Origin of the sequence: Pseudomonas cerasi, from assembly GCF_027983475.1 — a bacterium.
Lineage (GTDB): Bacteria > Pseudomonadota > Gammaproteobacteria > Pseudomonadales > Pseudomonadaceae > Aquipseudomonas > Aquipseudomonas cerasi.
The window spans coordinates 744684-802354 of sequence record NZ_JAQJVM010000001.1; the positions used below are offsets into that span (position 1 = coordinate 744684).

Annotated in this window: 37 protein-coding genes and 3 tRNA genes (2 of these 40 cut by a window edge); 33 read left to right on the top strand and 7 right to left on the bottom strand. The window is 59.0% G+C overall.

The annotated features are described in order from the left end of the window. The 7 genes from purF to PI739_RS03480 form a co-directional block, all read left to right on the top strand. Positions 1–194: the 3' portion of an amidophosphoribosyltransferase gene (gene purF, locus PI739_RS03450; RefSeq protein WP_003347797.1), read on the top strand. Its footprint begins 1315 nt before the window's first position; 194 of the gene's 1509 nt are visible here — the last part of the coding sequence; its start codon lies beyond the left edge, outside the window; it ends in the stop codon at positions 192–194. Between the two features lie 20 nt (positions 195–214). Then, a complete protein-coding gene (locus tag PI739_RS03455; protein WP_003368440.1) occupies positions 215–1426 on the top strand; it encodes an O-succinylhomoserine sulfhydrylase in 1212 nt (403 codons plus the stop codon). 50 nt (positions 1427–1476) lie between these two features. Beyond that, positions 1477–2241, top strand: coding sequence for an SDR family oxidoreductase (locus PI739_RS03460; RefSeq protein WP_161428779.1), 765 nt, complete (start codon positions 1477–1479; stop codon positions 2239–2241). 150 nt (positions 2242–2391) lie between these two features. Then, positions 2392–2467, top strand: a tRNA-Val gene (locus PI739_RS03465). 79 nt (positions 2468–2546) lie between these two features. After that, positions 2547–2623: transfer RNA gene (locus PI739_RS03470), tRNA-Asp, on the top strand. Between the two features lie 115 nt (positions 2624–2738). After that, a tRNA-Asp gene (locus PI739_RS03475) sits at positions 2739–2815 on the top strand. Between the two features lie 233 nt (positions 2816–3048). Continuing rightward, positions 3049–3873, top strand: coding sequence for a DUF2242 domain-containing protein (locus tag PI739_RS03480; RefSeq protein ID WP_003368442.1), 825 nt, complete (start codon positions 3049–3051; stop codon positions 3871–3873). A 136-nt stretch (positions 3874–4009) separates the two neighbouring features. Here PI739_RS03480 and ilvA read toward each other — a convergent pair whose 3' ends face one another. The 3 genes from ilvA to PI739_RS03495 form a co-directional block, all read right to left on the bottom strand. Then, complete coding sequence (ilvA, locus tag PI739_RS03485) at positions 4010–5545, bottom strand: threonine ammonia-lyase, biosynthetic (RefSeq protein ID WP_080376798.1); 1536 nt, start codon at positions 5543–5545, stop codon at positions 4010–4012. A gap of 558 nt (positions 5546–6103) precedes the next feature. Next, positions 6104–7144: an AraC family transcriptional regulator gene (locus PI739_RS03490; protein WP_054081189.1), complete on the bottom strand. Its 1041-nt coding sequence runs from the start codon at positions 7142–7144 to the stop codon at positions 6104–6106. A 2-nt stretch (positions 7145–7146) separates the two neighbouring features. After that, positions 7147–8280, bottom strand: coding sequence for a carbon-nitrogen hydrolase family protein (locus PI739_RS03495; RefSeq protein WP_054081188.1), 1134 nt, complete (start codon positions 8278–8280; stop codon positions 7147–7149). A 207-nt stretch (positions 8281–8487) separates the two neighbouring features. Here PI739_RS03495 and PI739_RS03500 point away from each other — a divergent pair, with 207 nt between their 5' ends. The 5 genes from PI739_RS03500 to PI739_RS03520 all read left to right on the top strand — a co-directional run bounded on the left by PI739_RS03500 (position 8488) and on the right by PI739_RS03520 (position 15980). After that, positions 8488–10527 carry an NADPH-dependent 2,4-dienoyl-CoA reductase gene (locus tag PI739_RS03500; protein ID WP_054081187.1) on the top strand — a complete coding sequence of 680 codons (2040 nt, stop codon included), beginning with the start codon at positions 8488–8490 and terminating at the stop codon, positions 10525–10527. Positions 10528–10611: 84 nt separating this feature from the next. Beyond that, complete coding sequence (locus tag PI739_RS03505) at positions 10612–11556, top strand: 1-aminocyclopropane-1-carboxylate deaminase/D-cysteine desulfhydrase (protein WP_054081186.1); 945 nt, start codon at positions 10612–10614, stop codon at positions 11554–11556. 148 nt (positions 11557–11704) lie between these two features. Further along, the gene (locus PI739_RS03510) at positions 11705–13042 is read left to right on the top strand and encodes an MFS transporter (protein ID WP_054081185.1); all 1338 of its coding nucleotides are present in this window, start codon (positions 11705–11707) and stop codon (positions 13040–13042) included. A 449-nt stretch (positions 13043–13491) separates the two neighbouring features. Then, positions 13492–14700, top strand: coding sequence for an MFS transporter (locus PI739_RS03515; RefSeq protein WP_054081184.1), 1209 nt, complete (start codon positions 13492–13494; stop codon positions 14698–14700). After that, entirely contained in the window at positions 14700–15980 is a 1281-nt protein-coding gene (locus PI739_RS03520; RefSeq protein ID WP_044308663.1) for an arsenic transporter, read from the top strand. The genes PI739_RS03515 and PI739_RS03520 overlap by 1 nt, the downstream gene beginning before the upstream one ends. Before the next feature lie 161 nt (positions 15981–16141). Here PI739_RS03520 and PI739_RS03525 read toward each other — a convergent pair whose 3' ends face one another. Beyond that, positions 16142–17086: a DUF1853 family protein gene (locus PI739_RS03525; RefSeq protein ID WP_054081195.1), complete on the bottom strand. Its 945-nt coding sequence runs from the start codon at positions 17084–17086 to the stop codon at positions 16142–16144. A 371-nt stretch (positions 17087–17457) separates the two neighbouring features. Here PI739_RS03525 and PI739_RS03530 point away from each other — a divergent pair, with 371 nt between their 5' ends. The 18 genes from PI739_RS03530 to PI739_RS03615 all read left to right on the top strand — a co-directional run bounded on the left by PI739_RS03530 (position 17458) and on the right by PI739_RS03615 (position 37419). Beyond that, entirely contained in the window at positions 17458–18525 is a 1068-nt protein-coding gene (locus PI739_RS03530) for a GGDEF domain-containing protein (protein ID WP_046719742.1), read from the top strand. A gap of 141 nt (positions 18526–18666) precedes the next feature. Beyond that, a complete protein-coding gene (locus PI739_RS03535; protein ID WP_003409651.1) occupies positions 18667–19557 on the top strand; it encodes an NAD(+) kinase in 891 nt (296 codons plus the stop codon). Next, positions 19557–20522: a metallophosphoesterase gene (locus tag PI739_RS03540; protein WP_003409653.1), complete on the top strand. Its 966-nt coding sequence runs from the start codon at positions 19557–19559 to the stop codon at positions 20520–20522. Before PI739_RS03535 ends, PI739_RS03540 begins: the two co-directional genes overlap by 1 nt. 2 nt (positions 20523–20524) lie before the next feature. Further along, positions 20525–21397 carry a rhomboid family intramembrane serine protease gene (locus PI739_RS03545; protein ID WP_044308661.1) on the top strand — a complete coding sequence of 291 codons (873 nt, stop codon included), beginning with the start codon at positions 20525–20527 and terminating at the stop codon, positions 21395–21397. 28 nt (positions 21398–21425) lie between these two features. Next, positions 21426–21686: a YeaC family protein gene (locus PI739_RS03550; protein WP_054081183.1), complete on the top strand. Its 261-nt coding sequence runs from the start codon at positions 21426–21428 to the stop codon at positions 21684–21686. Further along, complete coding sequence (locus PI739_RS03555; RefSeq protein ID WP_004414155.1) at positions 21683–22516, top strand: DUF2797 domain-containing protein; 834 nt, start codon at positions 21683–21685, stop codon at positions 22514–22516. Before PI739_RS03550 ends, PI739_RS03555 begins: the two co-directional genes overlap by 4 nt. Before the next feature lie 12 nt (positions 22517–22528). Further along, positions 22529–25195: an aminopeptidase N gene (gene pepN / locus PI739_RS03560; protein ID WP_054081182.1), complete on the top strand. Its 2667-nt coding sequence runs from the start codon at positions 22529–22531 to the stop codon at positions 25193–25195. Positions 25196–25589: 394 nt separating this feature from the next. After that, positions 25590–26243: a YjfI family protein gene (locus tag PI739_RS03565; protein ID WP_003368473.1), complete on the top strand. Its 654-nt coding sequence runs from the start codon at positions 25590–25592 to the stop codon at positions 26241–26243. A 26-nt stretch (positions 26244–26269) separates the two neighbouring features. Beyond that, entirely contained in the window at positions 26270–26977 is a 708-nt protein-coding gene (locus tag PI739_RS03570) for a PspA/IM30 family protein (RefSeq protein WP_054081181.1), read from the top strand. Between the two features lie 30 nt (positions 26978–27007). Further along, on the top strand, positions 27008–27562 hold the full coding sequence (locus PI739_RS03575) for a rhomboid family intramembrane serine protease (protein WP_054081180.1): 555 nt from the start codon (positions 27008–27010) through the stop codon (positions 27560–27562). Positions 27563–27646: 84 nt separating this feature from the next. Beyond that, positions 27647–28312, top strand: coding sequence for a DUF2491 family protein (locus tag PI739_RS03580; RefSeq protein WP_003368476.1), 666 nt, complete (start codon positions 27647–27649; stop codon positions 28310–28312). A gap of 13 nt (positions 28313–28325) precedes the next feature. Next, positions 28326–28751: a DUF350 domain-containing protein gene (locus PI739_RS03585; protein ID WP_003368477.1), complete on the top strand. Its 426-nt coding sequence runs from the start codon at positions 28326–28328 to the stop codon at positions 28749–28751. A 27-nt stretch (positions 28752–28778) separates the two neighbouring features. After that, positions 28779–29525 carry a DUF1190 domain-containing protein gene (locus PI739_RS03590; RefSeq protein WP_004414143.1) on the top strand — a complete coding sequence of 249 codons (747 nt, stop codon included), beginning with the start codon at positions 28779–28781 and terminating at the stop codon, positions 29523–29525. Positions 29526–29536: 11 nt separating this feature from the next. Continuing rightward, positions 29537–30694 (top strand): glutathionylspermidine synthase family protein, encoded by a 1158-nt coding sequence (locus PI739_RS03595; protein ID WP_054081179.1) that lies wholly within the window; start codon positions 29537–29539, stop codon positions 30692–30694. 520 nt (positions 30695–31214) lie between these two features. Then, positions 31215–32570, top strand: coding sequence for a DUF1329 domain-containing protein (locus tag PI739_RS03600; RefSeq protein ID WP_054081178.1), 1356 nt, complete (start codon positions 31215–31217; stop codon positions 32568–32570). 233 nt (positions 32571–32803) lie between these two features. Then, positions 32804–33850: a YCF48-related protein gene (locus PI739_RS03605; RefSeq protein ID WP_054081177.1), complete on the top strand. Its 1047-nt coding sequence runs from the start codon at positions 32804–32806 to the stop codon at positions 33848–33850. A 27-nt stretch (positions 33851–33877) separates the two neighbouring features. Further along, complete coding sequence (locus PI739_RS03610) at positions 33878–36268, top strand: efflux RND transporter permease subunit (RefSeq protein WP_004414134.1); 2391 nt, start codon at positions 33878–33880, stop codon at positions 36266–36268. A gap of 437 nt (positions 36269–36705) precedes the next feature. Continuing rightward, a complete protein-coding gene (locus PI739_RS03615) occupies positions 36706–37419 on the top strand; it encodes a LuxR C-terminal-related transcriptional regulator (protein WP_054081176.1) in 714 nt (237 codons plus the stop codon). A 149-nt stretch (positions 37420–37568) separates the two neighbouring features. Here the strand turns inward: PI739_RS03615 and PI739_RS03620 are convergent, their stop codons facing one another. Further along, the gene (locus PI739_RS03620) at positions 37569–38621 is read right to left on the bottom strand and encodes a fatty acid desaturase family protein (protein ID WP_096106923.1); all 1053 of its coding nucleotides are present in this window, start codon (positions 38619–38621) and stop codon (positions 37569–37571) included. 323 nt (positions 38622–38944) lie between these two features. Between PI739_RS03620 and PI739_RS03625 the strand changes: the two genes are divergently transcribed. From PI739_RS03625 to PI739_RS03635, 3 genes are all read left to right on the top strand, one after another. Next, complete coding sequence (locus tag PI739_RS03625; protein WP_060708825.1) at positions 38945–42805, top strand: non-ribosomal peptide synthetase; 3861 nt, start codon at positions 38945–38947, stop codon at positions 42803–42805. Between the two features lie 117 nt (positions 42806–42922). Then, complete coding sequence (locus tag PI739_RS03630; protein WP_271351480.1) at positions 42923–55483, top strand: non-ribosomal peptide synthetase/type I polyketide synthase; 12561 nt, start codon at positions 42923–42925, stop codon at positions 55481–55483. A gap of 110 nt (positions 55484–55593) precedes the next feature. Then, complete coding sequence (locus PI739_RS03635) at positions 55594–56781, top strand: MFS transporter (protein ID WP_054081172.1); 1188 nt, start codon at positions 55594–55596, stop codon at positions 56779–56781. 28 nt (positions 56782–56809) lie between these two features. Here the strand turns inward: PI739_RS03635 and PI739_RS03640 are convergent, their stop codons facing one another. Both PI739_RS03640 and PI739_RS03645 read right to left on the bottom strand, forming a co-directional pair. Beyond that, on the bottom strand, positions 56810–57523 hold the full coding sequence (locus PI739_RS03640) for a FadR/GntR family transcriptional regulator (RefSeq protein ID WP_003368499.1): 714 nt from the start codon (positions 57521–57523) through the stop codon (positions 56810–56812). A 94-nt stretch (positions 57524–57617) separates the two neighbouring features. Continuing rightward, on the bottom strand, positions 57618–57671 hold the 3' portion of the coding sequence (locus PI739_RS03645; protein WP_004414119.1) for an IlvD/Edd family dehydratase. 1689 nt of this gene lie beyond the right edge of the window; the window shows 54 of its 1743 coding nt (coding positions 1690–1743); the start codon falls outside the window, past its right edge; the stop codon is at positions 57618–57620.

The following is a 57671-nucleotide window of genomic DNA, read 5'->3' on the forward strand; positions in this document are numbered from 1 at the left end:
ATGACCTGATCGAAGCGGTCAGCGGCAGCAAGAAAATCAAGATCGACAACTTCGATTGCTCGGTTTTCGACGGCAAGTACGTGACCGGCGACATCGACGAGCATTATTTGAACCGGATCGAGAGCGCGCGTAATGACGCCTCCAAGATCAAGACTCAGGCAGTGAGCGCGATCATCGATCTGTACAACAACTAATTGGGCAAGGAGTGGGCGGCATGACTCAGGAATGGGATGCAGGTCGGCTGGACAGCGACCTTGAAGGCGTAGGTTTCGATACCCTAGCCGTACGTGCCGGGCATCACCGTACACCGGAAGGAGAGCATGGCGAACCCATGTTCTTTACCTCCAGTTACGTATTTCGCACGGCCGCCGATGCGGCTGCGCGTTTCTCCGGTGAGGTGCCGGGCAACGTCTACTCGCGTTACACCAACCCGACGGTGCGTTCGTTCGAAGAGCGCATTGCCGCACTGGAAGGTGCCGAGCAGGCTGTCGCCACGGCGACCGGCATGGCGGCAACCCTGGCCGTGGTGATGAGCCTGTGCAGCGCCGGTGATCACGTTCTGGTGTCACGCAGCGTGTTCGGCTCGACCATCAGCCTGTTCGACAAGTACTTCAAGCGCTTTGGTGTCGAGGTTGATTACGTTCCTCTCGCCGACCTGAGCGGCTGGGACGCGGCGATCAAGCCCAACACCAAAATGCTCTTCGTCGAATCGCCGTCCAATCCCCTGGCCGAGCTGGTCGACATCGCGGCCCTGGCCGAGATCGCGCACGCCAAGGGCGCGATGCTGATCGTCGACAACTGTTTCTGTACGCCGGCCTTGCAGCAGCCACTGTTGCTGGGCGCTGACATTGTCGTGCATTCGGCCACCAAGTTCATCGACGGCCAGGGCCGTTGCATGGGCGGCGTGGTTGCCGGGCGCAGCGAGCAGATGAAAGAAGTGGTCGGCTTCCTGCGTACTGCCGGGCCGACGCTCAGCCCGTTCAATGCGTGGATCTTCCTCAAGGGCCTCGAAACCCTGAACCTGCGCATGCGCGCTCACTGTGCCAATGCCCAGGCACTGGCCGAGTGGCTCGAGCAGCAGGATGGCATCGAAAAAGTCCATTACGCCGGGTTGAAGAGCCACCCGCAGCACGCGTTGGCCCAGCGTCAGCAAAAGGGTTTCGGCGCGGTGGTGAGCTTCGAGGTCAAGGGTGGCAAGGATGGCGCATGGCGCTTCATCGATGCCACGCGACTGATTTCGATCACCGCCAACCTGGGCGACAGCAAAACCACGATCACTCACCCGAGCACCACCTCTCACGGTCGTCTGGCACCTCAGGAGCGTGAGGCCGCAGGTATTCGCGACAGCCTGATTCGGGTTGCAGTGGGGCTGGAAGACGTGGCTGATCTGCAGGCTGACCTGGCCCGTGGTCTGGCGGCGTTGTGAGTAGCGAGGCCAGCAAACCGGCCAGTGGCAAGCCGGGTGAGACGTGGGCGTTGAAATTTTCCAGCGTCCACAATGGTCGTGTCGCCCTGGTGACCGGTGCCGCTCGCGGTATCGGGCTCGGCATTGCAGCGTGGCTGATTGCCGAAGGCTGGCAAGTCGTGTTGACCGATCTGGATCGTGCGCGTGGTTCGAAAGTGGCCGGTGCCCTGGGTGAAAATGCCCTGTTCATTGCCATGGACGTTGCCAGTGAAGAGCAGGTCGCAGCGGGCGTGGCCGAGGTGCTTCGGCAGTTCGGTCGTCTCGATGCGCTGGTGTGCAACGCCGCGATCGCCGATCCGCACAACACTACGCTGGAAAGCCTTGAGCTGTCGCACTGGAACCGTGTACTGGCAGTCAACCTCGGCGGTCCGATGCTGCTGGCCAAGCATTGCGCGCCTTACCTGCGTGCGCATTGCGGCAGCATCGTCAACCTGACCTCCACACGCTCTCGCCAGTCGGAGGCCGACACCGAAGCTTATGCGGCCAGCAAGGGCGGTCTGATGGCGCTGACACATGCGCTGGCGATCAGTTTGGGGCCGGAGATTCGTGTCAATGCTGTCAGCCCTGGCTGGATCGACGCGCGCGACCCCTCGTTGCGCAGAGCCGAGCCTTTGTCCGAGACCGATCATGCCCAGCATCCGGCGGGCAGGGTAGGGACAGTGGAGGACGTTGCGGCAATGGTTGCCTGGCTGTTGTCCAGAAACGCCGGTTTCGTGACCGGGCAGGAGTTCGTGGTCGACGGTGGCATGACGCGCAAGATGGTGTACGCCGAGTAGTTTGCGCGGACGAGCTTCGATTGAGCTATTGCTTGTGCTTTTGGTGTGTGGTGAGGGTTTTGTGATTGAGGCGGTTTTTAAAAAAACTTCAATCAGGCTATTGACTTAGGTTCGTTAGGTGCGTAAATTTCGCGGCCTCAACGAAGCAAAGGGTGATTAGCTCAGCTGGGAGAGCAGCTGCCTTACAAGCAGCGGGTCGGCGGTTCGATCCCGTCATCACCCACCATCGTTGAGTTTGAAAGCTGAAGTACGAGGGCTTTCAAAAGTGATTTTAAAAAGCTTACACGGACGCAAGTCCACAATGCGCAGCGGTAGTTCAGTCGGTTAGAATACCGGCCTGTCACGCCGGGGGTCGCGGGTTCGAGTCCCGTCCGCTGCGCCATATTTGTACAGATCGGGTTCTCCGGGTCTGCGATTGAAAAGCCCAAGGGTCTTTCGGTCACATGTACAGGAAGCAGCCTACCTAAGGTTTGTTTCAAACAGGTTTACAGCGATACGCAGCGGTAGTTCAGTCGGTTAGAATACCGGCCTGTCACGCCGGGGGTCGCGGGTTCGAGTCCCGTCCGCTGCGCCATACACCGCTTCAAGGCCCTTGAACTCCTTGAAGCAAACAAGAAAGCGGCCCTAGGGTCGCTTTTTTGTTGTCTGCATTTTGTGTGTCTGAGGGCCTGGCTTCGTGCGCCTGAGCGGTTTGTATCCAAATCCTTTTGAACTGTACGTTGATCCAGCGTCGGCCTTGTTGCAGACTTACCGCCATTTCCCAGTTCGCAGTCTTGCTGGCAGTCTTTTCCTTCCTCAGGATTTTCGATGTTTAAGCTACTGAACGTTCGTACCGCCCTCTGGATTTCTGCCGTGTTGATGGCAGCCGGCTGTTCATCGCCCAAGCAGGCGGTGTATGACCATGAACACTTCGACGACGCCGGGACCTTCTCCCGAAGCTACCCTGCGACCGACATGGCTTACTGCGAGGCGGGGCGGCGCGCCTTGCTGAGTCAGGGCTATATCATCACCAGCAGCGACCCGAAGATGATTGCCGGCCGCAAGAGCTTCCAGCAGACCGGCGATACGCATATCGAAATCAGCTTCAATCTGGTGTGCGCCGCCGATGCGAAGGATGGCAGTTCCACCATGTTCGCCAACGCCCTGCAAGACCGCTACGCGTTGAAGAAGACCAACAACTCGGCCAGCCTCGGTGTCGGCGTGCTGGGTTCTGTGTCGATGCCGATAGGCTCGACTGACGACTCGATGGTCAAGGTCGCCAGTGAGACCGTCTCGTCGGCAAAGTTCTACGAGCGCTTTTTCGGTCTGGTGGAAAACTTCCTGCCGCCTGAAGTGAAAAAGGCTGCGCATATTGTCGAGAAGCCCAAGGCCGACCTCGGTGTGCCTGACACGGCTCCCGCAGCCCCGGCGGCTCCCGTCAAAGCTGCCGAGCCTGCTAAGCTGGCGCCTGCGTCGTCAGAAAACGCGCCGAAGGCCGAGCCTGCTGCCGAACCGGTTACACCTGCTGCAAGCGAACCTGTGCCTGCGCCGTCCGAACCTGCTTCATTCAAGGCTGAAACGGTCGAAACACCGGCCGCAGAACCTGCCGAAAGCACCGCCCCCACGCCAGTCGAGCCCGCCCCGGCGCAGTAAGGTGTTGTGCGGAGCGTGCGGAACAATTGTCGTCAGGCATAACACTATCGTGCCCATGCTCCACGTGGGCATGCCGGTCTGGACGCTCTGCGTCCTCTTGTGACGCGGAGCGTGAGGAACGCGAGATATCCCGGCCTTAGCCCAGAAACAACCGGTACGCTGGGTTCTCGCTTTCATCCCAATACCGGTAACCGATCTCATCCAGTGCAGCGCCGACCAGATGCCGCTCATCCTCCGGCACCACCAGCCCGGCAACCACCCGGCCGTCAGCAGCGCCGTGGTTGCGGTAGTGGAACATGGAGATGGTCCAGCGGCCGCCCAGACGGTTGAGGAAGTTGAACAGCGCGCCCGGTCGCTCCGGGAACTCGAAGCGCAGCACCACTTCATCATTGACCCGCTCGGCATGCCCGCCAACCATGTGGCGAATATGCAGTTTGGCCAGTTCGTTGTCGGTCAGGTCCAACACCGGGAAGCCCTGGCCGGTCAGGCTGGCGATCAGGGCGCTGCGTGGGTCGTTCTCGGGATGGGTCTGCACGCCGACGAAGATATGCGCCTCGCGATCAGTGTGATAGCGGTAGTTGAATTCGGTGATCTGCCGCTTGCCGATGGCCTCGCAGAACGCCTTGAAGCTGCCCGGTTGTTCAGGAATCGTCACCGCAATGATTGCCTCGCGGCCTTCGCCCAGTTCGGCGCGCTCGGCCACGTGACGCAAGCGGTCGAAGTTGACGTTGGCCCCTGAATCAATCGCCACCAGCGTCTGGCCGCTGACGCCGCGCTGCTCGACATATTTCTTGATCCCGGCCACGCCCAGCGCGCCGGAGGGCTCGGTGATCGAACGGGTGTCGTCGTAGATGTCCTTGATCGCCGCGCAGATCTCGTCGGTGCTGACGGTGATCACTTCATCGACATAATGGCGGCACACTTCGAAGGTGTGATGGCCGATCTGCGCGACCGCCACGCCATCGGCAAACAGCCCGACCTGGCTCAGCACCACGCGCTCCCCGGCGGCCATTGCCGCTTGCAGGCAGTTGGAGTCGTCCGGCTCGACGCCGATCACCCTGATCTCCGGGCGCAGGTATTTCACATACGCCGCGATACCGGCAATCAGACCACCGCCCCCGACCGGAACAAAGATCGCATCCAGCTGGCCCGGTTGCTGACGAAGAATTTCCATCGCCACAGTGCCTTGCCCGGCGATGGTGTCGGGGTCGTCATACGGATGGATGTAGACGAAGCCCTGCTCATCGACCAGCTTCAGCGAGTAGGCCAGCGCTTCCGGGAAGGAATCGCCGTGCAGCACCACGGTGGCACCCCGCGAGCGCACACCTTTGACCTTGATCTCCGGCGTGGTGCGCGGCATGACGATGGTCGCCTTGATCCCCAACTCGCGTGCCGCCAGCGCCAGGCCCTGGGCATGATTGCCCGCCGATGCCGTCACCACGCCCCGTGCAGTCTGCTCTGCGGGCAATTGCGCGAGCTTATTGTACGCGCCGCGAATCTTGAACGAGAACACCGGCTGCAGGTCTTCGCGCTTGAGCAGCACCTGATTGCCCAGCCGTTCGGACAGCTGGCGAGCGCCTTGCAGCGGCGTTTCGATGGCAACGTCGTAGACGCGGGAGGTGAGGATTTTGCGCGCGTAATAGTTGAGCAGATCGTGCGGGCCCTGGCTCATCGCATCGCCTCTTCATACGTGGTGCCTGGATACTCGGCGAACGCGCGCGGCAGATCGATAATCAGGTCCAGAGTGGCGAGAAGGGCAATAGAGCGAGGGATGGCGATCATGTCTGACTCCTGATTCGGCAATGGTTGCCCGGGAGACAGAAGAAACCCGCCTCCAGGGCGGGTTTTTTGCAAACGTCGGCTAACCCGCCATGACTGGAATGACGGTAATAATAATCTGGCCGAGGTTGTGCTTGATGAGGTTCATGAGCAGGAGGTTAGGTCGACACTGGCATGCAAGTCAATAGCGCCCGTCCGCTAGAGAGTTGAGGGGAGTGCTGAATCGGCCGCGGTCTTTTTCGTCTGTTTGACAGGAATCAACATTTTTATTTCACATTGGCACTTTAATGTTGATCTTGCGGTCAGTTATTTCAGCTTTGATTATCACCCCCACTCACTCAGCCAAGAGGGCGAAGAAATGGACGAATACCAGGAAGAACTACTTGAATACCGTGCATCGGAACTGGACCCGGTAGAGCCTGCCGACGACGCTACCGAACTGTGAACGGCTTCATACGCTTTGACGCTGGCTGCGGCGGAACTCTCCCGGAGTCTGCCCGTTCCAGCGTTTGAAGGCGCGTTGAAAGGCTTCGGCAGAAGCGAATCCCAGCAGGTAGGCGATCTCCCCGAACGCCAGTTCAGTGTCGCGAATATAAGTCATCGCCAGATCGCGCCGCGTGTCATTGAGCACTGCGCGAAAGCATGTACCTTCCTCGGTCAGCTTGCGGCGCAGCGTCCAGGTGGGCAGTTTGAGCCTTGCCGCCACTTCCTCCAGATCCGGTTCACTTCCGCCGTTCAATAGCGGCCCCAGCAATTGAATGATGCGTTCACGCAGGCTGCGGGTGCGGGTCTGTTGTTCCAGTTCGCTTTCGCACAGCTGCAACAGGTGCCGCCAGGTACTTGGGCAATGGTCCGGGTTGCGTAATGCCAGGCTGGTCTGATCCAGACGCAGTTGATTGGTCGCCGCGCCAAACACCATCGGGTTATCACTCAAAGCGGCGTACTGCGCGGCATAGTCAGGCGCTTCGAATTCAATCTCGATGCGTTGTGCGCGCAGTTCTGTACCTGCCAGCGTCGAAAGCTGAGCCAGCCAGCCACCTAGAATCGAGTCCACCACAAACCTGTTGTAAGCGTTATAGGGGCTGATCGAATAGAAGCGCATCCAGGCGCCGCCGGCATCCTCGTGGAAACTCGACTGGCCGCGATAATTGGAACCGTACAAGGGCTCAAAGCGAATCAGCGTGCGCGCCGCCTCGCGCACGTTGGGTGCTTGGGCCGCAGTGATACCGGCCAGACCTGCCTGCGCAAAACGACTGAGCTGGCCCATGCGCAACCCCAGCCCGGGTTGGCCGGTCAGTTGGATGGCGGCATGCCCCAGGCGCATGTAACGCGGGATCGATAGCCGCGCTCGCGCCTGGCTCAGGCGAATCGGGTCAAGACCGTACTGCTCCAGCAGCGCGTCAGGGTTCCTGTCGAAACTGTTGACCGCATCAGTCAGGCTCTGGATGAAACCCACCGACAGATCACCGAGGCGCAGCGTCAGGGTCGGCATCGTCAAAGCCAGAGGTTGATCAGGCGCGCGCCGCCAGTGGCAGCATTTTCCTGCTGCGGCTCGGCGATCGTTTGCCCTGCGTGGCTGGCAAAACTTTGCCCGGCCACGCCCTGATTCCAGAACTGTCCGCGCATGAATACACTGATCCCGGCCTGCGCAGTGCTTTGCGGAGCACGGCCGGTCAATGTCAGGTGATGCCAGGCGTCGCCCTCACTAGGCGTTTCGTTCGGCACGTCGATGTCTGAGTGCCGAGGCTTGCGCCACGGTTGGGACCAGGCGGCCTTGCCGATCACAAAGGCCGGCACCGCAATCAGTTGTGCACCGCTCTGGTTCAGGCGCGCGTAATTCTCCGGGTACCAGCTGTCGCTACCGATCAGCACCCCCAGACGCCCGGCCGGGGTATCGACCACATACAACGGTGCGTCGCTTGCCGTGTGCACATAACGCCTCTGATAGCGCTCGGCGTACAACTGACGCTGCGGCTGACCGAGCGGCAGGCCATCGCTGCCAAATATCAGGCTGCTGTTATACAGGGCGCCGCTGCCGACTTTCAGCTGACCGCCTTCGACACTGGGATCGGGCAGCACAATTGAACCGGCCACCAGTGTGACGCCGAACTCTCTGGCCAGCCCGCCAAACAGTGTCTGATAGTCCCGCGCCATCGATCGGGCCTTGATCCGCAGGTGGGCGTCATCCAGACGGTCCCGGCCTTCGGCCCGCAGCACCGCTTTGATGAATTGCAGCGGGTTGCTCCACGACAGCCAGTCCATGGCTTCATCCAGCGTGGCAGCTTGATAGAGCTGATCCTTCTCGCCACTGGCGAACAGCCAGGTGCCGATATGTTCCGGCAGTACCACCACCGTTCGTGGGTTGATCAGGCCATTTTCACGGGCCTGTTGCAGATAAGCGGCGAGCTTGCGGTGCAGTCGCTCAATGTTCTGGTAATCAGTCGGAAACAGCTCGGGCTCGATCCCCAGCAGATTGCCGCGTTCTCCGGGCTGGCCTTCATTGATGGCCAGACGAATGCGCAGATCGGACAGGTAGTGACCCGCCGGGCGTTGTCCGGTCCAGATTGCGTAGCTGACAAGGCTGGCAATACTCAGCAGAACCAGGCAGATGGCGAAGAATTTGCGCATAAAAAGATCGAATGACGGCCATCGGGAAATTGTCGACTAGGGTAGGGCGGCGTCGGGCGCTTGCCAAGTGCCACTGCGCGTTTGGATCAATAACTTGTCACTTTCGGTCATTGAGTGTGTGGCGGGATGCGTCTTTACTGTTGCCCATGAACCAGAGGACCCGCAGAGGTCCTTGCTATTCCGTGATTGACTCGATGGAGCTTCGCCATGACTGCTGCTCATTATCCGCACCTGCTGGCCCCCCTGGACCTGGGCTTCACGACCTTGCGCAACCGCACCCTGATGGGCTCGATGCACACCGGTCTTGAGGAGCGGCCGGGCGGCTTCGAGCGCATGGCGACCTACTTTGCCGAGCGTGCCCGCGGCGGGGTCGGGCTGATGGTCACCGGTGGCATCGCGCCCAATGAAGAGGGTGGTGTCTATGACGGCGCGGCGAAGCTAACCAACGCTGAAGAAGCGGAGCACCATCGCATCGTGACGCGTGCGGTGCACGAGGCTGGCGGCAAGATCTGCCTGCAGATTCTCCATGCCGGTCGTTACGCCTACAGCCGCAAGCAGGTCGCGCCGAGCGCCATTCAGGCGCCGATCAACCCGTTCACGCCGCGAGAGCTGGACGAAGAGGGCATCGAAAAGCAGATCGCCGATTTCGTGACCTGTTCGACGCTGGCGCGCAGTGCCGGTTATGACGGTGTCGAAATCATGGGTTCGGAAGGCTACTTCATCAATCAGTTCCTGGCCGCGCATACCAATCACCGCACCGACCGTTGGGGCGGCAGTTATGAAAACCGTATGCGTCTGGCGGTCGAGATTGTCAGGCGCGTACGTGAGGCGGTCGGGGCACACTTCATCATCATCTTTCGCCTGTCGATGCTCGATCTTGTGGAAGGCGGCAGCAGCTGGGAAGAAATCGTCGAGCTGGCCAAGGCGGTCGAGCAGGCCGGAGCGACCCTGATCAACACCGGTATCGGCTGGCATGAAGCGCGCATTCCGACCATCGCCACCAAGGTGCCGCGCGCCGCGTTCAGCAAGGTCACTGCCAAGCTGCGAGGCTCGGTGAACATCCCGCTGATTACCACCAACCGGATCAATACCCCGGAAGTTGCCGAGCGCATTCTCAGCGAAGGTGATGCGGACATGGTCTCAATGGCTCGTCCGTTTCTGGCCGATCCCGAGTTCGTCAACAAGGCCGCTGCGGGCCATGCCGAACGCATCAACACCTGCATCGGCTGCAATCAGGCGTGCCTCGACCACACCTTCGGCGGCAAGCTGACCAGCTGTCTGGTCAATCCGCGTGCCTGCCACGAGACCGAGCTCAATTACCTGCCCACCCTGCAGGTCAGGAGGATTGCCGTAGTGGGCGCCGGGCCTGCCGGTCTGGCCGCCGCAACGGTTGCCGCACAGCGCGGGCATGAGGTGACGCTGTTCGATTCGGCCAGCGAAATCGGCGGCCAGTTCAATATCGCCAAGCGCGTGCCGGGCAAGGAGGAATTCGCCGAAACCCTGCGTTACTTCCGCAACAAAGTGCAGGAGACGGGTGTTCAGTTGCGCCTCGGCAATCGGGTAAAGGCTGCAGACTTGCTGGGCGCAGGTTTTGACGAGGTGATTCTGGCGACCGGCATCGCGCCGCGCACACCGGCCATCCCCGGTATCGATAACCCCATGGTGTTGAGCTATCTGGACGTCATATTGCAGCGCAAGCCGGTCGGGCGCCGCGTGGCAGTGATAGGTGCGGGTGGCATCGGTTTCGATGTGTCGGAATTTCTCGTGCATCAAGGCGTGGCCACCAGTCTGGATCGCGAGGCTTTCTGGAAAGAGTGGGGCATCGACACGACCTTGCAGGCCCGCGGCGGTGTCGCCGGAGTCAAGCCCGAAGTCCACGCGCCGGCACGTCAGGTGTTTCTCTTGCAGCGCAAGAGTTCCAAGGTCGGCGACGGCCTGGGCAAGACCACCGGCTGGATTCACCGCACGGGGCTCAAGAACAAACAGGTGCAGATGCTCAATGCCGTGCAGTACCTGAAAATCGACGATGCAGGGCTGCATATTCGCATTGGCGAAGATGGCGAGGAAAAGCTGCTGGCGGTGGATAACGTGGTGATCTGTGCCGGGCAGGACCCGTTGCGTGAACTGTATGACGAACTGCTCAACGGCGGGCAAAGCGTGCACCTGATTGGCGGCGCGGACGTTGCCGCAGAGCTGGACGCCAAACGGGCCATCGACCAGGGCTCACGTCTGGCCGCCACCCTGTGACAGACAATGCCTGATTCAGGGCTTCGCGCCGCAGCCTGCTGATCGACGAAGACCCTGAAACGGCTTGTCTGTAGACTGCGGCGCATGATGCTTGACGCCCTCGGCTGGCAACCCACTGCCCCCTTGGAACGCTTGAACCTGCCCTGGCTGCAAGACGCCGGGGTCGAGGTTGCGATTCTGCGCCTGGACCTTATCGACGCGCTGATCAGCGGCAACAAATGGTTCAAGCTCAGCGAGCACCTGAGCCTGGCTGTGGACTCGGGTGCCGAGGGGCTGATCAGCATCGGCGGAGCGCACTCCAATCATTTGCATGCCCTGGCCGCAGCAGGCAAGCGCTTCGGTTTCCCGACGGTCGGCCTGCTACGTGGTCATGCCCAGCAGACGCCGACGGTGCTCGATCTGCAGGCTTTCAATATGCAACTGCACTGGCTGGGTTACGCCGGCTATCGTGAGCGGCATGCTGCTGGCTTCTGGTCGACCTGGCAGTCCCGCTATCCCGGTCTTTATCCGATTGCCGAAGGCGGTGGCGGGCTTGCTGGTGCTCTGGGTTGCGGTCGATTGCGGGCAATGGTCGAAGAGCAACTCGGGCATCTGGGTTGGGGCGATTACCACGGATGGTGGCTGGCGGCAGGCACCGGTACCACGCTGGCCGGCTTGCTGTTGGCAGAGGCGGGCGTTCGTCCGGTGTATGGGGCGATGGCTGTGCCCGAGGATCACGGGGTCGCGCAAAACATTATCGCGGTGCTGAGTGAGGCGGCTGGTGCGCAGGCCGACGTCAGTACGTGCCTGCCTCCCAACTGTGTTCTGCTCAATGCCAGCCGCGGCGGTTTTGCCAGAACCGACGCGGCGCTGCTCGATTTCATTGCCGCCAGCGAGGCTCAGAGCGGCATACCCCTGGAACCACTGTACACCGGCAAGGCATTGCTGACCCTGCATGATGAGGTGCTGGCCGGTCGTTTCGCGCCCGGCACCCGCATGGTCTTCGTCCACACCGGCGGCCTTCAGGGGCGGCGCGCGATGGGCCTGTAAACCACGTGGCAGAGCCTTTGGCACGAATTCTGCGCAGTTCGATGGCGAGACGTCGGCCCTGACTACGTGGATGACACTTCTGGAGAGGGGCATCCGGGTCGCTGTCTCGATAATCGATCCATTCCAGATCAAGACGTCGAGGCCAGTCATGACAACTCCTACCGTAGAGCAAGTCGATCCTGCCACGCTGAAAAAAGTTATCGTCGCTGCGGCCATCGGCAACTTTGTCGAGTGGTTCGATTTTGCTGTGTATGGCTTTCTGGCAACGACGATTGCGCTGCAGTTCTTCCCCAGCGGCGACAGCAGTGCGGCGTTGCTGAAAACCTTTGCCGTGTTCGCCGTGGCCTTCGCCTTCCGACCGCTGGGCGGGATTTTCTTCGGCATGCTGGGTGACCGGATCGGGCGCAAGAAAACCCTGGCGATGACCATCCTGCTGATGGCCGGTGCCACCACACTGATCGGCCTGTTACCGACCTATGCCGCGATCGGTGTGATGGCGCCGGTGCTGCTGACCATCATTCGCTGCGCGCAGGGTTTTTCGGCCGGCGGGGAGTATGCCGGCGCCTGTGCTTACCTCATGGAGCACGCCCCGCGCACGCAACGTGCCTGGTACGGCAGTTTCGTTCCGGTCTCGACGTTCTCCGCATTCGCTGCTGCGGCAGTGGTGGCCTACGCGCTGGAGTCATTTTTGTCGACCGAGGCGATGGGTAACTGGGGCTGGCGTCTGCCGTTTCTGATTGCTGCACCGCTGGGGCTGGTCGGGCTGTACCTGCGCTGGAAGCTCGATGAAACCCCGGCGTTTCAGGCGGTCGCTCAAGAACACGCCGTTGCCCATTCGCCACTCAAGGACACCTTGCGCCATCACGCGGCGGCGATGTGCTGTCTGGGCGCATTCGTGTCGTTGACGGCGTTGTCTTTCTACATGTTCACCACCTATTTCGCGACCTACCTGCAAGTGGCCGGTGGGTTGAGCAGGGCAACGGCGCTGCTGGTCTCGTTGATCGCTCTGGCCTTCGCCGCCGCCCTCTGCCCACTGGCCGGTGCCTATTCGGATCGAGTAGGGCGCCGGGTCACGATGGCAACGGCCTGTATTCTGTTGATGATCGTGGTGTTTCCATCATTCCTGATGGCCAGCTCCGGCTCGTTCATCGCCTCAATCATCGGCGTCATGCTGCTCGCCGTGGGCGTAGTGCTGTGCGGCGTGGTAACGGCCGCACTGCTGTCGGAAACCTTTCCCACCCGTACCCGCTACACCGCCTCGGCGATCACCTACAACATGGCCTACACCCTGTTCGGCGGCACCGCGCCGCTGATGGCCACCTGGCTGATCAGCATGACCGGCAGCAACCTGTCGCCCGCGTTCTACCTCATCGCAGTTGCAGCGCTGGCAATGGCCGGCGGCATGGCCCTGCCGGAAACCTCGAAAATCTCGCTGCATGATGTACCTGTTGCAGGTGAGGAGCCGGTGGTGGGGTCAATTGCCTGAGTGCGGGAGTGGTGCGTTAAAACCCGCAGCCTCTGCCGCAAGCGCTTTTCAACAGCGAAGGAACCCGACGAAGTCGGGCCGGAAACGGAGCTGGGACTTTGCTTGCTTTGGCCCCTCAAAGTAAGGCGCCGTAAGGGCGCAAAGGTGACCTGAGCCAAACACCAATCCTCTCCTGACATCACAGAACCGCCGTGTGACGCAGAGCGTCACGAACTGCATTACCACGCGGAGCGTGGGAACGAGAATCCGAGTCGAACTTCAATCCGCCTGATGTCACAGGGCCGCTGTGTGACGCGGAGCGTCACGAAAGGTATTTCCGTCAGCGAAAACGCAACAAAACGTGGCACAGTCGCCCCGAAAAATGGCACATTGGCGCGCCCCGATACGCGTGACACATCTTGTAATCATCCGTACCGGGCGACCCGCGAACCCTTTTACGGATAAATACCATGGCGACCAGTGCTCCGCCCGCGACGGCGAAGGCCTCGACCACCTCCCAAGCCAGCCCGCTGGTGATGCGCATCATCGGTGCCGTCGCCCTCGCGCACCTGGTCAATGACCTGATTCAAGCCATCCTTCCGTCGATCTACCCCATGCTCAAGGCCAGCTACGACCTGAGCTTCACCCAGATCGGCCTGATTACCCTGACCTTTCAGATCACCGCCTCGCTGCTGCAGCCCTGGGTCGGTTATTACACTGACCGCCATCCCAACCCGCTGGTACTGCCCGTCGGATCGATCTGCACGCTGATCGGCATCGTGATGATGTCGGTGGTCGGCAGCTTCCCCTTGATCCTGCTGGCCGCTGCATTGATCGGCATCGGCTCTTCGACGTTCCACCCGGAGGCCTCGCGTATCGCGCGACTGGCCTCCGGTGGTCGCTACGGGCTTGCGCAATCGACCTTTCAGGTCGGTGGCAACACGGGCACGGCGTTCGGACCGTTGCTGGCAGCGGCGATCATCATCCCGTTCGGCCAGGGCAATGTCGCCTGGATCGGGCTGTTTGCGTTGTTCTCGCTGGGGCTGCTGTACGCAATCAGCCGCTGGTATCGCGCGCACCTCAATCTGTTCAAGCTCAAGGCCGGTCAGGCCGCGACTCATGGTCTGTCCAGAAAGCGTGTGATTGCCTCCTTGGCAGTGCTGGCGTTTCTGGTGTTTTCCAAGTTCTTCTACATGACCAGCCTGACCAGCTATTTCACCTTCTACCTGATCGAGAAATTTGACCTGTCGGTCGCCAGCTCGCAGTTGCACCTGTTCCTGTTTCTGGGCGCCGTGGCGGCAGGGACCTTTTTCGGTGGGCCGATCGGTGACCGCATTGGCCGCAAGGCGGTGATCTGGTTCTCGATTCTTGGCGCTGCGCCGTTCACCCTGGCGCTGCCCTACGCCGATCTGTTCTGGACCAGCGTACTCAGTGTGATCATTGGCTTTGTACTGGCCTCGGCGTTTTCCGCCATCGTGGTCTACGCCCAGGAGCTGGTGCCTGGCAACGTGGGCATGATTGCCGGGCTGTTCTTCGGCCTGATGTTCGGCTTCGGCGGCATCGGCGCTGCCTTGCTTGGCTATCTGGCCGACAGCCACGGCATCCTGTTCGTCTACACGCTGTGCTCCTACCTGCCGCTGCTCGGCATCCTCGCGATTCTTCTGCCTCGGACCAAATAATGCTGATAGCAACGCTGATTTTCCTGTTCACCATCACGCTGGTCATCTGGCAACCCAAGGGCCTGGGCGTAGGCTGGAGTGCCGTACTGGGGGCAATCCTGGCGTTGCTGACAGGCGTCGTGCATTTCAGTGACATCGCTGTGGTGTGGGGCATCATCTGGAATGCCACGGCGACCTTCATTTCGCTGATCATCATCACGCTGCTGCTCGATGAAGCCGGTTTCTTTGCCTGGGCAGCGCTGCATGTGGCGCGCTGGGGCAAGGGCAACGGACGCCGTCTGTTTGCCTTGTTCGTGCTGTTCGGCGCGCTGGTGTCGGCTTTGTTCGCCAACGATGGTGCCGTGCTGATCCTCACCCCGATCGTCATTGCCATGATGCTGGCGTTGCGCTTTTCGCCTGCCTCGACGCTGGCGTTCGTCATGGCGGCCGGTTTCATCGCCGATACGGCCAGCCTGCCGCTGGTGGTCTCGAACCTGGTGAACATTGTGTCGGCGGATTACTTCAAGATCGGTTTCAACCGTTACGCAGCGGTCATGGTGCCGGTGAATCTGGCCAGTGTCGCCGCCACCCTGGCTGTGCTGATGTGGTACTTTCGTCGGGACATTCCCGCCGAGTTCGAGCCCGAGCATCTGGACAAGCCGGAAACGGCTATCCACGACCGCGCCACGTTTCTGGCCGGTTGGGCGGTGTTGCTGATTCTGCTGGTGGGCTGTTTCGCCCTTGAGCCGCTGGGCATCCCGATCAGTGCGATCTCGTCGGTGTGCGCAGTGTTGCTGCTGGGCATCGCCGCCAAAGGGCATACGATCAAGACGCGCAAGGTGATGAAAGAAGCACCGTGGCACATCGTGGTCTTTTCGCTGGGTATGTACCTGGTGGTCTATGGCCTGCGTAACGCCGGGCTGACCGATTACCTGGCCAATCTGCTGGATTGGTTCGCGGGCTATGGTATCTGGGGCGCGGCGATGGGCACCGGTGTGATGACCGCGTTCCTGTCTTCGATCATGAACAACATGCCCACGGTACTCATCGGGCTGTTGTCCATCGACGCAAGTCATGCCAGCGGCGCCATCCAGGAAGCGATGATCTACGCCAACGTGATCGGCAGCGACCTCGGCCCGAAAATCACTCCTATAGGCAGCCTGGCCACGCTGCTCTGGCTGCATGTCCTGGAGCGCAAGGGCATCACTATCAGCTGGGGCTATTACTTCAAGGTCGGCATCGTGCTGACCGTGCCTGTGCTGCTGGTCACACTGGCTGCGCTGGCATTGCGGTTGAGTTGAGCGGATGACGGGTGTCGGCCCAGGCTGTGTAAAAACTACTGCGCTTGGCACTACTGCGTTAAAAACAGGCGAAAAATGCTCATTTGGAACACCTAGAGTCGGTCGCGACCCCGGCCGTTTTCGCCTGTCTTTGCCTTGTCTTGCCTTCGCTCGTGACGTTTTTACACAACCTGGGCCAGATTCGGCCACAGGTCCGACACCAGAAACAGCCGCTCGGCTTCCTCCCAATTGCCCTCTGCATTTTCCCTCAGGCGCACCAATAGCTGCGCCGGGGCCAGCGGGTCGAGCTCATTCAGCCAGTCGTGCAACTGCTGATCGCTCCACGCCTGGTTGTAGAGTGCCGGCGCCAGCCAGGCATGGCGCGGCAAGGGCTGCCAGCGTCCCGGCTGGCTTTGCGCCAGGAACGACTGCCAGTCACGCTGATGCAGCCAGCGACCCTTGAGGTGCTGCGGGTGAACGCCGGCAGGGGATTGGCATGAGCCTGGCCACGGGTACAACAGGTAGCCGCCCAGCCACAACTGTGCATTGAACGCTTCGACCCCCAGCGCTGCCAGCGTCGCCCGGCTTTCCGGACGTGCGGACATTGGCAACTGATGCTGGCTCAGATGGGTCAGCTTGCGGTCCAGCCGGTCCTGACAGCCAGGCCCCAGCCAGTGCGCCGGATCGCGGCCATCGCCGTCCTGCGGCCCGAGGTAGAGCTTGATCGCCAGTTCGACGTGGTGCACGCCTTCACCATCCCGCAACAGTATGTCCAATTCGCCCAGCGTCTGATTGCCAAGCCTGATGGGCAGGTTGGCGGCGATTATTTCCACCCCCGGTGCATGCTGCACGGCGAATTGCCAGAGCCGTTCGTAATAGCGGCCCAGTCTTCGTGTGCTGGCTTGCGCCAGCCAGTCTTCCAGCGGACGGCTGTCGTGGTCCAGTTGCCAGAGAAAATCCGCCAGCTGCTGTGGGGCTTTCACCCAGTCGCTGCCCGCCAGTGGATGGCGTTGCGGCCAGGGTGCGGTTTCAAGCATGGGCGGGGCGAGGATCACCCAGGCAAGGTCGCGCACTTCGGAATGCCGCAATCGGCGGGGGAGATCGATCAGGCCGGGGAATAGAGTCATGCGCCGAGAATAGCGTGAGTCGCCGCCGACAGACAGCGTGTTCGGCAAGCGGCCGGTGCGCACGGGTATTTTTTGCTTCGCAGACAACACATGACGTACGACGTGCGACAGGATGATCATCGAATAAAGAAAGGTTATCGAAAACTATCAGTGGCCTTCTCTTTGTGCAAACTGTCATTCATATCCAGTATATTGTTTGCGTCAAACAATTCAGGCACTGCTCAATGATGTTCATTGGCCGGTCTGTCTCAATTGTGGTCACCTGGTGGTGAACGTCATTCAATCAGTCGGTCGACTCGTGGGCTGCCTAATATAGGCAGTCTTCATGCGGCGGATATTCGACTCGGCAAATCGGATGCCTGGAGTTTTCTATGAACGGTGATATGCAGGCCCGGATAAAACAACTGCTCTCACCCGCCATTGCCCGTGTGCAATGTATTGCCATCGTTTGTTGGCTGGTTGTTCTGTCGGTCACGCCGTATCTGCAATTCGGTCTGCCGGAAATGCTGCTGACCCTTGGCCTGCTGGGGGCGTGCGCCTGGCAATACCGCGCTGTCGACTTCAGAGTCTGGCGATGTATGGGCATGACATTCGTGATCATTGTGGCACTGTGCTTTTCAAGGGCGGGCCATTTGCGCACCGGGATGGACATCAACTGGTCACTCTCGGTCGCCGTGATGATTATCCTGTGTTCGACATTGTTAGTGGTGTATACGCGGGATTATCTTCTGGTCGCGGTACTCGCCTGGTGTATTCTCTCTCCCGCTCAAGGACTGGACACGGACAGTGTCGCGACTCTGTTCATGACACTGTTCTTTATCACGTCGGTCAGTCTGGGCAGTGTGATGAATCACACTTACACGCGCACACTTCGTACGGTATTGAGTCTGGAACATCAGTTTCGCGAACTGTCGCTGACCGATGACCTGACCGCCATATTGAATCGCCGGGCACTGATGCAGGCACTGGATAAACATGTGCTGAATAACTCCGCGGGTTATTTTCTGATGCTCGATATTGATGACTTCAAAACCATCAATGATCAATTTGGCCACGACGCCGGTGATCAGGCACTTCGCGTGATGGCTGGCTGCCTGCAAAAGACTGTGGGCAGTCTCGCCTTCGGACGCATGGGCGGAGAGGAGTTCGGCGTGATCCTGCCAATGTGCAGTGAAGATGAAGCTCGGGAATATGTGCTGAACCTGCTGGATTGCATCAGAAAATCACTCGCTGTCAGCCCGCTGACCTGCAGTGCCGGGCTGGCCGACATCCCAGCGGCAGTGGACAGCTCGGAAGTGCTCAAGACTGCCGACATCAATTTGTATCAGGCCAAGCGGGGCGGCAAGGACCGGGCATTCTGGCGAGGTGCGCAGATAGGCGGCCATCGAGCGGGCGGCGTCAGTGTGGAATGCGATAAAACCCGCGCTCTGACACGGTAGGCAGGCATCGGACTTTAGCGTGCTGCCCATACCCTGTTGCAAGGTCCGCGAAACCCTTTTTAAACCCCGGTTTGCTGCTGTCAGGCCCTTTCGCCCATAATCACGTTTTTAAAGTCGTATCGAACCCGCAGCAGGAGCCTCATGGAGCAATTTCGCAATATCGGCATCATCGGTCGCCTGGGCAGTGTTCAGGTGCTCGAGACCGTTCGCCGACTCAAGAGATTCCTGCTGGACCGCCACCTGCACGTCATTCTCGAAGAGACAATCGCCGAGGTCCTGCCCGGTCATGGCCTGCAGACCTCATCGCGCAAGATGCTCGGCGAGGTCTGCGACATGGTCATTGTGGTCGGCGGCGACGGCAGCCTGCTGGGCGCAGCGCGGGCGCTGGCCCGGCATAACGTTCCGGTGCTGGGCATCAACCGTGGCAGCCTGGGCTTTCTGACCGACATCCGTCCCGACGAGCTGGAGGTCAAATGTGCCGAAGTGCTCGACGGGCATTACCTGGTTGAAAACCGCTTTCTGCTCCAGGCCGAAGTGCGTCGCCACGGCGAGGCCATCGGTCAGGGCGATGCGCTCAACGACGTGGTGCTGCACCCCGGCAAGTCCACGCGCATGATCGAATTCGAGATCTACATCGACGGTCAGTTCGTGTGCAGTCAGAAGGCCGACGGCCTGATCGTCGCCACGCCGACCGGATCGACGGCCTACGCGCTGTCTGCGGGCGGGCCGATCATGCACCCCAAGCTCGACGCCATCGTCATCGTGCCGATGTACCCGCATACCCTGTCCGGGCGGCCCATCGTGGTCGACGGCAACAGCGAGCTGAAAATCGTGGTGTCCAAGGACATGACCATTTACCCACAAGTGTCGTGCGACGGTCAGAATCACTTCACCTGTGCACCGGGTGACACCATTACGGTCAGCAAGAAACCGCAGAAACTGCGTCTGATCCATCCGTTGGATCACAATTATTACGAGGTCTGCCGCACCAAGCTCGGCTGGGGCAGCAAGCTCGGCGGCGGGGGCGATTAATGCTCGATCCGGCGCGTGGCTATGATCTGATCGGTGACGTGCACGGGTGTGCCCATACCCTCGAGCACTTGCTGGAGCTTCTCGGTTACCGTCTGCAGGCTGGCGTTTGGCGCCATCCCGAGCGCATCGTCATCTTCCTCGGCGACATCATCGACCGCGGCCCGCGCATTCGCGAATCGCTGCACATTGTTCGCGACATGGTTCAGGCCGGTCAGGCGTTGTGCATCATGGGCAACCACGAGTTCAACGCGCTGGGCTGGGTGACGCCGGCCCTGTCCGAAAGCGGTCACCAGTTCGTGCGCGAGCACACCCCGCGTCATGCGCGGCTGATCGGCGAGACCCTGGCGCAGTTCGAGCAGTATCCGGATGAGTGGAGCGAGTTCGTCAATTGGTTCTACGAGTTACCGCTGTACCTCGATGCCGGTCGCTTCAGGGTCGTGCATGCCTGCTGGGATGCGACCCTGATCGATCCGCTGCGTGGCCTGCATGGTACGGGGTGTATCGACAAGCATTTCGTCCAGGCATCGGCAGTACCCGGCAGCTTCGCCAGTAATGTCTTCAATCGTCTGCTGCGTGGCACCGACATGCGTCTGCCGCACGGCCTGACCCTGACTGGCGGTGATGGACTGACCCGCGAATTCTTCCGCACCAAATTCTGGGAGGATGATCCGCAAACCTATGGCGACGTGGTCTTTCAGCCGGACGCCTTGCCCGAAGGGGTTGCCAAGACGCCGCTGTCCACATCGGAAAAAAACGCGTTGCTGCGGTATGGCATCAATGAGCCGCTGCTGTTTGTCGGTCATTACTGGCGCAGCGGCATCCCTGCGCCCATCCGGCCTAACCTGGCCTGTCTGGATTACAGCGCCGTGCTCTACGGCAAACTGGTCGCCTATCGGCTGGACCAGGAAACACAAATCGATCCGGACAAATTCGTCTGGGTAGATGTGCAGCGTCCCGAGGTTTGAGAATGAGTCCTGTAGCTGTCCTGCGCTTGCCGCTGAGCACCGACCTGAGCGGTTTTATCAGGTTGTTGCTGCGCTTGCAGATTCCTCACCGAGTCAGTGAAGAGGCTGGCGAGCAAGTCCTGTGGGTGCCGGACGCGCCGCGACTGGTCGAAGAAGTGCGCGAGTTGTACACGCGCTTCCCCGAAGGCGACGAGCACGTTCAACTGGCGCAAGACACCGTGAACTCCACCTACAAGCCGCCCGGCCTGATCGAGCAGTTACGCAGCAGTCCGGTGACGGCGCTGGTGTTGCTGGTCACCTTGCTGGTGGCCGGCTTGACGCTGCTGGGCGATAACCTTGAGGCCGTCCGCTGGCTGACCTTTCAGGATTTCCGCATCAATGGCGAGTACGCAACGTTTCTGCCATTGTCCGAAAGCCTCGCGTCCGGGCAGTGGTGGCGCATCATCTCGCCCATGCTGATCCACTTCGGCATCCTGCACCTGGCCATGAACGGCATGTGGTTCTGGGAGCTGGGGCGGCGGATTGAAATTCGTCAGGGCAGCCTGTCGTTGCTGTTGCTGACCTTGCTGTTCTCGTCGGTCTCAAATTACGTGCAGTACCTGTTCAGCGGCCCAAGCCTGTTTGGCGGATTGTCCGGCGTGCTGTATGGCCTGCTCGGGCATTGCTGGATTTTCCAGATGCTGGCGCCCAACCCGGTCTATCGCCTGCCACGCGGGGTGTTGATCATGATGCTGGTCTGGCTGGCGCTGTGCCTGTCCGGGCTGGTGAGCATGCTCGGCTTCGGCGAGATCGCCAACGGTGCGCATGTCGGCGGGCTGATCATCGGTTGTGTCACCGGGCTGCTGGGTGGTGCGATTGCACGCCGCAAGGCCTAGAATTACCCGCTATTTTCTGGAGTGCGCCATGTCGTCTTTTATAGAAATGATCGAAAACATCACCCCGGATATCTACGAGAGCCTGAAACTGGCTGTGGAAATCGGCAAATGGTCCGACGGTCGCAGGCTCACTCAAGAGCAGCGTGAACTGTCCCTGCAGGCGCTGATCGCCTGGGAAGCGCAGAACCTGCCGGAAGACCAGCGTACGGGCTACATGGGGCCGCAGGAATGCGCCTCGAAATCGGCCCCGGTGCCCAATATCCTGTTCAAATCGGATGCTATTCATTGATCGAAATTGGTCGCGGAGCAGTCAACAAAATGTCGGCGCGTCAGGATGACACGTCGTGTGTGCAATACGCTTTTCGCCTGGGCGACACCGAGATAGCAGTCAACCCGCTGATCGGCAAGACGCTGCGTCTGGAGTTTCTCGGCGCCATTCATTGCAGTCATTGCGGGCGCAAGACCAAGTCCAGCTACAGCCAGGGTTACTGCTACCCGTGCATGCTCAAGCTGGCGCAGTGCGACCTGTGCATCATGAGCCCGGAAAAATGCCATCACGACCAGGGCACCTGCCGTGATCCGGCGTGGGGCGAGCAGTTCTGCATGACCGATCACATCGTTTACCTGGCCAATTCGTCAGGCGTGAAGGTCGGTATTACCCGCTCAACGCAGTTGCCGACCCGCTGGCTGGACCAGGGTGCAAGCCAGGCTCTGCCGATCCTGCGCGTAGCAACCCGCCAACAGTCCGGCTTCGTCGAAGACCTGCTGCGCAGCCAGGTGGCCGATCGTACCAACTGGCGTGCCTTGCTCAAGGGTGACGCTCAACCCGTCGACCTCAAGGCCATTCGCCAGGAGCTGTTCGACAGTTGCGGCGCAGGGCTGCTGGGATTGCAAGAACGATTCGGGCTGCAGGCCATCCAATTGTTACATGACGCCGAGCCTGTCGAGTTTCGTTACCCGGTCGAGGCGTATCCGACCAAGATTGTCAGCTTCAATCTGGACAAGAACCCGATTGCCGAAGGCACGCTGCTGGGGATCAAGGGCCAATACCTGATTTTCGACACCGGCGTGATCAATATTCGCAAGTACACGGCCTATCAGCTGGCCGTGCATCAGTAGAAGGATTCCAGCATGCGCACCGAACAACCGAAAATGATCTACCTGAAGGATTACCAGGCTCCCGAGTACCTCATCGATGAGACGAACCTGACCTTCGAACTGTTCGACGACCACTCGCTGGTTCACGCGCAACTGGTTATGCGCCGCAACCCCGAGCGTGGCGCAGGCCTGCCGCCGCTGGTGCTGGATGGTCAGCATCTGGAACTGGTCTCGGTCAAACTGAGCGATGTCGAGCTGAGCGCTGCGGATTATCAGTTGACCGACGATCACCTGACCCTGCACCCACAGGCTGAAAGCTTTACGGTCGACAGCACCGTGCGCATCCATCCGGAATCCAACACCGCGCTGGAAGGGCTGTACAAGTCCAGCGGCATGTTCTGCACCCAGTGCGAGGCCGAAGGCTTCCGCAAGATCACCTATTACCTCGACCGTCCTGACGTGATGAGCAAGTTCACCACCACCGTCAGCGCCGACAAGCAGGGCTTCCCGATCCTGCTGTCCAACGGCAACCCGGTGGCCAGCGGCGAAGAAGAGGGTGGTCGGCACTGGGCGACCTGGGAAGACCCGTTCATGAAACCGGCCTACTTGTTCGCGCTGGTGGCCGGTGATCTGTGGTGTATCGAAGACACGTTCACCACCATGAATGAGCGGAATGTGACCCTGCGTATCTACGTCGAGCCGGAAAACATCGACAAGTGCCAGCACGCCATGACCAGCCTGAAGAAGTCCATGCGTTGGGACGAAGAGACCTACGGTCGCGAGTACGATCTGGACATCTTCATGATTGTCGCGGTCAACGACTTCAACATGGGCGCGATGGAGAACAAGGGCCTCAACATCTTCAACTCCAGTGCCGTGCTGGCGCGTGCCGAGACGGCGACCGATGCCGCACACCAGCGTGTCGAAGCGATTGTCGCCCACGAATACTTCCACAACTGGTCGGGCAATCGCGTGACCTGCCGTGACTGGTTCCAGCTGTCGCTCAAGGAAGGCTTCACGGTGTACCGCGACGCCGGTTTCTCGGCCGACATGAACTCGGCTACGGTCAAGCGTATCCAGGACGTTGCCTACCTGCGTACTCACCAGTTCGCCGAGGACGCAGGCCCGATGGCGCACGCCGTGCGTCCGGACAGCTTCATCGAAATCTCCAACTTCTACACCCTGACCGTGTACGAGAAGGGTTCGGAAGTGGTCGGCATGCTTCACACCCTGCTGGGTGCTGAAGGCTTCCGCAAGGGCAGCGATCTGTATTTCGAACGCCACGATGGCCAGGCCGTGACCTGTGACGACTTCATCAAGGCCATGGAAGACGCCAATGGCGTCGACCTGACCCAGTTCAAGCGCTGGTACAGCCAGGCGGGCACGCCGCGTCTGGCGGTCAGCGAGTCGTACGATGCTGCGGCCAAAACCTACAGCCTGACCTTCCGTCAGAGCTGCCCGACCACACCAGGCCAGCCTGGCGATCAGAAGCAACCTTTCGTGATCCCGGTTGAACTGGGGCTGCTAGACAGCAAGGGTGGCGAAATTGCCCTGCGTCTGGCGAACGAAACGGCGGCGACCGGCACCTCACGAGTGTTGTCGGTTACTGAAGCCGAGCAGACCTTCACCTTCGTCGACGTCGCGGAAAAGCCGCTGCCTTCGCTGCTGCGCGGCTTCTCAGCGCCGGTCAAGCTGAGCTTCCCGTATGACCGCGACCAACTGATGTTCCTGATGCAGCACGACAGCGATGGTTTCAATCGCTGGGATGCCGGTCAGCAGTTGTCGGTTCAGATATTGCAGGAACTGATCGGCCAGCATCAGCAAGGCCAAAAACTGGTCATGGATCAGCGTCTGATCACTGCACTGGGTACCGTGCTGGCGGATGATGACCTGGATCAGGCGATGGTCGCGGAAATGCTCTCGTTGCCGGGCGAAGCTTATCTGACCGAAATCAGTGAAGTGGCCGACGTTGATGCCATTCACGCTGCTCGCGAGTTTGCCCGTCAGCAACTGGCAGAGGGGCTGTTCGATGGGCTGCTGGCGCGCTATCAGGCCAACCGTGAAGTGTCGAAGGTCACGCCTTATGTGGCCGAAGCCGCGCACTTTGCCCGTCGTGCCCTGCAGAATATCGCGCTGTCGTACCTGATGCTGAGCGGCAAGCCGGAGGTGCTGGCAGCCACCATTGATCAGTTCGATACCAGCGACAACATGACCGAGCGCCTGACTGCGCTGGCCGTGCTGGTCAATTCACCGTTCACTGCCGAGCGCGACAAGGCGCTCGCGGTGTTTGCCGAGAACTTCAAGAGCAATGCTCTGGTCATGGATCAGTGGTTCAGCGTCCAGGCGGCGAGCACGCTGCCAGGCGGCCTGCAGCGTGTGCAGGAATTGATGAAACACCCGGCCTTCAGCATCAAGAACCCGAACAAGGTGCGTGCCCTGATCGGTGCCTTCGCCGGGCAGAACCTGGTCAACTTCCACGCGGCTGATGGCTCCGGCTACCGCTTCCTGGCGGACCTCGTGATCGAGCTGAACGCGCTGAACCCGCAGATCGCTTCTCGTCAATTGGCACCACTGACCCGCTGGCGCAAATACGACAGCGCCCGTCAGGCGCTGATGAAGGCCGAGCTGGAGCGCATCCTCGCCTCCGGCAAACTGTCGGCGGACGTGTATGAAGTGGTGAGCAAAAGCCTGGCTGAATAAGGGTTTGTGCTGTGCCTATTGCCTGAACTGCGTGGGTGATAAAGGCGCTGTCTGCTGATGCGGACAGCGCCTTTTTTGATTTGTGTGCCAATGCTCAAAGCGCTCATCGCAATGCGCCCATCTCGTGGGAGCGAGCTTGCTCGCGAAGGCGATGGTTGCAACGCCTCTGTCCGTGGATTGTACTGGCACCTTCGCGAGCAAGCCCGCTCCTGCAGAGACTGGCGTTTATCCAGTTACCAGCGTTTCAGCCATCCGGTTTTCAGAATTCATCTCGTGTTGTGTAACGACGATAAGAATTCACTCCTGAAAATCTCACATGTGATGCGTATCTATCTTCAGAAACATCTGATACGTTGCTTACCTGATTCACGGCCAGCAGCAAGGGGAAGCGCCAATGCCTCGTAAAACCCAGGGCGATAACGCAACGGTCCCGGCCAAGGTGTCCAAGAGCTCCACTGATTACATGCGTGAAATGCGCCTGCGGCTCAAGGAGGCGGGGCTGGTGAAGCGCGAATTCTGGATCCGGCCGGAAAATGTCGATGCCTTGCGGGGGATCGAAAAAGCTTTAAGACAGCCCTTTCTGGGCGACAGAATAAAACTGGAGGACTTCATGACCGAGAATACCCACTGGACCATCAGCTCTCTGCAGAAGGCACTCAGCGAACTGGAACTGGTGACGAACGGCAAGATCGAGCTCGATGTGACCGAGGGCGATGCTTCGGGAATCAGGCTGACCATGGCCGACTACGGCGACCTGCCGATCTACATCGCCGTGGAAGGCGAGCAGATTCTCGCCGATGCGACCTTGATCGAAGTGAACAAGATCAAGAACGTGCAAGCGTTCAACGACGTTGTCCTGCGCAGCCGCGACCTGTTTCCGCTGTCGTCGGTCGGCATCGAAAAGCTGGGCGGCGGTCAGGAAGTCTACTGCCTGTTCGGTGCACTGAGCGCGGCCTCTTCGCTCACTGTAATCGTGCAGGAAATCCTCACACTCGCGGACAACGTGATCCGTGCGGCCGATGCTTTTGAAGATCATTTCATCTACTGAACAGCGCTGTCAGGCGGAGAACATTCATGACTACAAGTATCTGGAAAAAACTGGTGACCGCTGTTCGTGGCGGCGCTTCCGAAGTGGGCGAGTCGATTGCCGACGCCAATGCCATCCGCATTCTGGACCAGGAAATCCGTGACGCCGAGAACGCGCTGGTCAAGGCCCGCGACGGGCTGATCACCATCAAGGCCAAGCACAAACTCTCGGCGCAGCGTCTTGAAGAACACGCCACCAGCATCGCCAACTGGGAAGGTCGCGCCCTGCAGGCCCTCGATAAGGGTGAAGAAGCGCTGGCTGTCGAATGTGCAAACAAGATTGCCGAAATCGAAGCCCTGCGTGATCAGGAGCAGGAGCTGGCCGATCAGTTCAGCAAGCAGGTCAACCTGCTGCAGGATCAGGTGATCAAGGCCGAGTCGCGAATCAAGAGCCTCAAGCAGCAGGTCGAGATGGCCAAGGCCCGTGAAACCGTGCAAAAGGCTCGCGTTGCAACGGCCACCGCAACCGGCGGTGCCAGCGGCGCCGTGGAAACCGCAGTGGGTTCGCTGGCACGTCTCAAGCAGCGTCAGGACGAACAGGATGCCAAGCTCGAAGCGGCTGAAGAACTGGCCAGCCAGTCCAGCGGCAGCGATCTGGAACGTCGTCTGCAGGATGCCGGGATCGGCGCCAAAAGCGGCGGTGCGCAGGATGTACTGGCGCGCCTGAAAGCCAAAAGTCAGACGCCGGCTCAGTAAGCGCTGCAACAAGGTGGACGAGGGTAGTGCATGGCGTTTTCCCGACGACTCAAGGTCATCCTCGTCCTCTCGGCCGTGTTGATTGCGGTACAGGCAATCAACTCGGTCACCGACAACAGTCTGGTCCATTTCGGTATCATGCCGCGCAGCTTCATCGGGTTGCGCGGCATTGTGTTTGCGCCCTTTCTGCACGGGTCGATTCAGCACTTGCTCAGCAATCTGTTGCCGTTCATTGTGCTGAGCTGGCTGGTGGCGACCGAGGGTGTCAGGCGTTATGCATGGGTCGCCGGGCTGATGTGCCTGCTGGGCGGGCTGCTGGTCTGGAGCTTCGGTCGCAGCAATATCCATGTCGGCGCAAGCGGTCTGATTTTTGGTTTGTGGGCTTATCTGCTGGCGCGTGCGTGGTATCAGCGCAGTATCGCCAGCGTGCTGATCGCGCTGCTGGTGCTGGCCGCTTACAGCGGGTTGGTATTCGGCTTCGTTCCGGTGGCCGGCGTGTCGTTCGAATCACATATCGCCGGTGCAGTTGCGGGCGTTTGTGTGGCCTGGCTGATGCATTCCAGGGCATTGCTGGCGCAGAAGTGAGCCAGTCTAATGCGCGGCGGCAGTGCGCCTGTTGCGCTTGAAGAGCGTTATATATCGTCACCCGTCACTGCAAGGAAATGGATTATGAGTTGGTTCAAACGGGCCATGGGCCTGGAAGCCCCCAAGGCATCAGGCCGGGACGGCGTACAACCGGTCAGCACGGTCAGTCCGCTGGGGCTGGCGTCCGGACGCATGCTGTGCCTGGACAGTTCACTGAAGCTGTTGCTCGACGGTCACTCGGAAGTGGTCGTTCCGGGCGATGAAAAGGTCTGGTCCGTAGGGCATATTGATCTCGGCCAGTCCATGGCACTGCATCGTTTTTACCTCGATAACGAGGACTATTTTCTGCAAGTGGTCAGCGACGGCCCCAATCCGGAGGACGTGCAGGACATCATCCTGTTCGGCTACTACAGCGCCGAGCCGATCACCAGCAAGGATGAATTGCTGCGCCTGACCGGGCCATCATCGAAGATCGGCCTGCCGACCTACGAGCACGATGGCGAGGTCTTCGAGCGGCAATGGGGGACTTCCCCTGGCCAGACCGAGCTGACGCCGCTCGATGAAGACATTGTCAGTCCCGACGCGACTTATCGTGTCAAGCACCTGAGCATGCTGTACGCCCGCGAAACGGGACTGATCAACCGCCGTGAATTTCTGCTGTTTTCCGTAGAGGAAGACGAGGAGGGCAGCATCACGCTCACCACGGCGGTCGGCATAACGCTGCAATCCACTGATATCAACGTTCTTTGACAAGGAAATCCTCATGATCGACGCGCTGCGTATGTCGCTCAATGCCACGGCCGTGTTTGGCTTCGTCCTGTACATTCTGGTGGCGGTCATCCTGTTCGCGCTGTTCCAGTTCATCTACAGCCGGATCACCCCACACAAGGAGTTTGCGCTGATTCGCGAGAACAACAGTGCCGCCGCGCTGGCGTTGGGTGGTTCGCTGATCGGTTTCGCGCTGCCGGCCAGTAACATCATCAGCTACAGCATCAGCATTCTGGACGTGATCGTCTGGGTGGTGATTGCCGCCATTGTGCAGCTGCTGGCGTTCGGCGTTACCAGTCTGGTGCTCAAGGGCCTGTCGACACGCATCGCCAAGGGCGAAATGGCAGCAGCCATCTATTCGGCCAGCGTCGCGATCAGCGTCGGTCTTCTCAATGCCGCCTGCATGACCCCGTCGGTCTGACGGCAGCCTTGAACAAGGAGACTCACGATGAGACGTAGTTCAGTAAAACTGGTACTCGCCGGTGCACTGCCGCTGGCCCTTGCCGGGTGTGGCCCGTCCGAGAAAAAGGACACCGTCAACGCCAAGGCCAACTTCAGTTCGGTGCAGGAATGCGTCGATGCCAAGGTGCCGGTGAATATCTGTTCGGATGCCTACATGCAGGCGCTGTCCGATCATCGCCGCATTGCGCCGACCTATGATGACAAGGCGTCCTGCGACGCGGACTTCGTACCGGATTATTGCCAGGTCACCTCTGACGGCAAGTACATGCCCAAGCTCGGCGGCTTCGAACTGGGCTTTTCCGGGCAAGTGCCGAAAGAGGCACTGGACCGTGCCAATCAGGAAGTCAACCAGTCTGCTCCGGCAGGCATGAGTGGCACCACCGGGCTGATGGCCGGGCTGCTGATCGGCAATCTGCTCAGCAACGGCTTCGGCAATAACCGCTATTACTCGCAGCCCATCTACCAGACGCGCGATGATCGAGGCGGCTATTACAGCTCGTCGCTGCCCAGTCAGATCGATCGCGGCAAGACCTTCGGCCGTTCCACCCAGGCGCAATCCAGCCCGGATCGCAGCTACGGCAGGAGCACCCTGGGGCGCAATCTGGGCAGCTCTGGGTCCGGCTCGTCTTCGGTGTCATCGACCATCTCGCGCGGCGGCTTCGGCAGCCAGGCTTCGGCACGCAGTGGCTGGGGCGGCAAGAGCAGCAGTGGCAGCAGCAGTTTCGGAGGCTGACGGTTCGCGGCATGAAAAAGATCAGCATCGAGGAACGTCCGGACTGGCGCACGACCGCCGAACGTGAAGGCTTCAACTTTCACACTATCGACGGCGAGCGTTACTGGGACGAGCGCGGGTATTACCTGTTCAGCGAACAGCAGATTACCCGCGATCTTGAAGCGCCCACCCAGGAACTTCACCAGCTGTGCATGGACGCCGTGGCGCGCGTGGTGGACAGCGAAGCGCTGCTCCATCAACTGGCGATTCCGGAAGCGTTCTTCGACCTGATCCAGACCTCGTGGAAGGAGGGACACCCGCATCTGTACGGGCGCTTCGATTTTGCCTACGACGGTACAGGCCCGGCAAAGATGTACGAAATCAATGCCGATACGCCGACCAGTCTGATGGAAGCCGGGGCGGTGCAACTGCTCTGGCTGGAAGAGCAGATGGCGCGCGGCGTGTTGCCTGCGCATGCCACCCAGTTCAACTCGATTGCTGAGGATCTGGTTCGGGCCTTTGCCGAGTTTTCCGGCACGAGTCCGTTCTACTTTTCGGCGATGTCCGGTTCCATCGAAGACCGGGGCACTACCGATTTCCTGCGGCGTATGGCAGCACACGTCGGCATCGATGCGAGGCATATCGATATCGAAGACATCGGCCTCGGCGCTGATGGGCGTTTTGTCGATCTGGACGGGCGCTGGATCGAGCGCTTGTTCAAACTGCACGCGTGGGAGCATATCTTTCACGAGGAATTCGGCCAGCACGTGTCAGCCAGCGGCACTCAGTTTGTCGAACCCGCGTGGAAGGCGATTCTCAGCAACAAGGGGATTTTGCCGTTTTTGTGGCAGTTCAACGAAGGTCATCCGAACCTGCTGCCTGCGCATGTCGACCACGAGCCGAGCAAAGCGGTCCCCAAAGGCTGGGTACGCAAACCCTACTTTTCCCGTGAGGGTGCCAATATTGAAATGCGTACGCCCGGCGATCAGGTCATCTCGGTCGATGGGCCTTATACCGATGCGCCCTACATTCTGCAGGCGTACTCGCCGCTTCCGCGATTTGGCGACAGCTACACGCTGATCGGCTCCTGGATCATCGGCGATCTTGCGTCAGGGATCGGTATTCGTGAAGACGACAGCCTGATCACCAAGGACACCAGCCGCTTCCTGCCACACGTGGTTATCGACTGAGCGCTGCCTGTCGTCACCCGGTGTTACTGGCTTGAAGCACGTAACACTCTTTTTTGTTACCACACGTTCATATACCCGCCAATAAGCCGCCATAACGAGCGGCCTTGTTAGTATGCTGTCTGACAATCAAACAGGCGGTGTCGTTGTTTTTAATTCTGGTCATAACGCGGGAGCACGTCGTTTCAGATCTGTACCTTATATAAGTTGTGATCTGTTCTTTATTGCCTGTTGGCATTCACGTTGCATTACTGTGGGCCATTCCGGGTGCCTGCTTCATGAATGTTTAACAGCGTGTTGTTCATTCTTTTTTATTTTGTGAAGTTTCCTACGGACGTATATCCGATAGACAAACTGTTCGCGGGAAGAATACGTGGGTCACTCGGTCTGCCTGTCAAACAACTGTTTATTGGCCGCGCGTCAATAACCGGTGTCGCCCCGACAAAACGCTGTTTATAGCAGAACTATTACAGGCCAGGACGCCATACATGCGTCCCGACGTGGCCATGCAAGGAGAGCCCACATGCTCATGAAACAACTGCTGGGCGGCGCGCTGACGCTGCTGTTCGCGATCAACACCTGCCAGGCAGTCGATACCACGTTGCTCGGGAGTCGTTTGACCCCGCTGGGAGGCGAGATGGCAGGTAATGCCACGGGGACCATTCCGCCCTGGACGGGCGGAATCACCCGGCCCCCGCCCGGATACAAGGGCTCGGGCACTCGGCATGTCGACCCGTATACCGCTGACAAGCCCCTGTTCACCATCACTCACGCCAATATGCAGCACTATCGCACGCGCCTGACGCCTGGGCAGGTGGCGATGTTCGAAACCTACCCCGACAGCTACCGGATGCCGGTATACCCCACGCGACGTTCCGGATCGGCGCCGCAATGGGTGTACGACAACACCCGCCGCAATGCGCAGAAAGCCCGATTGATCGGCGGTGGCAATGGTTTTGTCGATGCCTACGGCGGCATTCCATTTCCGCTTCCGGAAAAGGGCATTCAGGCCGTGTGGAACCACATTGCCCGGTATCGCGGCCATTATGCGGTGCGACGTACTTCGGAAGTTGCGATACAGCGCGACGGCAGTTTCAAGCTGAACACGTCGCGTCAGGAAGTGCTGTTTCGCTTCTATGATCCTGCGGGCAGCTTTGCCAGTCTGGATAACGTGCTGTTCTATTACCTGTCGTTTACCCAGTGTCCCACGCGTATGGCCGGTTCTGCCGTGCTGGTCCATGAAACACTGGACCAGATACAGGAGCCGCGGCAGGCGTGGACCTACAGTGCGCGGCAACGTCGGGTACGCCGCGCGCCGAGTCTGGCTTACGACATGCCGATCCCGGCCTCTGAAGGCTTGCGCACGGCTGACGACACCGACATGTTCAATGGCTCGCCGGATCGTTACGACTGGAGGTTACTGGGCAAACGCGAGATTTATATTCCCTACAACAACTACCGCATTTCCAGCCCCGACATTACCTATCGGCAATTATTGCAGGTGGGTCATCTCAACCCGGCCTATACGCGCCATGAACTACATCGTGTATGGGTGGTGGAGGGCACGCTCAAACCGACCGCGCGTCATGTCTACTCAAGACGCACGCTGTACCTGGACGAGGACAGTTGGCAGGCCGCAATCGTCGATCAGTACGATGCCCGGGGGCAGTTGTGGCGCGTCTCCATGGCGTACCTGAAGAACTACTACGAACTGCCGACGACCTGGTCTGCTCTGGACGTCTTCCATGACCTGCAGGCCCGGCGTTATCACGTACAGAACCTCGACAATCAAGAGCCTGGCACCAGTGATTTCTCTCAACCGGCGCCCAGCGTGAACGCCTTCAAACCAGCGGCCTTGCGGCGCAGAAGCATTCGCTGACCGGCGTCTGGTCAATCTGCCCGATCAACCGTCGTTATGTTTCATCAATCACATTCAACACGCTTAACAAAAGATAACGACATGTCGATTGTCAGGCATTTGCAAAGCTGCCTAGGATGGCTGAGCTTCCAGACAGGTAACGCCATAGCGCTGCGGGCGTCGACATCGATACGAGTTGTCCGGCACCCGCACCCGATAACAGCCACCTGATAATAATAAGAGCGGAAAAGTCCATGCGTGAGTCCTTCCATCGTCGCACCTGGTTATGCGCGGGCATGTCCCTGGCTGTCGTTGCGTCATCCCTGTTTGCGCTGCCAGCCACGGCCGGGTCCGAGCCGGTATCCACTGCCGTTGCTGCAGACGCTCCTGTTTATGCCATCGAGTCGGCCAAAGCCTCACGCACGCTGTTGCTGGACGTCGCCCATGCGGGAGCGCGGCTGGTCGCGGTGGGTGACCATGGGCATATTCTGCTTTCCGATGATCAGGGCAAGACCTGGAGTCAGGCTCGTGTGCCTACCCGGCAGTTGTTGACGGCCGTGTTTTTTGTGGATGAACAGCACGGTTGGACGGTCGGTCACGACGCGCAGGTACTGGCCAGCAGCGATGGCGGCAAGAGCTGGAGCAAGCAGTTCGAGGACTTGAAGCGCGAGGCTCCGCTGCTGGATGTCTGGTTCAAGGATCTCGACAACGGTTTGGCCATCGGTGCCTACGGCCTGCTGCTGAGCACGGCCGATGGCGGGCAGCACTGGGAAGATGTCAGCGACCGGCTGGACAACGAAGACCAGTACCACTTGAACGGCATCACTCAGGTCAAGGACGCCGGCCTGTTCATCGTCGGCGAAGCGGGCAGCATGTTTCGCTCCCGCGACGAGGGGCAGACCTGGGAGAAAATCGACGGCCCGTATCAAGGCTCGTTATTCGGTGTGATCGGCACGGCACAGCCGTCCACGCTGCTGGCCTATGGTCTGCGCGGCAATCTGTTTCGCTCCAGCGATTTTGGTGACAGCTGGCAGCCCGTCGAACTGAAGGGTGCGCGCGGGCCGATCGAGTTCGGGCTGGCAAGTGCCACGCTGCTGGCCGATGGCTCGCTGGTGCTGGTCGGCAATGGCGGCAGTGTCATGCGCAGCACCGACGACGGTGAAACATTCGCGGTCTTCAATCGACCTGATCGCATCTCGCTGGCCGGGGTCACTGGCAATTCTCAAGGCAATCTGATTCTGGTCGGGCAGGGCGGCGTTCGCCTCACCTCGCCGACGGGCGCCGATACCACCCAACAATAAGACCTTTCAGGGCGGGGATATTCAGGCATGAACACGCACCAGCACGCGCAAGATCCGGATGACAAGGCAACCTTCCTCGAACGCCTGATTTTCAACCATCGCCCGGCAGTCATCATCCTGTGCCTGCTGGCCAGCCTCTTTCTGTTCTGGCAGGCCACGCAGGTGCGGCCTTCCACCAGTTTCGAGAAGATGATTCCGCTGTCCCATCCGTTCATCCAGAACATGATGGAACACCGCAACGATCTGGCGAATCTGGGTAACACCGTTCGTATCTCGGTAGAGGCCAAGGAGGGTGACATCTTTTCCAAACCTTACATGGAGACGCTGCGTCAGATCAGCGACGAGGTGTTCTACATTCCTGGCGTTGACCGTTCTGGCCTGAAATCGCTGTGGAGCCCGAGCGTACGCTGGACCGAAGTGACGGAGGAGGGCTTTGCCGGAGGCGAAGTGATTCCGCAGAGTTACAACGGTTCGGATGAGAGTCTGGATCTGTTGCGCAACAACATACTCAAGTCCGGACAGGTCGGGCGGTTGGTGGCCAACGATTTCAAATCCAGCATCATTGATGTGCCGTTGCAGGAGTCCTACCCGGATCCGGCAGACCAGGGCAAGTTGCTGGCGCTGGACTATCAGCAGTTCTCGCACCAGCTTGAAGAGAAGATCCGCGACAAGTATCAGGCGCAAAACCCGAACATCAGGATTCACATCGTCGGCTTCGCCAAGAAAGTCGGCGACCTCATTGACGGCCTGTTCATGGTGGTAATGTTCTTTGGCATCGCCTTTCTGATCACGCTGGTGCTGTTGATCTGGTTCACCCGCTGTCTTCGCAGCACCATCGCCGTGCTGATCACCACCTTGATTGCGGTGATCTGGCAACTTGGGCTGATGCACGTCGTGGGGTTCGGTATTGACCCGTACTCGATGCTGGTGCCGTTCCTGATCTTTGCCATCGGCATTTCCCATGGTGTGCAGAAAATCAACGGTATCGCCTTGCAATCCAGCGAGGCCGACAACGCCCTGACCGCTGCAAGGCGGACGTTTCGTCAGCTGTTTCTGCCGGGCATGATCGCGATTCTGGCCGATGCGGTCGGCTTTATCACGCTGCTGATTATCGACATCGGGGTGATTCGCGAGCTGGCCATCGGCGCTTCCATTGGTGTGGCAGTGATCGTGTTCACCAACCTGATCCTGCTGCCGGTGGCGATTTCCTACGTGGGCATCAGCAAGCGGGCGATCAATCGCAGCAAGCAGGATGCGGTGTCCGAGCATCCGTTCTGGCGCTTGCTGTCCAACTTTGCCAGCTCAAAGGTTGCGCCGGTCTCCATTGTGCTGGCGCTGCTGGCCTTCGGTGGCGGGCTCTGGTACAGCCAGAACCTGAAGATCGGCGACCTGGACCAGGGCGCGCCGGAGCTGCGTCCCGATTCACGTTACAACAAGGACAACGCGTTCATTATCAGTCATTACTCCACCAGTTCGGACGTGCTGGTGGTGATGGTCAAGACGCCACCAGAAGGTTGCTCGGCCTATCCGACAATGTCAGCGATCAACGAGCTGGCCTGGAAGATGGAAAACACCCAGGGCGTGCAGTCGGCCATTTCGCTGGTGACGGTGTCGAGACAGATGATCAAGGGCATGAACGAGGGCAACCTGAAATGGGAGAGCCTGTCGCGTAACAAGGATGTGCTGAACAACTCCATTGCCCGCGCCGACGGTCTGTACAACAACACCTGTTCGCTGGCGCCCCTGCTGGTATTCCTCAACGACCATAAAGCCGAAACCCTGGACCGTGCCGTACATGCCGTGCAGGATTTCGCCAAGGAGAACGACACGCCGGACCTGCAGTTCCTGCTGGCCGCCGGCAATGCCGGGATCGAGGCCGCGACCAACGAGGTCATCAAGCAGTCCGAGCTGGTCATTCTGGTGCTGGTCTACCTCTGCGTGGCAGCCATGTGCATGATCACCTTCCGCTCATGGGCCGCCACGCTGTGCATCGTCCTGCCACTGGTGCTGACCTCAGTGCTGGGCAACGCCCTGATGGCGTTCATGGGCATCGGCGTCAAGGTCGCGACTCTGCCGGTTGTGGCGCTGGGAGTGGGCATCGGCGTCGATTACGGCATCTACATCTACAGCCGTCTGGAAAGCTTCCTGCGCGCCGGCCTGCCGTTGCAGGAGGCCTACTATGAAACCCTTAAGTCCACCGGCAAGGCCGTGCTGTTTACTGGTCTGTGCCTGGCCATTGGCGTGTGCACCTGGATCTTCTCGGCAATCAAGTTTCAGGCCGACATGGGCCTGATGCTGACCTTCATGCTGCTGTGGAACATGTTCGGCGCACTGTGGCTGCTGCCCGCGCTGGCGCGGTTTTTGATCAAGCCGGAGAAGATGGCGGGGAAGGTGGGCAATTCGCTATTTTCACATTAAGACACACATGAGGTTATCCAGCCTCTTCTTGGTGAAGTGTCTTCGCTCTGTGCCGAACGTTTCGCAACGCGCGGCTGCTTTTATTGATCGGCTTGTGTCAGGTCAAGGTTGCCTTGCCCTGTAAAAGGGGGACAGCGGGATGAGAGAAGGGGCGAAGAATAGAGTTTTTAGGGTGTTAGAGTTAAAGTTTTTATGAGACGCCTATCAGAACTATCAAGGTATTGTTCTGTGGGGTGGAGCTGTTAGTGTGCGGCTTAATAAGATGTCGTAAGAAATACTATAATCGCGCACAGTGAGTATCAGTGTGCAGGCAAAGTGCCGGTATTCAAAGTCTGAGAGTTACTTAAGTTGCGTGAAGGGTGGGGCGTAGTTATCATGAATTGCATGGGCTTCTCACTTGAGAAGTAGCCATTTCAAATGGTTCATGGAGTAGGATGATGGCACTTTCATTGCGCAGCGATATGTTTGGCCATGAAAAAAGCACCGGCAGACAAAAGCTGGAATGGGAGTTCGAACAGAGTGCAAGTGAGCGGGGTGTTCATCACTATGCCTATTTTTTTTATCATCACACGCCAGCCTTACAGCAACATGGCTTTGTTCTGGTCAGCGGTCCGGAGGCAGGGGAAAAGAACAGTCATTGTGCGGAGCGGCAGGACGTAGCGGATACGGTTCGGGGCGTTGCTTGCTCTCAGCCACTATTTACCGGGTTACTGAACAGGCCTGTATCATCAAATGACCGTGGCGAAATGATCGACGCCGGTACCACCTCTGACGGGATGACGGCGTTCTACCTCGGCGAAGAGAAGGCATTCAGTTTACTTCGGTTTGCAAATAAAGAAGCCGGAACAGGGAATGCGCAAGGCGAGTACAGTCTTGCGACGGAGGTGAAGTCGCTGGTTCGTGAGTTTCATCATAAGTTGACGGGCCTGGTCATGGGCTTGAATGAATCGGACGAAAACTTCACTATCACGGACCGTGAAAAGGAAGTGTACATCTGGACGGCAATAGGCAAGACCTGTAATGAAATTGCCGTCATTCTAAATATATCCAAAAGAACCGTGGATTTTCACATTTCCAATGTGATCTCGAAGTTGGGTGTCCGAACCAAACTTCAGGCTTGCATACAACTGACCAAGATGGGCATTTTGTAAGGGACGGTGCTAGCCTTGACGACCGCCCTGAGTGGCAGGTCGCAAAGGCCATTAAAGCGTTGAGTGAGCCTCGGCTCTTTGTGCGCGATTCCGATACAGCGCGGGTTCGATCGGAATACTTATGGACAACCTGCAGTGGAACGCGACGGCTACCGGTTATCGCCTGTTGTTGCCTGCGTACCTTCGCGCGTCGACTGCTCGTACCGCGCCTGATGCGCAGTGTTGTGCTGAGAATGACGTTTGTTTTGCAGGCGATAAATGTTCAGTATCTGGCGTATGACCGATTGCCTGTCGCGACGACCCGAGATGATGCCACCCTTGACCTGATTGACTGCAGCATAGCTCGGGTCCTGCAGAAGAATGCAGTGCGCCTTGTACAGATTCCAGTAGGGGATGCCTGCAAACAAGTGATGAGTGAGATGCAGGTTGTCTCCATGCATGCCGATAAACAGCCTCTCCCACCAGGAGGGGAAACGGTTGCGGGTGATACGCAAGGCCTCCCGTTCCTTGCCGAACAATCCAAAATGTTCAGAAACCTCTGACAGCCAACCGATGACCTGAAAAGCCGTGAGGTAAGGAACGAGCCAGAACATCAGGTAACCGTACAGGCCTGTGGTGGCGTAGAACAACGAGAATAAAACAGCGTGTACTGCGATGAGGGTCAGCGCTTTGCGAGGGGACTTGAACAGTGCGCCCAACCGATGAATGACAAGGTAACGCAGGTAGCTGAATATATTCAGGAGCAGCACGGTTTTAAGCAGATGGTTAAACATGAAGTCAAACCGATCTACGGTCGCCTGCAGTCCAGAATCGATATAGTAACGGTAGTCCGGGTCTTTGTCGGCGTCACCGAGATGATGGTGATGCAGGTGCACGTGCGAATGTCGATAAGCTTCGTAATCCTGAAAGATGGGTAAGCCGGTTAGATAGTGGCCAATGGCATAACTTAGGGAACGGCTTTGAGTCAGGGTTAAATGGGCTGCTTCATGAACAAGGGAGGCGAGTGCGCGTTGCCTTGAACCGATAATTAGCACGCTGAGGGGATAAGCATACAACGACCATTGGGTGAGTGCGACAGCGGAAGCAATGACAATAATATCCACCGACCAACCCAGTAGCCATCGCCAGTTATTCTTTTTGTAAAGACGCATGAGTTCAAATTTGAGTGCATCGTTACAGTGAAATCTTTGGACGGTTTGCATCGTTTACCTCGACAGGTTGTGCTCTGCAATGCGTTGTTATTAGGGCGTTATATAGACTAGGAAGGTTGGGGGGGCTGCGTAAGCTGTTATTTTTCACAGGTAGACGGTTACAGGGTGTATGTGGTTTTTTTGAAAGAAGTCAATCGTCGTTAACAAAATCTCTTGCATCGGTTTTTTTACGAGGTTGATGTCACCTGATTAATATGTTACCTGAGGCCGTCATGAACAGTTTTGAGAAAAATAATACCGCACCGTCACGCTCTCAAGATCTCGCTAAGCGGGCCGGCGTACAGCATATAACCGGTACGGAAGGGCCACTCTCCATGTCTCAGGAACAGGCCTGGTTTCTTGAGACGTTAGTACCAGAAAGTATCGCTTATAATTTTCAGGCCATGCTGAATATTCGCGGCGACCTTGATATCAACGCGCTTGAACTGGCGCTGAGTATGGTGGTTGAGCGTCATCAGTCACTCTCCACTGTTTTCGATGAGGTTGACGGGGAGCCACGGCAAACTATTCAGGACGCCTGGCCCGTGAACATCCCGATCGTTGACCTGTCTGCCAGCAGTGAAGCGGTACGGCAGACCTACATGAATTCTATTATAAAAGCTGAAATAGCCCAGAAAATCCAAGTGGCGAAACTTCCGCTGATTCGATGGGTGCTGTTCAAATTCAGTGACCAATTCCACTCATTGCTGCACATCGAACACCACCTCATTCATGACGGCTGGTCATTTCGGCTGTTTCTCAAAGAGCTCAATCATTTTTACAACGAACAAAAGGGCCGTGTTAATCAAGAGCCCCTTGAGCCGGTGATCCAGTTTATCGATTACTGCCAATGGGAGCGCGACTGGCTGGATTCGGCTCAAGGTCGTCAAGGCCGAGACTTCTGGTACGGTCGTCTTGAAACCTGGCCTGCCTACACGCATTCGCCGTTTCCTGCACCGAAGGGGGGGCAAGCGGCGTTGGATTTTGTCGGCAGTTCCGTGTCGGTACCGTTGCCCGGTGGGTTGATCAGCGCACTTCAGGCGTATGGCTCGAAGAATAAATCCACCCTGTTCGAGACTATGTTTTCACTGTTTGCCTGTGTAGTAGCGGCGCGTTCGGGTCAGACGCAACAACTGATCGGTACCGCCGTCGCCAACCGCGACCTGCCGGGTATCGAAAACACCATCGGTATGCTGGTCAACATGTTGCCGCTGCGCATCGACATTGACGCGAACACGCCCTGGGCACCTCTACTGGCAGCCGTGAAAGAAGAAATCCGCACGGCCTGTTTGCAGTCGCATGTGCCGTTTTCCACCATGGTTGCCGATCTGAGCCCGGAGCGTTTAACTCAGCAGTTACCTTACATTCAGGTTGCTTTCAGTTTTCATAACTCCATGTCCCGCACCCTGGACTTTGCGGACATTGATGTCGAGGTGGTGGAAGGCTTGGCAAACGGTTCTGCGAAATTCGACCTCAATGTCATTTGCGTTTTCGATGACGAGGTTAACCCGGCCGCTGGCGGTCGTTTCATGCTTGAGTACTCCACCGCTGTCGCCAAAGAGGCAGATGTCGTAGCGCTTATGGATGATTTCCTCCACCTGGCAAGCGCCTGGCTCGAGCAACCGGCAGAAAGCCTCGCCAATGTACGCAAGTCTGCTGTCCTTGCCGCAGGCGGTACTTCTGTCAGTCCTGGCGTAGAGTTCTGGAAACAATCTCTCGACCTCGAAGCCTCGGGTCTTCTGGCTGACCATGCGCTTAATCGCGTTGTCAGCGGGCCACTTGTGCGTCATGAAATCCCATTGTCGGATGAAAGCCTTGCACGCCTGTTTCAAGCGTGTGAACAGCGCCGCATTGAACCTGAAGTAGCGCTTTTTTCTATCTATGCCATTGTCATGGCACGTTATGGCGGGCATCAAACCGTCGTGGCTGGTCTGGGTACCGCTGCCGATGGACAGCGTCTTGCCACACCGTTGCCACTCAAGCTGACGCTCACTGCGCACGATACATTTGCCGATGTCTTCCTGCGCACACAACAGCACTGCGAGCAGGCTCGTCAGTGGCACGCATCTTCCGCACAGAGCCTGGAAAAAGCGCTCGATGACAGTGTTGCGGCATCGGGAAGAGCGCCACAGTCATTAATACAGTCGGTATTCTGCAACGGCCTGTCCGCGCGTGCAGAGCAGGGAAGTGCTTCGGGCAGTCTGCATCCGCCCATCGAATTCGTCCTGGACCGTTCCGGCACAAAGGCTTCGTTGTCACTCGGCTATGCCGCTGACCTGTTCACTCAGGAAACAGCGACATCAATGGCCGGGCATTATGTCCAGCTGCTGGAAAAGGCCGGTGAGTCACTTGACGAGACGTTGGCACAAAGCCTGTCGGCCCAGCACCAGGCTGCCATTCAGGCACAGTGTGAGGGGCTTGCTTCGACCTACCCTGAAACGTCCCTGCACGCCATCGTCGAGGCATTTGCGGCCACACAGCCCGAAGCCATCGCTGTGCGGTGCGGGGAGGCAGTGCTGACGTACGCTCAGCTCAATGAGTCCGCCGACAAAATTGCCGACATATTGCTTCGCAAGGATGTGCAGCCCGGTGATGTCGTCGGTATCTGCATGATGCGCTCCGAGTGGCAGGTTGCAGCGCTCTTGGGCGTACTCAAAGCCGGTGCGTGCTACCTCTCGATCGACTGTGCGTCGCCTGCCGAGCGTCGTGACTGGCTGCTGGAAGAGGCGGACGTCAAGTGGGCACTGATCGATGAGAGTGCTCCGCCTCTACGTGATGCAACCTCAACGCTGTTGATCGAGCAATTGTTGACTGAGCAGGATGACCTGCGCGTGTCGCCACTGGTCAAGCCTGTCGTCAGCGCCGATGCTCACTGCTATTACATGTTCACATCGGGTTCCACAGGCACTCCGAAAGCCACTGCCAGTACCCACCGCGCGGTCGTGAGTCTGGTCAAGGGGACGGACTATATCGATATCAATGGTGACGACCGCTTCCTGTTTTTCGCGCCCCTCGCCTTCGATGCATCGACCTTTGAAATTTGGGGTGCCTTGCTGAACGGCGCGCAGTTGGTGGTTCAGCCTGGAGAAGCCGGCGGGCTGGATGACCTGGCACACACACTGGAAAGCCAGCAGGTCAGCGTACTCTGGCTGACGTCCGCATTGTTCCAGGAAATGGTCGATCAGTATCCTCATGCGATGGCTGGCGTCAGACATGTAGTGACCGGCGGTGACGTTGTTTCACCGCAAAGCATGCGCAGTTTTCTGGCACAGTCCACCGGGACGCTCACCATCGGGTACGGCCCTACTGAAGGTACGGTGTTTACCACTGCCTACAGCATGGACAAAGTCGAACAAGTGACTGACAAGCCTCTGATCGGATGGCCAATTGCACAGGCCGATGCCTACATCGTGGATGTTTTCGGGCAGCTTGCCGAGCCAGGTGTTCCAGGAGAGTTATTTATCGGCGGCACAGGTATCACCGGCGCCTACCTCAAGCGTCCGGAACTGAGCCAGGAGCGTTTTGTGACACTGAAGAGGTTCCCCGGCAAAACTCTCTTCCGCACCGGTGACCTGGCGCGCTGGACCCAGAGCCGCGGTATCGAGTTTCTGGGGCGCAGTGACAGCCAGATCAAGATCCGTGGCTTGCGCATAGAGCCTGGTGAGGTTGAGCAGGCGATACGTCAATTGCCTGGTGTCACGGCGTGCTCGCTGATTCTGCGCACACTGAATCTTGATAAGCAACTCGTTGCCTTTGTCAGTCTGGACGGGACCATTGCACTGGATGAACAACAGATTCGTGTAGCGCTAAGGGATCGCCTCCCCGACTACATGGTGCCTGCCGAAGTGCATGTGATCGAGCAACTGCCGGTCAATGCGAGCGGCAAAGTCGACAAGCGTGCATTGCTTGAACTGGCGACTCAAAACGGCCGTGCAAGAGTCACCAGCGAGCGACCGTCGACGGCTCTGGAAAAATCCATTGCCGAGGTCTGGGCGCAAATCCTCAATGTGCCGGAAGTGGGTAGAAACGAAGACTTCTTCTCCATCGGCGGGCATTCGCTGGCCGGCATGCGGATCATGTCGCGGCTGAGCAAGCAATTCGGCAGTCGTCTGTCGCTGAATCTGCTCTTTGAGTATCCCAGCGTCGAGACGCTTGCAGGTGCTATCGAGCGCTCGACCGAGCCGTTGACCGCCTGACCGCTTACCGGCGCGTGGTGGGTAGTAAAAATACCCCCGCGCGCTTTCTCGCCTCTCAGCCCCCCAATTTAACCCGTCCTCGCAGCGACATCGTTCGCTGTCGAGGTGGAGATGGTCATGTCCCAAAAAAAAACGGTCACTTCAACCACCGGATCCGCTGTCAGGAGTCCGACCCCGGCAGCCCGGGGGTTTCTGAATTTATCGCCTGCGCAAAAAAGCCTCTGGTTCATGCACCAGATGGAAGATGCGAGCGCCACATACAATGTGCCTTTCGCGCTGCGCATTGACGGGGCGCTGGATTGCGCAGCCCTTGAGCGGGCGGTGGACAGTGTCTATCAGCGCCAGACTGCACTGCGCTATCGTTTTCCCTGTATCGATGGGCAACCGGTCATTCGCCTTGTCAACGAGCAACTGTTGACTCGCAAAGTTGACCTGCGAGCCGAGCCGGACAGCGAAGCTGCGCTGAAAGCGTTCGAGCAAAGCGAAGCCCGTTATGTTTTCGATCTTGAGCATGAAGCGCTTCTGCGCGCGACGTTGCTGCACTGTGCGACCGACGAGCATGTTCTGTTGATCAATGTTCATCACATCATTTTCGACGGTTGGTCGATGCAGATCTTCCTCTCTGAAGTGGCCTCAGCCTATTCGGCGCTGGTGCAGGGCAGCGAGGTGAACGTCGAGCCGTTGAACTTCGACTTTGGCGACTATTTAAGTCTGAGCCCATCGAGCGCTGAGCGAGATCCCGATATTGCTCACTGGCAGCAGCGATTGGCCGGTGCGCCTCCGGTATTGCCACTACCGCTGGATGACAAGCGTCCTGCCGTTCAGCGTTACGCGGGGCAGCGTTGTCATTTTCAAGTGCCTGCAGCCGTCTCGGACGCGCTGAAAAAACTGGCCAAGGACTGTCGCGTCACGCCCTATATGGTAGGGCTTGCGGCTTTTTCCGTGCTGCTGTATCGCTATACGCAAGAGGCGGATCTGGTCATCGGATCGCCGATGTCGAATCGGCAATCCGCTGATCTGGAAGGCGTGATCGGTTTCTTCGTCAATACGCTGCCAAACCGGATCGATGCATCGGGTTCTCCTTCTTTCGTCGAGTTGCTCAAAAGAGTTCGCGCCTCGGTGCTCGATACATTCGAGCATGCCCATGTGCCTTTCGATCAGATTGTCGAGGCCATTCAGCCCCCGCGCTCTTTGAGCCATGCGCCGGTGTTTCAGGTGCTGTTCGATATGGCCAACGAGGATTTTTCGGTCGAGCTGGAAAACCTGCGCACTCGCGTTTATACGCTCGACTCCTGCACCGCCAAATATGACCTGAGTCTGACCCTGGCACTGACTGCGCGCGGCATGAGCGGCGCGGTCGAGTATGACACCGCATTGCTGGATGAGACCGCAGTGCAGGGGATGATCGATAGCCTGCTGATCATTATGGAACAGGTGTCGCGCAACCCGGACGGGGCTATTGACGATTTTTCGCTGTTGTCTGACGAAGCCGTGGAGCAGGCGCTGCGCTTGGCTAATCATCAGCCGGCAGCGCCGCAAGCGCCTTTTGCACCTTTCCATCAGTGGTTCAAATGCAGTGCCGCGCAGTGGGGCGAGATGGATGCGCTGATTTATGCGGACCGTCGATACAGCTATGCGCAACTGGATGCAGAGGCCCGGGTACTGGCGGGTCATCTGCATGCTGCCGGTGTTCGTCATGGTGACCGGATCGCGGTAGTGCAACGCTATGGCCCAGAGGTCATCGTCGCGTTACTGGCGGTGCATCAGGTGGGCGGTATTTATGTGCCGCTCGCAATCGACGATGCGCGTCATGCGGATCTGCTCAAGGACATCGAGCCCAGACTGGTCCTGACGCTGCGCGCCTTTCAGAAGCAACTGCAGGACTATCCGTGCCTGCTGCAGGATGATTTGCCGCAGACCACCGGCACGCTGCTCGAGAGCGAATTCGAGGGGCGCAACACGCAACCGGAAGACATCGCCTACATCATTTTTACCTCCGGCTCTACCGGTCGTCCCAAGGGCGTCAGTGTCTCTCACGGCAGTTGGGTAAGCCTGCTCCAGGCCTTGGAGCAGACTTACGGTCAGACCGAGCCGGGTGTTACTGGCATTTTGCAAATGGCCAATTTCACGTTTGACGTATTCATGAGCGATGTCGTCCGCGCGCTGGCGGTTGGCGCGCGGTTAATCATGTGTCCTCGGCAGAGTCTGGCTGACCCTGAACGACTCTATGAGCTGATCACAGCTGAACGGGTGACGTTGCTCGAGTTCGTGCCTGCGGTCCTGCGGCAGATGATTCGTTACCTGGAAGAGACCGCACGGCGTCTGGATACCCTGCATACACTCACCTGCGGTGCGGACGTGTGGTTTGTCCACGAGTATCGGAAAATGCAGACGCTGTGTGGACCGCATACCAGGGTTGTCAGTGTTTACGGAGTCACCGAGGCAACCTGCGAAAGCGCCACGTTCGAGCCCGATGCAGGGTGGTATGACTCTGAACGCAGCTTGCCTATCGGCGGTCCCTTGCCTAACACCTCCCTGTACCTGGTCGACGCAACGCTGAATCTGGTACCGCGTACTGTCCCCGGCGAATTGTTGATTGGCGGCGGCGCGGTGGCGTCCGGTTACATGAATCGCCCTGAATTGAACGAGAAGAGCTTCCTGACAGGTTCGTTCTCGGCCAGCGGACGGTTTTTACCTGGCATCGGCAAACAGCGGTTCTATCGCACCGGTGATTTGTGTCGGCACATGCGCGACGGCACCATCGAGTTTTTGGGCCGCAGTGACAACCAGGTCAAAATTCGTGGCTTCCGCATCGAGCTGGGTGAAGTCGAGAGCGTACTCGCCGACCATCCTGATGTGAGTGAATGCGCGGTGGTCACCCGTCAGTCACCAGGTGCCGAGGCCGAACTGATCGGTTATGTGCAAACCCGCGCTACAGCGCAGCAACTCAATGCCTACCTTGGCGAGCGTCTGCCAGGCCATATGGTGCCGCGCCTGTTGGTAGTCTTGCCAGCACTGCCTTTGACCGCAAATGGCAAGATCGATCGCAAGAGCCTGCCTGAGCCCGATTGGGCGCAGGACTCACGCGCTTATGCCGCACCGCGCAACAGTCTGGAAGAACAGCTTGTCGAAGACTGGCAGCAACTGCTCAATGTGCCGCGTATCGGCATTGACGACAATTTTTTCGAGAGTGGCGGGCATTCTCTGCTGGTCACTCAAGTCATTGCGCACATCAAAAAGCGCTTTGGTGTGGCCCTAAGTATTGCAAACCTGTTCGAAGGGCCCACCGTCGCTCAGGTCGCCGAAAAGATCATGCTGAATATGATCCAGATCGCCCAAGGTGCCAGTGTCGCTTCCAGGCCTGCCGCGATCGGACGCAGTAGCGGTATCGAGCGCCAACGTCTCTCGTTTGCGCAACGCCGTCTGTGGTTGACCCAGCACAGTGAGCCGGGCACCGCTTACAACATGCCGGAAATATGCCGTCTGACCGGGCAACTGGATATTCCTGCGCTGGAAGGTGCATTGAATCTGCTACTTGAGCGTCATGAAGTCTTGCGCACGCATTTCACCTGCGAGCTTGAAACGTTTGTGGACGCTCAGGGCCTTACGCAGAAAGAGCCGCTGGTTGTGACAAGTCACGCTGACAGCGCGCGCGTACCGTTCAGGCAGCAAAAAATCGCTCGCGAAGCGCTCTCGGTCACACTGGAGCGGGAGGTGCACACGCCGTTCTTGCTGGACAAGGAACTGCCGATACGCGCGGTGCTTCTGCAGACCGCTTCGGATGAATATGTGCTGTGCCTGACCTTGCATCACATTGCCTACGATGGTTGGTCGAGTGCCTTGCTGCGTCAGGAACTGGCAGCATTTTATCGGCATTTGACGCAAGGTGAGTGCCTCAGGCTTAGCGCACTGGAGGCTCAGTATCAGGACTATGCTGCCTGGCAACGAAATCAACTCGAAAGCGGGGCGTTCGAGGCTCAGCTAGACGCCTGGAAGGCTTCGCTTAAGGACTTGCCGCCGCCTCTGGTACTGCCTGTGCGTTCCAGCCCGCGAGCAGGAAATCCGCTGGCCGGCGACTACGTTGCGCTGACTCTTCCTGGCGATTGCTCGGCAAGGCTCGATCAGCTTTGCCTGCGTCTTCAATGCACGCCGGCCATGGTCATGCACGCCGCGTTCGCGCTGCTATTGCATCGCTACACCGGGCAGGACGACATTTTGATCGGCATGCCATTCTCGGGAAGGGACCATGATGAAAGTGCGAACCTGATCGGGTTCTTCGTTAACCTGCTTCCGTTACGGCTGCGTTTGCGAGGCCCTCTGCGTGTGGCGCAGGTTATCGAGCAGAGTCGCCAGGCCCTGCTTGCCGCCGAGGCAAATCATTCGGTGCCGATCGATTACCTGGCGCAAGTGCTCAACCCGCAGCGGCTGCCCGGCAAGCATCCTTTTTTCCAAGTGGGTCTTGTGGTGCAGAGCACGACGGCCGTACCGCTTACCTTGCCGTATGTGCAATCGGAAGAAATTTCTCTTGCCTCCACTGAGGTGAAGCTGGACCTGATGCTGGAGTTGCGTGCTGTTAAAGGCGAAGGGGTGAGTGGGGTATTCAAATATCGGACGTCACTGTTCGAGCGCTCCGTCATTTCGGGCATGGCAGAGCACTTCCAGTGCCTGCTGGAAAATATGCTGGCCAATGCCGAGCAGACCGTTGCTCAGGTGAAGATGCTTCCTGCAACCGAACATCAGAGGCTGATCAGCCAGTTCAACGACACGTCACGCGACTTCGGCGACGGCGATATCGTCAGCCGTTTTGAACAGCGTGTACGTCAGACTCCGCAGGCTATGGCCCTTCAGTTGCAACAACGCTGCTGGACATACGCGGAACTGGACCGGTTAGCCAACGGCATCGCGCACGCGCTGATAAAGAAGGGTGTGCAAGCGGGTGAGCACATCGGCCTGTTCACTGGACGGCATCCCTATCTGGTGGCAGGCATGCTTGGCATCCTGAAGGCGCGCTGTGCCTTTGTCCCCTTGAATCCGCAGGATTCGATGGAAGGTGCGCTGGGCTACATGATCAAAGACGCAGCATTGCGCCGCGTGGTGGGTCATCAAGGCTTGGCACACGAGCTTGCGGCTTTGGGGCTGGAGACGTTGCTGGTCGACGACTTCGAAGGTGCCGAGGGCGAATGGTCTGCTCCGGCCTGCCAGCGTGAGCCTCAGGATCTGGCCTATATTCTTTACACCTCTGGCTCGACCGGGCAGCCCAAGGGGGTGATGGTTTCGCAGCGCAATATCGATAACACCGCGAATGCATTTGCGCGAGCGCTGGAACTGAATGCTCAGTCGCGACAACTGCAGTATTTTTCGCCTGTCTTCGACGGGGTCTGTGGCGAGGTGTTTCCGGTACTGATCAGCGGCGCTACGCTGGTATTTGCCGCCTCTGAACAGCTGCTTCCGGGGCCGGATCTGGTGACGCTTCTGCGCGAGCAACGTATTACTCATCTGCAGATCACGCCGACGGCCCTGCGCTTGCTCCCCCATGCCGAGCTTGCCGAGCTGAAAGTCATTATCAGCGCCGGTGAGGCCTGTCCGGCGAACGTCGCCCAGACCTGGGCAACCGGCAGACGTTTCCTCAATGGTTACGGTCCGACCGAAACGACGGTGTATGCATCTGCCCAGGATTACTGGGATGAACGAGGCGCCTTGGTATTGCGGCCTCTGGACAACGTCAGAATGTATGTTCTGGACCCGTACCTGAACCCTCTGCCCTGCGGTGTACCCGGCGAGCTTTACATTGGCGGGAACGGGGTGGCACAGGGTTATCTGAATCTGGATGAGCGCACTGCGCAAGCGTTTCTTCCAGACCCATATGGTGTTTCACCCGAGGCGCGGCTGTACCGCACTGGCGACTTTGTGGTTCGTCAATTCGATGGAAGCCTGAGCTATGTCGGGCGTATCGATAATCAGGTGAAGGTTCGCGGTTTCCGCATTGAACTGGGCGACGTCGAAGCGCGCTTGAACGCGATAGTCGGGCTTGAGCAGGCGGTCGTGGTCGTTAAACAGGATGACCACGAGCACAAGATCCTGGTGGGGTATTACGTCGGCAAGCCGAGCATTGCACAGGTGCGTGCAGAGCTGGCGAAAGTGCTGCCGACACATATGGTGCCGGAGCGTCTGATCTGCTTGCCCGAACTACCGCTTAGCCGTACTGGCAAGGTCGATCGCAAGGCACTCGAAAACCTCGTTGATCAGCGCGCGCAGGAAGGCACTGCGGTCGGTAAGATGCCGACCTCTCCTGCGGTCGTCAGGCCCGCTGGAAAACGCCTGCACAACAAGGTCAGAAAGATCTGGCAGGAAGTACTCGATTGTCAGGAAATCGATTCGGACGACAATTTTTTCGATCTCGGTGGCCACTCGTTACGCATTGTCGAGACGCAAAAACGTTTGAGCGAGCTTTTGCAGGCGCCCGTGGCCATGACAGACCTTTTCGAATACCCGACGCTGCGTGGTCTGGTCGCTCACCTGGAACGCTTGCATGGGCCGCTGCCGGAGGTTCGCCAAGCCAGCGAGGCATCACCTGCCATTGATCCCGGAAATCGTACGCTGGCGGTCGTCGGCATGGCCGGGCGCTTTCCGGGCGCCGCTGACCTGAGCGAGTTCTGGCAGAACCTCACCGAGGGGGTGGAGTCGACCCTTTATTTCAGTGACGAGGTCATGCTCGCGCATGGCGTAAGCCCTGATCTGCTGGAGCGTGCCGATTTCGTCAAGTGTGGCAATCGTCTCGAGGATGTCGACAAGTTCGATGCCGAGTTCTTCGGCTTCTCACCTCGTGAAGCCCAGTTGATGGATCCTCAGCAGCGCATCTTTCTTCAATGCGCATGGACCGCTATGGAAGCCGCCGGTTATGGCGGTTCTCTGAACGATTTGCGCGTAGGCGTATTTGCAAGCGCGAGCACCAGCCATTACTTGCTTGATCACGTTTACCCGAGGCGCCAGGAGCTGCAACTGGAGAACATCCAGTGGCTATTGGGTAACGGCCGCGATTTCATGGCGTCGCGTGTGGCTTACAAACTCAATCTCGCCGGACCTGCGATTACCGTCGAGACGGCTTGCTCCTCCTCACTGGTAGCGGTCCAGATGGCTTGCGAAAGCTTGCTGCGGGGCGAGTCGGATATGGTGATCGTCGGCGGTGCTTCCGTCGAAGCTCAATACTACGGTTACCAGGCGGCACCGGGCAGCATCATTTCCGCCGATGGCCATTGCAGGCCTTTCGATGCGCAGGCCAGCGGCACCACAGGTGGCAGTGGTTGTGCAGTGCTGGTCCTCAAACTGGCTGACAGGGCAATCGAAGATCGCGACCATATTCATGCCTTGATCAAGGGCGGGGCGGTCAATAACGATGGCTCCAGCAAAGTCAGTTATACCGCGCCCAGTGTTCACGGGCAGGCCCAGGTGGTGAGCGCCGCGCTCGATGCAGCGAATATCAGTGCAGACTCCATTGGTTATATCGAGGCGCATGGCACCGGCACTCGCCTGGGTGACCCGGTAGAAGTCCGTGCGTTGACGCAGGCCTATACCAGCGCTTTGCCAAATTTCACGCCGGGCTTTTGTGCCCTCGGTTCGTTGAAGAGCAACATCGGTCATCTTGACGCGGCTTCAGGCGTCGCCGGGCTGGTCAAGGCCATACTTGCCGTGCAGCACGACGTCCTGCCTGCAAGCCTTAACTTCACGCGAGCCAATCCCGAAATTGATTTCAACGACAGCCCTTTTTATGTCAACACGACGTCCCGACCCTGGCCGGCTACGGCCTCGCCACGTCGGGCAGGCGTCAGCTCCTTCGGCATCGGCGGGACCAATGCTCATGTCATTGTCGAGGAGCCTCCGCAGCCGTCAGTGCGCCCGCATGACGATAGCGATTGCTGGTACATACTGCCGTTCTCCGCACGTACCGCTACAGCGCTGGACCATCAGCGTCGGCAACTGATCACCTGTCTGCAGAACCCGGTGGCCGATATACGCGATATCGCCTTCACGCTGGGAGAGGGCCGCACACGATTTGCCTTCAGGGACAGCGTTGTCAGCCAGAGCATTGCCGGAGCCTTGCACGCGCTGCAGACACCTTCGTCCACAGCGCTCATGGAGCGCAGACAGGACCGTCCGATCGTGTTCATGTTCTCCGGGCAGGGTAGCCAGTATGAGGGAATGTTCAAGGGCCTCTACGGCAGTGAGGCGGTATTTCGACAGACAGTTGACCGCTGCACGGTCATATTGAAGCGTTATGGCGTCGACATTCTGGCCAGTCTATACCCGCCAGCGGGTGGCGATACAGCCAACAGTCTGAGCCGTACGGAAATCGCGCAACCGGCACTTTTTGTGGTCGAGTACGCGTGCGCCCTGTTGTTGCAAAGCCGCGGTATCCACCCGCAGGCGCTGATAGGCCATAGCCTTGGTGAACTGGTGGCAGCCTGTTTTGCGGGTGTCTACAGTCTGGAAGACAGCTTGAAGCTGGTTGTCGAGCGGGGCCGCCTGATGCAACGTCAAGCTCCGGGTGCGATGCTTGCCGTTGGCCTCTCTGAAGCAGATTGCGCGCGCTTTCTGGGGCACGGCGTGGAGCTGGCGGCCGTCAATGGGCCGCTGCAATGTGTTCTTGCCGGTGATTTTGAGGCCATTGCGCGGGTCGAGCGACAACTGGCCGAGGAAGGGCTCGTGGGGCGTGTACTGGATACCTCGCACGCTTTTCATTCCCGCATGATGGCTCCTGCTGCGCACGCGTTGAAGGCAGTTGTCAGCGGGTTCTCTGTTCAGTCTCCGACTATCGCGCTCGTGTCCAACCACAACGGTGGCTGGTTCTCGATCGATTCGAGCAGCCAAAGTGATTATTGGGCGTCTCATCTGCTCGATACCGTGCGCTTTTCTGACGGTATCGCGCTGCTTGCCGACGAACTGGAAGACCCGATTTTTCTCGAAGTCGGCCCGGGCCGTGCTCTTCAGAGTGCACTGAAATCCTATGCTGAGCCCTTGTGCGTGCTTGGTTGCACTCGGCATGCACGGGACAGCCGGTCGGACGAGGCGGCGTTGGCGGAAGGCATCGCGTCATTGTGGAGGCAGGGAGCAAGTTTCGGTTGGGCGCAGGCCGCAGGGTGTACAGACGGCGCACGCGTGCCGCTGCCGACTTATCCGTTTGCGCGGGACAGCCACTGGATCGAGGCTGCCGGGACGGTTTCTTCAGCGCAGCACAAGCAACCGTTGTTCCTGCATTGGCAGCGCGTGCAGGGTAACCGTCGGCAGTTCCGATTGAGCCTGTCGCCACAACTCTGGCTGGTGGACGAACATCGCGTTTTCGAAGGAAAGCCAGTGCTTTCCGGCACCGGATGTGTCGAGCTGGTACGCAATGCCTACGCGCGTATGGAAGGCATCGAGTTGATCGAACTGAGTGACGTTTACTTCCCGACCCCTCTGGTTCTGGAAGATGAGCAGGCCTCGCAAAGCGTGCTGATTACATTCACGGATCACACCGAGAGCACTGAGTTTTTCCTCGAGTCGGTATCGGACGATGGTAACGCTCCGCAGCAGCACAGAATGCTGCACGCGCTAGGTTTCATAAAACGCCACAACCGGGAGCGCCTCGTACTAAAAGGGCTGATGCAGCTTCAGTCCGACCATACTGACTGTCTTGCCGATGAAGTCGAACATGCGGCATTGAACACGCGTCTCGGCTTGTTCGGGCCTCGCTGGAAGTGCTTTCGTTCGATCTGGCTCGGCCAGGATGAGGGGCTGGCGCTTCTGGAACTGGATCAGGTGTTTGCCGCTGACCTTGAGCGCTTTGCGCTGCATCCGGCGTTGCTCGACATGGCGACTGGTTTTCTCTCGATCATGGAAAACAGCACCCGCAGATTACCGTTCCATTACCAGCGCCTGACTATTCATGCACCACTGCGCTCCCGGCTTTACAGCCATGCACGGCGAGTTCGCAGCAATGTCTATGATGTGCAACTGTTCGAAGTCGATAACGACGGCGGAATCGGTGCTCTGCTGGCCGAGGTGATCGGCTTTACTTTGCGCGATGAGCGAGTGGCACCGGACGCGCAGCGCACCGAGCCCTTGGACTGGTGTCAGGTACCAGCATGGCGGCCGGCATTGCCTCCCAGGGGCGACTCGCCGTTACAAGGGCCCTGGCTGGTTGTCACGCGTGGCGTTGCAGCCGATAACAGCATTCTCGCTGCGCTACCGCCGGACAGTGTCTGCATAGGCGATGCAGGTGATTCTGGCGCTACGATCGCGACAATTGCTCGCGGCGACGCACAGGCATATGGACAGCTGTTTAATACACTGGCGACGCAAGATGCCTTGCCGAGCCAGATCATTTACATGGCCGGTAAGACGCAGCTTGCGGAAGGCGAGCACGCCGCCATTACGCTGTTTTCCGATCTTATGGTGTTGGTACAGGCATACATTCCTCATGCGATAAACACCACTGTTCTGTCAGTGGTGACCGAAGGTGCCTGCCAGGTGGATGACGATGAGCCGGTCAACAGCTGTGTAGCAACCTTGTCTGGTGTGGTTCGGACACTTACTTGGGAGCTGCCGCAGATACGCTGCCGTCATTTTGATCTGCCGCTGGCCAACGCGGCCGAGAATGAGATGCTACTGCTTCAGGTACTCCAGCACATCGATCCCGATCAGGCTTCTCCGCTTGCGCCGACTCTGGCCTTGCGCAAACAGACGTTGCATGAACCTTGCCTGCGAGCGCTGCAAGTCTCGCAACCTTCACTGCACTTCAAGGAGGGCGGGACCTACGTGGTTACCGGTGGTCTGGGCGGCATGGGGCTGGCGCTGGCCAGTCATCTGGCTGCGAAGGTAAAAGCTGTCACCTTAGTCCTGATGTCCCGTTCGGCGACGGTCAAGGATGAGGTCGGGCAAGCGCTGCAGGCGATGGAACAGCAAGGCGCGCGGATTCAACACGTGGCGGTCGATTGTGCTGATCGTGAGGCTTTCACTGCTGCGCTTCAGCAGGTCAGGCTTCAGCATGGGTGTATCAGTGGGGCGATACATGCCGCAGGTGTGCAAGCCAGCGGTCTCATCCAACTGAGCCAGGCAAATGCATGGGCACAGGTGATGGGCAGCAAGGTGGTTGGCACCGATGTGCTGATAGAGGCTTTGCGCCAGGAGCCTGTCGATTTCATATTTCTGTGTTCGTCGCTGGCGTCGGTGCTCGGGGGGCTTGGTCAGGCGGATTACGCCGCTGCCAACGCCTATCTGGACGCTAGGGCGCAGGCCTGTCGTCAGGAGGGCATGCCTGTGGTTTCGCTCAACTGGGATGCATGGGCGCAGGCAGGTATGCGTGTTGCCTATGACAGTGCGCATCCCGAGCAGGCGCCGATTGACAATGTGCGGGGGCTGACCAACGCAGAAGGTTGCCAGTTATTCGAGCTGGCTCTGGCGCAAAACACTGCTCAGATCATCGTGCACAAGGCGCAGGATCTGCAGCAACTGATCGATCAACTGCAGCGCGGCGGTGCGACGTCGGCGGGCCGGGCAACACCGCTGTTCGACTCCGGTGCCGAGCGTGTTGCGCCACGCAATGCTGTGGAGCAGGAAGTCGCGCAGTTGTGGCAAGAGCTGCTGGGCGGTGATATGCCGGGTGTGCTGGATAACTTCTTCGATCTGGGCGGGCACTCACTGTTGGGGTCCCAGCTGATTTCGCGGATTCGTTCGCGCTTTCAGCAGTGCCTGACGTTGGCCGAGTTCCTTGATGAACCGACCATCGAGCGAATCGCCCGTTCATTGGACAGTGTCGCCGAAGATACGCCAATCGACGCCGATGAAGCCGCCGTACGTTACTGTCTGGTGCCGGTGCAGCGAAACGGCGAGGGGAGACCATTCTTTTGTCTGCCGGGCATGGGCGGCAACGTCAATCAGGTGCTTGGGTTGGCCAAGGCCATGGGCGCGCAACGGCCTTTCTACGGTCTGCAATGCCTGGGGCTCGATGGCAAGGCTGAGCCTCACCTCAGCGTCGAGGAGATGGCCGAACACTATATTCGCTGCATGAAGTCGGTTCAGGCGCATGGGCCTTATCTGCTGGGCGGCCATTCACTTGGCGGAAAAGTGGCGTACGAAATCGCCAGACTGCTTGAAGCACGTGGCGACCAGGTGGGTTTGCTGGCGCTGTTCGACTCGGCAGCCCCTCCGTATACGCAAATGCAGGTGCCTACCGATGCTCAGGTGTTGGGTTCGCTGCTGAGTATCTTCGGGCATTACTTCGACAAGCCAATCAAGCTCAGCCGCGAGGAGTTGCAGGCGCTCGAGCACCTGGGTGACGAGGAAAAGATCCGCTATCTGAAGGACACGCTGGAAAGTCACGGGTTGCTGGATGCGCGTGGCGATGAGGGAAGCATTCTGGGGCTGTTCAACGTGTACAAGGCTGCTGCGGCCTTCGGCATGCGCTATGACCCGCCCAAGGTTGCGCTTGATGCCTCACTGGTACTGTTCAGGGCGGTCGACTCGATGCCCTCCGGTATCAACCTGCCCGAGATCCGTGACACGGATGCCTGGGGCTGGGAGTTGTTCAGTGCGGCAAAGGTAAGAACGGTCGATGTCTCTGGGGATCACTTTACTTGCCTGTCCGTCCACGCCCAGCAAATTGCCGATGTGTTGATCGGGCAACTTGCCGAGTGTGATCGATAACCCGTCGTTGCGGAACATGGCGAGCAGGCTCAACGCCTGCTCGCCTGCATTAATCAGTCTGAGGTCTACATATGTCTGGAGGTTACTCAAAAGGTGAAACTCGCCCACCCATGCGCTTCATTCTTCTGATATTGGGGCTCGATGTGCTTGGTATCGGTCTGGCGATTCCTGTCATGCCGACGCTGATCGCGACTATCTGGCCATCGTCTACCGAGCATGTCTCGTTGGCGCTGGGCGTGGCGCTGACACTTTATTCGGCGATGCAGTTTCTGTGCGCGCCGCTGCTGGGGGCGCTGAGCGACTGTCATGGGCGCCGGCCGGTATTGCTTCTGGCGCTGGCCGGCATGTGCCTGGGCAATCTGATGGCTGGCTTCGCCGGCAGCCTGACGGTCTTGCTGATAGGCCGTGCCATCGCAGGAATCACTGCCGCCAATATCGCCACTGCGATGGCCTATATTGCGGACATCAGTGAGGGTGAGCAGCGCACGCATTTCTACGGTGCAGCGGGCAGTGTCATCGCCATAGCGCTTGTTTTCGGCCCGGTCATAGGCGGGGGGCTTGCGTCTTACGGGCCGCACTTGCCCTTTCTGGTCGCTGGCGGCCTGGCGGCAATCAACCTGCTGTATGGCTACATGAGGTTGCCGGAAAGCCTTGCGGCCGAGCATCGGCGCGCCTTCGAATGGCGGCGAACCAACCCGTTTGGCAGCCTGCGAGGACTATGGGGTACGCAAGGCCTGCGCCCGTATCTGCTGGCTGCGACGTGCTCCTGGTTCGCCTACGGGATATTTCAAAGCTGCTTTGTGCTGGCCAATCAGATGCGTTATGGCTGGAGCATGCTTGAAGTGTCGTACGCATTGGCGGCGCTCGCCCTGGGCATGGCGTTCGCGCAGCGCGTACTGGTACGCAAGCTGACGCCAATCATGTCCAACCAGCGGATAATCGTTACCGGTTATGCCTGTTGCTTACTGGGTTATGCTTTCTATACGGCCGCTGCAAGCGTTTGGCTGACGTTGGTGGGAATGTGTTTCCATGCTGTCGGGCTGATTGCCGAGCCGGCGTTGCGTGGTGAGCTGTCGCGTCATGCCAAGGCAGGGCATCAGGGCGAGCTGCAGGGGGGGCTGACATCCCTGCTGAGTCTGGTGGGCGGTGTAGCGCCAGTGATTGGCGCTCTGATCTTTTCGGGTAACGTCGGCTCGGGCGAGCATTTTCTGTGGCTGGGCGCCCCGTTTTTGGTCAGCCTGTTGATGTACGTGCTGGCGATAGGATGCATCCAGAGGGGGAGAACATCAGCCGCCTGAAACGGTTGACCCTCAAGCTGGAAACCCGTCAACCGCCGCCCAGGACTACACTCAGCGCATTGCGCGCATCGTCCAGTTGCACCAGCGAAGCATGGCGTGCGCCCAGTGCGTCGCGGTTCTGGATGGCGGTGAGGATTGCCTTGTGACGAGGCATGGCCAGTTCGTGCAGGTTGGGACGCTTGTTGGAGTATTTGAGCGCCTCGCGCAACGCCAGTGACAGCATGTTGCACAGGTGTGCCAGCAGGTCGTTGTGGGTGGCGTCGGCGATGCGGCTGTGGAAGTCGAGGTCGGGTTGCAGCAGGTCTTCCGGCGTCGGTGCGGCTTCCATGCGCAGATAGGCTTCGTGGATCGACTCGATCTCTGCGTCGGTGGCATGCTGCGCCGCCAGTGCGGCAACCGCTGGTTCGATGACCGCGCGTACGCTGGTCAGCAGGTTGAAGAAATCATTCTGCGGCGAGCTTTGCATGACCCAGTGCAACACGTCCGGGTCCAGCAGATGCCATTCGCGGCGCGCCTTGACCACTGTGCCGACACGCGGACGCGAATAAACCAGACCCTTGGCCACCAGAACCCGTGTCGCTTCTCGCAGGACCGGGCGGCTGACGGCGTACTCTTCGCAGAGCAGCGCTTCGGCAGGCAGCTTTTCGTCAGGCTTGAAACGGCCGGACACGATTTGCATGCCCAGTTCCTGGACGATGCGCGCGTGCATGCTTTTTCGGTCGGAAGGCTTTCGATAATCCATGGGAACGCAGTGGGGTCCTGGCGGTGATTGCTGGGCATCATACCATCGCGCAACGATTACGGCGGCCATCTGCGTCAGGCGGCCGCCGTTTCGTTCAGTGCGAGTGACGAGGGACTTCGGCGCCCCTGCAACCGACCAGGAAGTCGAA

Excerpts from the sequence above, each read along its gene's own strand:
- PI739_RS03455 (WP_003368440.1), top strand. The coding sequence starts at position 215 with ATGACTCAGGAATGGGATGCAGGTCGGCTGGACAGCGACCTTGAAGGC.
- PI739_RS03480 (WP_003368442.1), top strand. The coding sequence starts at position 3,049 with ATGTTTAAGCTACTGAACGTTCGTACCGCCCTCTGGATTTCTGCCGTG.
- ilvA (WP_080376798.1), bottom strand. The coding sequence starts at position 5,545 with ATGAGCCAGGGCCCGCACGATCTGCTCAACTATTACGCGCGCAAAATC.
- PI739_RS03490 (WP_054081189.1), bottom strand. The coding sequence starts at position 7,144 with ATGCCGACCCTGACGCTGCGCCTCGGTGATCTGTCGGTGGGTTTCATC.
- PI739_RS03495 (WP_054081188.1), bottom strand. The coding sequence starts at position 8,280 with ATGCGCAAATTCTTCGCCATCTGCCTGGTTCTGCTGAGTATTGCCAGC.
- PI739_RS03500 (WP_054081187.1), top strand. The coding sequence starts at position 8,488 with ATGACTGCTGCTCATTATCCGCACCTGCTGGCCCCCCTGGACCTGGGC.
- PI739_RS03505 (WP_054081186.1), top strand. The coding sequence starts at position 10,612 with ATGATGCTTGACGCCCTCGGCTGGCAACCCACTGCCCCCTTGGAACGC.
- PI739_RS03510 (WP_054081185.1), top strand. The coding sequence starts at position 11,705 with ATGACAACTCCTACCGTAGAGCAAGTCGATCCTGCCACGCTGAAAAAA.
- PI739_RS03515 (WP_054081184.1), top strand. The coding sequence starts at position 13,492 with ATGGCGACCAGTGCTCCGCCCGCGACGGCGAAGGCCTCGACCACCTCC.
- PI739_RS03520 (WP_044308663.1), top strand. The coding sequence starts at position 14,700 with ATGCTGATAGCAACGCTGATTTTCCTGTTCACCATCACGCTGGTCATC.
- PI739_RS03525 (WP_054081195.1), bottom strand. The coding sequence starts at position 17,086 with ATGACTCTATTCCCCGGCCTGATCGATCTCCCCCGCCGATTGCGGCAT.
- PI739_RS03530 (WP_046719742.1), top strand. The coding sequence starts at position 17,458 with ATGAACGGTGATATGCAGGCCCGGATAAAACAACTGCTCTCACCCGCC.
- PI739_RS03535 (WP_003409651.1), top strand. The coding sequence starts at position 18,667 with ATGGAGCAATTTCGCAATATCGGCATCATCGGTCGCCTGGGCAGTGTT.
- PI739_RS03540 (WP_003409653.1), top strand. The coding sequence starts at position 19,557 with ATGCTCGATCCGGCGCGTGGCTATGATCTGATCGGTGACGTGCACGGG.
- PI739_RS03545 (WP_044308661.1), top strand. The coding sequence starts at position 20,525 with ATGAGTCCTGTAGCTGTCCTGCGCTTGCCGCTGAGCACCGACCTGAGC.
- PI739_RS03550 (WP_054081183.1), top strand. The coding sequence starts at position 21,426 with ATGTCGTCTTTTATAGAAATGATCGAAAACATCACCCCGGATATCTAC.
- pepN (WP_054081182.1), top strand. The coding sequence starts at position 22,529 with ATGCGCACCGAACAACCGAAAATGATCTACCTGAAGGATTACCAGGCT.
- PI739_RS03565 (WP_003368473.1), top strand. The coding sequence starts at position 25,590 with ATGCCTCGTAAAACCCAGGGCGATAACGCAACGGTCCCGGCCAAGGTG.
- PI739_RS03570 (WP_054081181.1), top strand. The coding sequence starts at position 26,270 with ATGACTACAAGTATCTGGAAAAAACTGGTGACCGCTGTTCGTGGCGGC.
- PI739_RS03575 (WP_054081180.1), top strand. The coding sequence starts at position 27,008 with ATGGCGTTTTCCCGACGACTCAAGGTCATCCTCGTCCTCTCGGCCGTG.
- PI739_RS03580 (WP_003368476.1), top strand. The coding sequence starts at position 27,647 with ATGAGTTGGTTCAAACGGGCCATGGGCCTGGAAGCCCCCAAGGCATCA.
- PI739_RS03585 (WP_003368477.1), top strand. The coding sequence starts at position 28,326 with ATGATCGACGCGCTGCGTATGTCGCTCAATGCCACGGCCGTGTTTGGC.
- PI739_RS03590 (WP_004414143.1), top strand. The coding sequence starts at position 28,779 with ATGAGACGTAGTTCAGTAAAACTGGTACTCGCCGGTGCACTGCCGCTG.
- PI739_RS03595 (WP_054081179.1), top strand. The coding sequence starts at position 29,537 with ATGAAAAAGATCAGCATCGAGGAACGTCCGGACTGGCGCACGACCGCC.
- PI739_RS03600 (WP_054081178.1), top strand. The coding sequence starts at position 31,215 with ATGCTCATGAAACAACTGCTGGGCGGCGCGCTGACGCTGCTGTTCGCG.
- PI739_RS03605 (WP_054081177.1), top strand. The coding sequence starts at position 32,804 with ATGCGTGAGTCCTTCCATCGTCGCACCTGGTTATGCGCGGGCATGTCC.
- PI739_RS03610 (WP_004414134.1), top strand. The coding sequence starts at position 33,878 with ATGAACACGCACCAGCACGCGCAAGATCCGGATGACAAGGCAACCTTC.
- PI739_RS03615 (WP_054081176.1), top strand. The coding sequence starts at position 36,706 with ATGGCACTTTCATTGCGCAGCGATATGTTTGGCCATGAAAAAAGCACC.
- PI739_RS03620 (WP_096106923.1), bottom strand. The coding sequence starts at position 38,621 with ATGCAAACCGTCCAAAGATTTCACTGTAACGATGCACTCAAATTTGAA.
- PI739_RS03625 (WP_060708825.1), top strand. The coding sequence starts at position 38,945 with ATGTCTCAGGAACAGGCCTGGTTTCTTGAGACGTTAGTACCAGAAAGT.
- PI739_RS03630 (WP_271351480.1), top strand. The coding sequence starts at position 42,923 with ATGTCCCAAAAAAAAACGGTCACTTCAACCACCGGATCCGCTGTCAGG.
- PI739_RS03635 (WP_054081172.1), top strand. The coding sequence starts at position 55,594 with ATGCGCTTCATTCTTCTGATATTGGGGCTCGATGTGCTTGGTATCGGT.
- PI739_RS03640 (WP_003368499.1), bottom strand. The coding sequence starts at position 57,523 with ATGGATTATCGAAAGCCTTCCGACCGAAAAAGCATGCACGCGCGCATC.